The following is a 56,986-nucleotide window of genomic DNA, read 5'->3' as shown; positions in this document are numbered from 1 at the left end:
GACTCCGCCTCCGCCGACCCCGCCGTACGGGCCGTCGTCCTCACCGGCGCCGGGCGCGGCTTCTGCGCGGGCGCGGACCTGCGCGGCGGCGCGGCGGCCGGCGAGCGGCTGCCCGGCGACGTCGCCCGCACCCTGCGGCTGGGCGCGCAGCGCCTGATCGCCGCCGTGCTGGACTGCGAGAAGCCGGTGATCGCCGCCGTCAACGGCACGGCGGCCGGGCTCGGCGCCCATCTCGCGTTCGCCTGCGACCTGGTGCTGGCCGCGGAGTCGGCCCGGTTCATCGAGGTGTTCGTGCGCCGCGGTCTGGTCCCGGACGGCGGGGGCGCCTACCTGCTGCCCCGGCTGATCGGCCCGCAACGGGCCAAGGAGCTGATGTTCTTCGGCGACGCGCTCACCGCCGCCGACGCCGCGCGCCTCGGACTGGTCAACCGGGTCGTCCCCGACGGCGAGCTGGACGCCACGGCCCGCGCGTGGGCCGCCCGCCTCGCCGCCGGACCGACCCGCGCCCTCGCCCTGGCCAAGCAGCTCGTCAACGCCTCCCTGGACACCGACCGCGCCGCCGCCTTCGCCGCCGAGGCCGCCGCGCAGGAGATCAACATGACCACGCGTGACGCCCAGGAGGGCGTACGGAGCTTCGTGGAGCGCAGGAGCCCCGAGTACCGGGGACGCTGACCCGGTACCGGGGCTCCGGCCCTTCCCATCTGACGCGCAGTCAGCTTCAATGGCCGGTGTGATGGGACACGCAGGGGCGGCCGCGGCCGCCGTCCGCTACCTCCGGTCGGCCGGGGCCCCGGCCCCCGTCGAGGCGCTGCCGCGCCCCGAGCTGCGCTGCGTCCGCGAGGACGAACGCGCGCCCGTCGACCCGGCCGCCTTCCGCCAGGTCCTCGGGCAGTTCGCGACGGGGATGACCGTGATCACCGCCCCCGCCGCCGACGGCGAGGACGGCCCGGCCGGCTTCGCCTGCCAGTCCTTCTCGTCCCTCTCCCTCGACCCGCCGCTGGTCGCCTTCATGGTCGGCCGCACGTCGACGACCTGGCCGCGGATCGCCCGCGCGGGCGTCTTCTGCGTCAACGTCCTCGCCGCCCACCAGGCCGGCCTGTGCCGCGCCTTCGCGGTGAGCGGCGCGGACAAGTTCGCGGGCGTGCCGTACGACGAGGCCCCCTTCTCCGGCTCCCCGCGCCTGCCGGACACCCTGGCCTGGATCGACTGCGCCATCCACGCGGTCCACACCGGCGGCGACCACCTGATCGTGGTGGGCCGGGCGGAGGCCCTGGGCGCGGACGCCGGGGACCGGGAACAGGCGCCGTTGCTGTTCCACCGAGGGCGGTTTCTGTAATCGGTCACGGATCTTCGCGAGCTACGCCGCCCGAGCGTTAGGAGCACAGGCCTCAGGAGTGTGCTCCTGACCTCCGCGCACGGAACACCTAGGACGGCACCGGCTGGCTCGCGGCCCCGGATTCCGCCGCCGGGGTGAGCGGCCGGCGGCGGATCACCAGGGCCATCAGGGCCGCCGCCGCGCACAGGGCGCCCGAGGCGTACCAGACCATGTCGTAGGAGCCGAAGACGTCGCGGGCGACGCCGCCGAGGAAGGCCACCAGGGCGGCGCCGACCTGGTGGGAGGCGAGGACCCAGCCGAAGACGATGGCGCTGTCGTCGCCGTAGTGCGCGCGGCACAGGGCGATGGTGGGCGGGACGGTGGCGACCCAGTCGAGGCCGTAGAAGACGATGAAGAACAGCATCGGCGGATGCACCGACGGGGCCAGCAGCATCGGCAGGAACAGCAGCGAGACGCCGCGCAGGGCGTAGTACACCGCGAGCAGGCGGCGCGCCTCGAAGCGGTCGGTGAACCAGCCGGAGGCGATGGTGCCGACGACGTCGAAGACGCCGATCACCGCCAGCAGCGAGGCCGCCGCCGTGACGGGCATGCCGTGGTCGTGGGCGGCGGGCACGAAGTGGGTCTGGATCAGGCCGTTGGTGGACGCGCCGCAGATCGCGAAGGTGCCGGCCAGCAGCCAGAAGGTGCCGGTGCGGACGGCCCTCGACAGTACGGAGAGCACGCGGCGGGCGGCGCCGGGGACCGGCGGCGGCTTGGGCACGAACGCGGTCGCGCCGTACGGCGCCAGGCCCACGTCGGCCGGGTGGTCGCGCAGCAGCAGCCAGACGAACGGCACGACCGCGAGCGCGGCGAGGGCCACCGTGACGGCCGCCGGGCGCCAGTCGTGCGTCTCGACGATCCAGGACAGCAGGGGCAGGAAGATCAGCTGACCGGACGCCGACGCGGCGGTGAGGATGCCGGTGACCAGGCCGCGGCGCTCGGTGAACCAGCGGTTGGTGACCGTGGCGGCGAACGCCAGCGCCATCGAGCCGGTGCCGAGACCCACCAGCAGGCCCCAGCACAGCAGCAGCTGCCAGGCCGCCGTCATCCACACGGTCAGGCCCGAACCGACCGCGATCACGGTGAGGGCGGCCGCGACCACCCGCCGGATGCCGAAGCGGTCCATCAGCGCCGCCGCGAACGGGGCGGTGAGGCCGTACAGCGCGAGGTTGACGGAGACCGCGGCGCCGATCGTGCCGCGCGACCAGCCGAACTCCTGGTGCAGCGGGTCGATGAGCAGTCCGGGCAGCGAGCGGAAGGCCGCCGCCCCGATGATCGTCACGAAGGTGACGGCGGCGACGAACCACGCACGGTGGACACGCGGACTCCGGGGCGGACGGGCTTCCCCTACGGCGGCTTCCTCTACGGCGGCTGCGGCTTCGGTGGCTGCGGCTGCGGTGGCTGCGGCTGCGGTGGCTGCGGCTTCGGCTGACTGACTCACGCAACAGAGCATCCGGTACGGAAGCGGCGCGATCGAGTGGCCCGAAGGACAGCGTTCGCTAGGATCGGGCCATGAGCCGTGAGCCGGAGTACCGCCCGCACCGCGTCGTCGTCCTCGCCCTGGACGGCCTGCTCCCCTTCGAGCTGGGCATCCCGCACCGCATCTTCGGCCGCCCCAGGGACGCCCACGGCCGGCCGCTGTACGAGGTCGTGACCTGCTCGGTCCGGCCGCCCGGCCCGGTGCGCACGGACGCCGACTTCTCGGTCATGGCCGAGCACGGGCCGGAGGCGCTGGCGACCGCGGACACGGTGGTCGTCCCCGCCTCCTACGAACTCGGCCCGGTCTTCGAGCAGGGCGTGCTCACCGAGGAGCTGGCCGCCGCGCTCGCGCACATCCGGCCGGGCACCCGGCTGACCTCCATCTGCACCGGCGTGTTCGTGCTGGCCGCCGCCGGCTTCCTCGACGGCAGGCGCGCCACCACGCACTGGGCGGAGACCGAGCACCTGCAACGCCTCTTCCCGAAGATCGACGTCGACCCGGACGTGCTGTTCGTCGACGACGGCGACGTGCTGACCTCGGCCGGCGTCGCGGCCGGCATCGACCTGTGCCTGCACATCGTGCGCCGCGACCACGGCACCGCCGTCGCCACCGAGGTCGCCCGCCGCACGGTCGTACCGCCGCACCGCGACGGCGGGCAGGCGCAGTACATCCAGCGGCCGGTGCCCGACCCGCAGCAGGCCACGACGACCGCGGCCCGCGCCTGGGCGCTGGGACGGCTGCACGAGCCGATCCAGCTGCGGGACATGGCGGCGCGGGAGTCCATGTCGGTGCGCACCTTCACCCGCCGCTTCCGCGAGGAGGTCGGCGTCAGTCCCGGCCAGTGGCTCACCCAGCAGCGCGTGGAGCGGGCGCGGCAGCTGCTGGAGACCACCGACCGGTCGGTGGACCGGATCGCGCGGGACGCCGGCTTCGGCACGGCCCAGTCGATGCGGCAGCACCTGCAGACGGCGCTCGGGGTGACGCCGACGGCGTACCGGCGCACCTTCCGCGCCGGCGCCGGAGCGTGAAGCCCCGGAGGGGCCGCGTCAGAACGTGAGCACGGCGCGCGCGAGGCGGCCCGCCTCCGCGTCCGCCCTCGCCTTGTCGAAGTCCTCGACCGGGTACGTCGCCGTCACCAGCTCGCCAGCAGCAGCCGGCCCGCCCGGTACAGCTCGGCGTACAGGGCGATGTCCCGCTGCGGGCGCGAGGAGCCGTAGCGGCAGCCGAGGATCGATTTGTCCAGGTAGAGGGAGGAGACCTGGAAGGACGCCTCCGCGGCCGCCGGGGGCACGCCGAGCAGGACGGCCTGCCCGTGCCGGTCCAGCAGGTCGACGGCCTGCCGGATCAGCTCCACCCGGCCGACGCACTCGAAGGCGTGGTCCGCGCCGGTCGGCAGGATCTCCCGCACGTCGCGCGCCGACGTCAGGAAGTGCGTCGCCCCGAACCGCCGGGCCACCGCCTCCTTCGCCGGGTTGGCGTCGACCGCGACGATCGTCAGCGCGCCCGCGAGCCGGGCGCCCTGGATGACGTTGAGGCCGACCCCGCCGGTGCCGATGACCACGACGCTCTCCCCGCGGTCCACCCGCGCCCGGTTGAGCACGGCGCCGACCCCGGTGAGGACCCCGCACCCGATCAGCGCGGCGGACGGCATCGGCACGTCCGCCGGGATGCGCACCGCCTGCACGGCCTTCACCACGGTGCGCTCCGCGAACGCCGAGTCCGCGGCGAACTGGTACACCGGCCGGCCGCCCCGCGTGAACGGCCGCCCCGGCCGCCCGATCGCCTGCCGGCACATCGTCGGCCGGCCCCGGTCGCACTCGGCGCAGGCGCCGCAGCTGGCCAGCGTGGACAGGGCCACGTGGTCGCCGGGCGCGACATGGGCGACCCCGGCGCCCACCGCCTCCACCATGCCGGCGCCCTCGTGCCCGAGCACCACCGGGACGGGGAAGGGGATGGTTCCGTCCACCACGGACAGGTCGCTGTGGCACAGCCCGGCCGCCCGCACCGCCACCCGCACCTCGCCGGGCCCGGGATCCCGCACCTCCAGGTCGTCCACGACCTCGGCCCGCTTCCCGTCGAACATCACCGCGCGCATCACTCGCCCCCCTTGGGCTCCCTCGGCAGGCCGAGCACCCGCTCGGCGATGATCGTGCGCTGCACCTGGTCCGAGCCGCCGTAGACGGTGTCGGCCCGGGAGAACAGGAACAGATGCTGCACCGCGTCGAGTTCGTAGGGCGCCGACGGCGACCAGTCGGCCGGCCCGGCGCCCGCCGCGGCCCCGCGCACCCGCATCGCGAGCTCGCCGAGCCGCCGGTGCCAGCCCGCCCACAGCAGCTTGGCCACGCTCGGCGCGCCCGGCACGTCCGAACGCCCCAGCGTGCGCAGCGCGTTGCAGCGCATCGCGTGCAACTCCGCCCACTGCGCCACGAGTCGGTCGCGCAGCACGGGGTCGTGCGCCGCACCGGACCGCACGGCCGCCCGGACGACGTCGGCCAGTTCCTCGGCGAAGCCGATCTGCTGGGCCAGCGTGGACACCCCCCGCTCGAACCCGAGCAGGCTCATCGCGACCCGCCAGCCGTCGCCCTCGCCCCCGACGCGGTGCTCCACGCGTGCGCGTGCGCCGTCGAAGAAGACCTCGTTGAAGTCGCTCGTGCCGGTGAGCTGGCGGATGGGCCGCACCTCGATCCGCCCCGGCTGGTCCATGGGCAGCAGCAGGAAGCTCAGGCCGTGGTGGCGGCGGGAGCCGGGCTCGGTGCGGGCCAGCACGAAGCACCAGTCCGCCTCGTGCGCCAGCGACGTCCAGATCTTCTGCCCGGTGACGCGGTAGTCGCCGTCGGGGCCGCGTACGGCCGCGGTGCGCACCCCCGCGAGGTCGGAGCCGGCGCCGGGTTCGCTGTAGCCCTGGCACCACAGTTCCTCGCCGGCCGCGATCGGCGGGAGGAAGCGGGCCTTCTGCTCGGGTGTGCCGTGGGCGAGCAGGGTGGGGGCGAGGAGGTTCTCGCCGATGTGCCCGGAACGCGGCGGCGCGGACGAGCGGGCGTACTCCTCGGCCCAGGCGACCTGCTGGGTGAGGCCGGCGGTGCGGTTGCCGTACCCGGACTCGGGCCAGCCGAGCCCGATCCAGCCCGCCTTGCCGAGGGTGCGTTCCCAGGTGCGGCGGCCGGCCGTGTCCGAGGCGTGCGAGGCGTGCGGGGCGTGTGCGGCGAGCCAGGCCCGGGCCTCGGCCCGGAACGCCTCGTCCTCGGCGGTGAATCCGAAGTCCACGACGCTCTCCCCTCTCAGGTGTCGTGCCTCTTCAGGTGCCGTGCCTCTTCAGGTGCCGGGCCTCTTCAGGTGCCGGGCCTTTCGGAAGGCAGGCCCTTCGGAAAACGGGCCCTTCAGGTGTCGGGCCCTTCAGGTGTTGGGCCGGTCCCCGCGCGCCGCCGCCCGCTCCATCTCCTCCAGCTGCCGCAGCATCGGCATCGGGTCCACCCCCACCGTCCCCGGCAGGAACCGCGCGATCGTCTCCGGCGTCCACCCGCCCTCGGCGTACGCGGCCCGCAGTTCCCTCGGCTGCGCCCACACCGCGATCTTGGGGCCGGCGACCGTGTAGACCTGGCCGGTGACCTGCTGTTCCTTCGCCCTGTCCGACAGCAGGTAGACGACCAGCGCGGCCACGTCCTCCGGCTCCCCGATCTCCGTCAGCTCCATGGGCACGCCGGCCGACATCCGGGTACGGGCGACGGGCGCCACCGCGTTCGCGGTCACCCCGTACTTGTGCAGTCCCAGGGCGGCGCTGCGCACCAGCGAGATGATCCCGCCCTTGGCGGCGCTGTAGTTGGCCTGCGCCACCGAGCCCTGGTGGTTGCCGCTGGTGAACCCGATCAGCGTCCCCGCCCGCTGCCGGCGCATCACCGCCGAGGCGGCCCGGAACACGGTGAACGTGCCCTTGAGGTGGGTGGCCACCACGGGGTCCCACTCCTGCTCGGACATGTTGAACAGCATCCGCTCGCGCAGGATCCCGGCGACGCAGACGACACCGTCCAGGCGCCCGTACGACTCCAGCGCCGTGTCCACGATCCGCTGTCCGCCGGTCATGGTGGACACGTCGTCGGCCACCGCGACCGCGTCGCCGCCCGCGGCCTCGATCTCCTTGACGACCGCCTCGGCGACCGCGCTGCCCGGGGACGCCCCGTCGACCGAGACGCCGTAGTCGTTGACGACGACCTTCGCGCCCTCGGCCGCCGCGGCCAGCGCCACCGCCCGCCCGATGCCCCGTCCGGCGCCCGTCACGGCGACGGCCTTGCCTGCCAAGAAGTTCCCCACGCCGGCCCCTTCCCGCAGTTTCTGACGGACCGTTAGATTTTATGTCCCGCCAGACATCAGGAGACAAGCCCCGGGGAGGGCCGATGTCACTGCCGGCCGAGTTCCACGAGATCGCGAAGCGCGTGAACAACTGGGGGCGCTGGGGGCCCGACGACGAGATCGGCACCCTCAACCTGATCACCGACGAGGTCGTCCGGGAGGCCGCCGCCGGCGTCCGCACCGGCCGCCGGATCCCGCTCGCGCTGCCGCTGCGGCAGGACGGCGTGCAGACCGGGGTGATCCCGGGGCGGGTCAACCCGCTGCACACGATGGTGCAGATCAACCAGGAGCTGTTCGGGCCGGGCACCGTGGCGTGCAGCGACGACGCCGTGACCATGGGACTGCAGGCCGCCACCCACTGGGACGCGCTGACCCACGTCTCCCACTCGGGACGGCTCTACAACGGCCGCCCCGCCGGCACCGTCACCGCGCACGGGGGCGCCGAGTTCGCCGGCATCGACAAGGCGCGGCACGTGGTCTCGCGCGGAGTGCTGCTGGACGTGGCCCGCGCGCGGGGCGTCGACCGGCTGGCGGGCGGGCACGCGGTCACCCCGGAGGACCTGGAGGCCGCGGAGGAACTCGCCGGCACGCGGGTGCGCGCCGGTGACGTGGTGCTGGTGCGGACCGGGCAGATGCAGCTCTACCTCGCCGGGGACCGGGAGGCGTACGGCTATCCGTCGCCGGGACTGTCGGTGCGCACGCCGCAGTGGTTCCACGCGCGCGATGTCGCCGCCGTGGCGACCGACACCCTCACCTTCGAGATCTTCCCGCCCGAGATCGAGGACCTGTGGCTGGCCGTGCACGCGCTCGACCTCGTGGAGATGGGGATGCTCCAGGGCCAGAACTGGAATCTCGAAGAGTTGTCCACAGCCTGTGGAGAAACCGGCCGGTACGCGTTCCTGCTGTCGGCGATGCCCGAGCCGTTCGTCGGCGCGACGGGCACCCCGGTGGCACCGGTCGCCGTCCTGTGAGCCGCGGACACGGAAGAGCCGTGAACGCGCGGGAGCCCTGAACGCGCGGGAAAGCCGTGGACTCCGGAGAACCGTGGACCCTGGAGAACCGTGGACGCGGGAAGGCGCAGACACGTGAAGGCACCGCGGGTGCCGGAGACCGTCGGATGGCGGTGCGCCCCGCCCGCCCCGAGCACGGCGCCGCGCACCGCCATCCGACTGCGGCGCACCCGTTCCGGCCCTCCTGACCCCGAGGGAACGGACGCCGCGTCACGACCCACGCTCGCCGAGGGTTCCCGTCACCGGAACCCTCGCCGTCCCCTCGCGGCGAATCGCTGACCTCAAGGGTGATCAAACGGACAGGGCACGTCAACAGCCAGTGCGGAATTCCTCACCTATGCCTGATTTGTTACTGACGCGCACGGAAGCACGTCCCGGCGCACCACCACGGCGCCGACCGGGCCTGACAGCGGTTTCTGCGCCCGTGCGCCAGGGCTGACGGACCACCGGCGGACGGAAGCGGGTCACACCGCCTCGAAGGCCAGCCCGTCGTACGCCGACACCCCGCTTCCGCACCCGGCCGCACCCTGCCCGGCACGCTCGCAGCGGTCGAGTTCGCACCAGATGCGCTTGCCGGAGCCCTCGGGGTTCCAGCCCCAGCGGTCGGCGAGGCCGTCGACCAGGGCGAGCCCCCGCCCGCCGGTGGTGTCGCCGTCCAGACACCGGGGCACCGGGGCCCGGTCGCTGGCGTCGGCCACCTCGACGCGGACGGTGGCGGTCCCGGCCACCGCGCCCGCCAGGGACAGCCGCAGCACGGCCGGACAGCCGGTGTGCACCACGGCGTTGGTGACCAGCTCCGAGACGAGCAGCACCAGCGTCTCGGCGAGCGGTTCGTCTTCCCGTATGCCGGACCCGGCCAGGCGCGACCGCGCCCACCGCCGGGCGCGCCCGACCTCTGCGGGGTCGGGCCGGATCTCCAACTGCACTTGAAGCACCTGCACCGCTCACACCATCCGAACCGGCGGACACCAGACCTCGGGCCGCGCGCACGCCGCGGCGAGGGCCACGATCGTAGCCATTTTCTGCATGGCCAGGACAACGGCCGGCGCAGAGCCCAGAGCAAGGGTCACGGAACGTGAATCCCTTACGAGACAGCTTGGTTGCCGTACAGTCACCTCAACAAGCGCTTCGGGCATATTCCAGCGCGAAGGAGTACCTGTGCGGCATACTGTGCGACGCTCGCGGCGGCGAGTCGAACAGGCTTGATACGGCCTTGCCATGGGGGCAAAACCGGGATGGCCCGTCCTCGGCACCACTCGCATCCCACAGAAGGTACCGGAGCACGGCGGCGACTCCAGGACGTGACGGGTCACCCTTGGGACACAACCCGGTATCAACGCTCCGTGATTCCGGTATGCCACGATCCGCGACATCCATGCCGGTCGCGCGGGCGATGCCCCAGGACGATGCCGTTCAGGCGGTCAGATCGGCCGCGAGCAGCTCCTCACACTCCGTCACGCCGCCGCGACGCTGCGACCGCACCCACGCCCGCTTCAGGTGCAGGTGCACCTCGGACTCCCAGGTGAAGCCCATGCCGCCGTGCACCTGGAGGCAGTCGCGGGCGCCGCGCACGGCGGCCTCGTCGGCCAGCAGCCGGGCCGCGGCGATGTCGGTCCGGTCGGCGGTGACGGCGGCCGCGTAGACCGCGGTGCGGGCCACCTCGGCGCGCACCAGCAGTTCGGCGCACAGGTGCTGGACGGCCTGGAAGGCCCCGATCGGCCGCCCGAACTGCTCGCGGGTCCGGGCGTGTTGCGCGGCCAGCTCGCACACGCGTGTGGCCGTGCCCAGTTGTTCGGCGGCGGTGAGCAGAACACCCACGGGGTCGGCCGCGGCCGGCGCCGCGCCGGGCACGCGGTGCAGCGGCGTCAACGGGTCGACCGACCGCAGCGGTACGGCCTTCGCGGCGTCGCCGCGGACCGTGTCCGCCTCGGTGAGCCACTCCACCAGCCCGCCGTCGACGGCCGCGACGACCGTCTCGCCGGTGGCCGCGCCGGGCACGTCCCGCGCCGCGAGGTGCGTGGCCACCAGCGGCCCGGGCAGCAGCACCCGGCCCGCCTGCTCGAACGCCAGCACCGCCTCGGGCAGCCCGAGCCCGACCCCGCCCTCCTCCTCCGGCACCCGCAGCGCGAAGAACCCGGCCGCCCCCAACTCCCGCCACACCGAACGGTCGAGCCGCCCGCCCGCGTCGACGGCGCGCCACAGCGCCTCGCGCCCGAAGCACCGCCCGAGCACCTCACGCACCCCGTCCCGCAGGGCCCGTTGCTCCTCACTGAGCCGGAACCGCACGCCGCTCCACCGCCTTCACCGCCCGTTCGCCACCGGAATCACCGCCCGTCACCGCCCCGTCACCGCCCCTTCGGCAGGCCCAGGACGCGTTCCGCCACGATGTTGCGCTGGATCTGCGAGGTGCCGGCCGCGATGGTGTACGACAGGGAGGTCAGCCGGTCGAGGACCCACGGCCGGTCCAGGTCCAGCGCGTCCGGGCCCAGGACGCCGGCCGCGGTGTCGTAGAGGTCCTGGCGGGCGTGCGAGTACCGCAGTTTGAAGACCGAACCGCCGACGCCCGGGACGCCTCCGCGCTCCTCGGCCTCGCTGACGTTCCACTGCGCCAGCCGCCACAGCGCGCGGAACTCGGCGTTCAGCGCGCCGAGCCTGCGCCGCAGCACCGGATCGTCCCAGCGCCCGTTGCGGCGTGCCTCGGCGGCGAGTTCGCCCAGGACGCGGCGGCAGGCCACCACCTCACCGGCGAACGCCGTGCCACGCTCGAAGGACAGCGTCACCATCGTCACGCGCCAGCCGTCGTTCTCGTCGCCCACCCGGTTGGCCACCGGCACCCGCACCTCGTCGAGGAACACCTCGGCGAACTCCGCCGACCCGGCCAGGGTGCGCAGCGGCCGTACGGTGATGCCCGGGGCGTCCATCGGCATCGCCAGCCAGGTGATGCCCCGGTGCCTGGGCGCCGTGGTGTCCGTGCGCACCAACAGCTCGCACCAGTCGGCCACTTCGGCGTGCGAGGTCCAGACCTTCGACCCGCTCACCACGTACGCGTCGCCGTCCCGCCACGCGCGCGTGCGCAGCGCGGCGAGGTCGGAACCTGCGTCCGGTTCGCTGAAGCCCTGGCACCACACCTCCTCGCCGCGCAGGATCGGCGGCAGCCAGCGCTCCCGCTGTGCGGGCGTGCCCTCGGCGGCGATCGTCGGCCCGGCGTGCAGCAGCCCGACGAAGTTGGCCCCCACATAGGGCGCGCCCGCCCTCTCGGTCTCCTCCAGGAAGATCAGCCGCACGGTCGGCGAGGCGTCCCAGTGCACGTCGGCGTACCCGGCGTCGTACAGCATCCGCTGCCAGCCGGCGTCGTAGGCGCGGCGGGCCGGCCAGTCCCGCGGCGACGGCCTGGGCGGCAGGGCGGGCAGCGCTCCGGCCAGCCACTCGCGCAGCCGGGCCCGGAAGTCCTCCTCCTCCGGCGTGTACGTCAGGTCCATCAGCGGTCGAGGTCCAGGTCGAGCATGCGGATCGCGTTGCCCCGCATCAGCTTGTGGACCGTCTCCGGGTCGAGGCCCTTCACATGGTCGAGGGCGACTTCCTTGGTGTGCGGGAAGGTGGAGTCGACGTGCGGGTAGTCGGTCTCGAAGGTGGCGTTGTCGCGGCCCACCACGTCCAGCGAGGCGACCCCGTGCTTGTCGCGGAAGAAGCAGCAGAAGATCTGCCGGTAGTAGTACGCCGACGGCGGCTCCGGGATCAGGTCCCGCACCCCGCCCCAGGCGCGGTGCTCCCGCCAGACGTCGTCGGCGCGCTCCAGGGCGTACGGGATCCAGCCCATCTGGCCCTCGGAGTAGGCGAGTTTGAGGGTGGGGAAGCGCACCAGGACGCCGCTGAAGAGGAAGTCCATCATCGAGGCCATGGCGTTGTTGAAGCTGAGGGACGCCTGGACGGCGGGCGGGGCGTCCGGGGAGGCGGCCGGCATCTGCGACGACGACCCGATGTGCATGTTGACGACCGTCCCGGTCTCCTGGCAGGCCGCGAAGAACGGGTCCCAGTACCCGGAGTGGATGGAGGGCAGTCCGAGGTGGGTGGGGATCTCGGAGAAGGTGACGGCCCGCACCCCGCGTGCGGCGTTGCGCCGGATCTCCGCGACCGCCAGTTCCACGTCCCACAGCGGGATCAGGCACAGCGGGATGAGCCGGCCGCCGCTGTCGCCGCACCACTCCTCCACCATCCAGTCGTTGTAGGCGCGCACGCAGGCCAGCGCGACCTCCTTGTCGTGCGCCTCGGCGAAGGTCTGGCCGCAGAACCGCGGGAAGGTCGGGAAGCAGAGGTTGGCCTCGACGTGGTTGAGGTCCATGTCGGCGAGCCGTTCCTTGGGGTCCCAGCAGCCGCGCCGCATCTCCGCGCGCGTGATGCCCTCCAGCGTCATCTCGTCGCGGTCGAATCCGACGGCGGCGATGTTGCGCTTGTACGGGAACTGCAGGTCCTCGTAGATCCACCAGTCGGTCGGCGGGCCGTCGGGGTCCATCGTGATCCGGTACTTGCCGCCGACGTAGGCGAGTTCGCCGATCCCGGCGGTGACGGGCCGCGGGCCGCGGTCGCGGTACCTGCGCGGCAGCCAGGTCTCGAAGAGGTGGGCCGGCTCGATCACGTGGTCGTCGACGCTGATGATGCGGGGCAGTTCGCCCGGGTCGGTCATGATCCCCTCCGGCTGGCACGACGACGTCTTCGCTGTCGTATCTGATGCTCCGTCAGATTGCTCGTGCCAGCAGGCTAGCCCCGCCCCCCTGGACCGACAAGGCGCCCGGCCCTACGCTCTGCGCACGATCTGACGAACCGTCAGCCAAAGGGGGAAGCCGCTGTGAACGACACCGCCCACGCGCTCGGCGCGTCCCGCACCCTGTGGGAACTGGTCACCCGCCGCGCCGGCCGCACCCCCCGCCGCCCGGTCCTCCTCCAGGGCGACCGCTCCCTGAGCTTCGGCGAACTGCACGACCGCGCCGAGCGCGTCGCGGCGGGCCTGTACGGCATGGGCGTGCGCCCCGGCACGGTGGTCGCCTGGCAGCTGCCCACCCGCGTCGAGACGGTCCTGCTCTCCCTGGCGCTGGCCCGGCTGGGCGCCGTGCAGACCCCGGTCATCCCCTTCTACCGGGACCGGGAGGTCGGCTTCGCGCTGCGCGAGTCGAAGGCGGAGTTCTTCGCCGTGCCCGGCGAGTGGCGCGGCTTCGACCACACGGCGATGGCCCGGCGGCTGGGCGCGCGGGGCGTCTTCGAGGCGTACGACCGGCTGCCGGACGGCGATCCGTCCGTGCTGCCCGCCCCGCCCGCCGACGGCACCTCGGTGCGCTGGATCTACTGGACCTCGGGGACGACCTCCGTGCCCAGGGGCGTGCTGCACACGGACCGCTCGCTGATCGCGGGCGGCTCCTGCCTCGCGCACGCGCTGCGCCTGTCCGCCGCCGACGTGGGGTCGGTCGCCTTCCCCTACGCCCACATCGGCGGGCCGGACTACCTGGTGATGCTGCTGCTGTACGGCTTCCCGGCGGTGCTGCTGGAGCACTTCGCGCTGCCGGACGCGCTGGCGGAGTACCGCAGGCACGGGGTGACGGTGGCGGGCGGGTCGACGGCGTTCTACTCGATGTTCCTCGCCGAGCAGCGCGCGCGGCCCGGCGGGAAGGTGGTCCCGACGCTGCGGCTGCTCGCGGGCGGCGGGGCGCCGAAGCCGCCCGAGGTGTACCGCGCCGTGGTGCGCGAGATGGGCGTCCAGCTCACCCACGGGTACGGCATGACCGAGGTGCCGATGATCACCATGGGCTCGCCGGACGACACCCCGGAGAACCTGGCGACGACGGAGGGACGGCCGCCGGAGGGCATGGAGATACGGATCGTGGACGGGGAGGTCCGGCTGCGCGGCGAGGCCGTGTGCCGGGGCTACCTGGACCCGGCCCAGACGGCCGAGGCCTTCGACGAGGAGGGGTTCCTGCGCACCGGCGACCTGGGACGGCTGACCGAGAGCGGGCACCTGGTGCTCACCGGGCGACTGAAGGACGTGATCATCCGCAAGGGCGAGAACATCTCGGCGAAGGAGATCGAGGACCTGCTGGCCGCGCACCCGGCCGTCGGCGACGTGGCGGTGATCGGGCTGCCGGACGAGGAGCGCGGCGAACGGGTGTGCGCGGTGGTCGAGCAGCCGCCGGGGGCCGGGGAGCTGACCCTGGAGGCGGTGACGTCGTACCTGCGGGCGCAGGGGCTGTCGGTGCACAAGCTGCCGGAGCGGCTGGAGGTCGTGGACGCCCTGCCGCACGGCGACACCCTGCGCAAGGTGCTCAAGTACGTCCTGCGCGAGCGCTACTCGGGGACGGTGAAGTAGCGGGCGACCGCGGGCACGATCTCCGCCTCGCCCACCTTGCCGTCGCCGTCCGCGTCGAGGGCGGCGGCGACCGTTCCCGCGACGTCCTGCGGCACGCCGAGGACCCGCAGCACCCGCACGGTGTCCTCGATGGCCGCCATGCCGTCGCCGTCCGTGCCGGCGACGGCGAGGGCCGCGTGCAGGAAGGGGCGGGCGATCTCGGCGAAGCGCTCCGGCCGGTCGTGCAGGACCTTGACCGCGATGCCCACGAACTCGTCCCTGGTGATGCGCTGGTCGCCGTCCCGGTCGGCCATGCCGGCCATGCCCTGCCAGAACGCCTCGGCGCCCGCGTACAGGGCCTGGCCCTTGTCCGACCGGGCCGCCGTGCCGAACTCCGCGAGCAGGGCCTTGGCCGCCGCGTTGAAGTCCTCCCGGTCGATGTAGCCGTTGCCGTCCTGGTCGAAGACGGCGAACCGGCCTGCGATCCTGCGCTCGTACTCGCTGCTGACCATGTCTTCCTCGAGCCGCCTCACGTCGTGTCGGGGTGCTTCCGGACGGAGCGTACGACGCGGCGGCCCCGCGGAGCGCGGAAAGGCGTCGCTTGTGCCAAGACCGGGGGAATTCCGGGACAACGGTGTGGCACGACCGTGTGGCACGACGACGGTGCTCCCCGGCGGCGGATCCCCGGCGGCGGATCCCGGGCGCGGATCCCGGGCGCGGATCCCGGGCCGAAAAAGAGCGACGGCTGCTCCGGTGCGGCTCTCAGGCGGACAGCGGTCCGGCGTCCTCGGCGACGGCCTCCTCCAGGTCGGTGTACACGTCGAACAGACGGCGCACGCCCAGGGCGCCGAGGACGCGGCTGACGTGCGACGCCTCGGCCGCTCCCCGGGCCGGCAGCACCAGGCGCAGGCTGCCCCGGCAGGAGCGGATCAGGCGGCGGGCGGCGATGAGCACGCCGACGCCGCTGGAGTCGCAGAAGAAGACCTCCGAGAGGTCCAGGACGAGGCTGTGGCGGCCGTCGGCCACCACGTCGTGCACCCGCTGCCGCAGCGCCGGCGACGTCAGCAGGTCCAGTTCGCCCGACACGTGGAGCACGGCCCAGTCGCCCTGCTCGCCATGGGTCACACAGAACGCCACCACCACGCCCTTCGCTCACCGGGGCCTCCACAAACGGAATCCGCCCCTACGTTTCTCCGCCGCCCTGCCCAGCGGCCGTTCCCTCAAACGCCGACGGAGAAACGGAAACTGATCGAAGCAGGCTTGTTTTAGTCGTCTTCGAACCTGTTCGATCAGAAGTGAACTCGGGTAGGTGAAGGTCCCATACCACCCGGGGCTCCGTGAGGGGCGCACATCGCCACAAAGGGGCGTGCGTCGTCCGACGTGCCGACTACATTCGGGGCGACGGTGGCCGCAAGCTGGGGAGACCGACGGGCGGGGGTGAGGGGGCCGCATGGCGAAGAAGGACGTACCGCCCCGCTGGGACCGCAGGATGCAGCAGCGCCTCGCCCACGGCGAGGCGGCGGCCCTCGGCGAGCTCTACGACCGCTTCGCCTCCCTCGTGCACGGCCTGGCCCACCGCGTCCTCGGCGACGAGCACGCCGCCGACGCCGTCACCCGCGACGTCTTCGTCCACGTCTGGGAACACCCCGGGGACTACGACCCCCGGCAGGGCCCCCTGCGCAGCTGGCTCGCCACGCTCACCCACCGCCTCGCCGTGCGGCGGCTGCGCGCCACCGGAACCGCCGCCCCGGCCGGGGACGACGGCTCGGCCGGGGACGACGGCTCGGCCGAGGAGCTGGAACGCCGGGTGCGCCACGCCTCGGTCGCCGCCCGCGCCGACTACATCGTGCAGTCGATGCCGGCACCGCTGCGCTCCGCCCTGGAGCTCGCCTACTTCCAGCGCCGCGACTACCGCCAGACCGCCGCCGACCTCGGCGTCACCGAGGACGAGGCCCGCCGCCGGCTCCGCCTGGGCCTGCAACTGCTGGCCACCGCCCACGACGCCGGCGCACCGGGAGCACCGCCGGGACACGGGGGTGCGGCGTGAACGACGCGGGCGGCGCGCGCCGCTTCGACGCGTACGGCGAGGACGGGGGGCACGGGAAACACCCGGCGCACGACGACGATGACGGCCGGCGCCACCCGCGCGCACCGGGCCGGGACGATGCCCGGGGCGCCGCCGGCGAGGGACCGGGCGGCTCGCCGGGCTCCGGCGGGCCGGGCGGACCCGGCGGACCCGCACGCCGTGACGGCCCCGGCCCCGGGCGGCCGCCCCGCATACCGATACCCCGCACCTCCGTCGAGGACGGCGGCGGACCGCTGCCCCCGATCGAGGCCCGGCCGGAGCCGGTGCCGCGACCGGCCCCGCTCGTCCTGGAGCACCGCGTGCTGATGTCCCTTCTCGGGGCCTGGGCGCTGGCCGCCTGTTCGGCGGAGGAGACGGCGGCCGTCGAGGAGCACCTCGGCGACTGCGGCCCCTGCGCGGACGAGGCGCTGCGGCTGCGCGAGGCGGTCGGCCTGCTGCACCCGCCGGAGAGCCTCGACCTGGACCCGGCGCTGCGCACCCGCGTCCTGGAGCGCTGCCTGGACCGGCGCCCGCCGCGCGTCCCGGTGCCGGACTGGGCCGCCCCGTACGACGCCGAGACCGCCCGCCTGGACGCCCTGCTGCAGGACATCGCGGACGCCGAGTGGCACGCGCCCGTGCGGCTGCGCTGGTTCGAGGGCGACGGCGCGGCGAGCCGTCGCACCACCGTCGCCGGGGTGATCGCGCACCTGCTGGCGGTCGACGGGCTGGCCGCGGTCGCGGTCGGCCTCGACGACCCGCTCGGGGACGCCGGGCCCGGCGCGGCCACGCCCGCGGCCCGCACCGAGGCGTACTGGCGCGCCGCCGCAGCGCACGCCCCGCCGACGCGTGCCGTGCGGGCGCCCTGGCGGGCGCAGAGCCACGACCTGGTGCGCGCGGTGTCGTTCGCCGGCGGACCGGGCGCCGCGGACCCGACGGTCGGGTACGGCGGCTTCGAACTGCCGCTGCCGGACGCGATGGTGGACCGCGCCTTCGAGTGCTGGGTGCACGCGGAGGACATCGCGGAGGCGGTGGCCTACCCGTACGAGCCGCCCTCCCCGCGCCATCTCCACCTCATGATCGACCTCGCGGCCCGCATGCTGCCGGCCGCGCTGGCGGTGCGGCGCCAGGAGGGGCAGGCCGCGCCCGGCCGGGGCCGGCACCTGGTCCCGGCCGGAGCGCCGGGCCGCAGCCTGCGCCTGGAGATCGAGGGCTCGGGCGGCGGGGAGTGGCTGATCCCGCTGGACTCCCCCGGCGCGCGCGGCTCGGCGGACCACGAGGTGGCCCATGTCGCCCTGGACGGTGTGGAGTTCTGCCGGCTGGCCGCGGGCCGTGTGCCGCCGCGGGAGGCCGCGGCCGGGCAGCTGGGCGACCGGGAGGCGATCCGGGACGTCCTGTCCGCCGCGGCGGCCCTGAGCCGCATGTAGGGGCGTCCCCGGGCCACTTGCGGCGGCGTGGCGGTGCAACGAACGAGCCCCCCGTCCCACATCCGTGGGGCGGGGGGCTCGCTTTCAGAGCGCCGGGCAGGCCTTGCACCTGCATCTCCCCGCAGGAAGCGGGGCGTCTTTCCTTGGACCACCAACGCACGGCCGGTTGTTCGCAGTTGCGGCGACCGGCTTGAGATCAAGCATACCGTGTCCCAGGACCGGGATCGCACATCGACGCCGGGAACGCCACGCCTCACGGACCGTCGGACGGACCCGCCCCTCGGACGGAGCCGCCCCTCAGGCGAACACGACCGTACGCCGCCCGTTGAGCAGGATCCGGCGCTCGGCGTGCCACTTGACCGCGCGGGCCAGCGCCTGGCACTCCACGTCCCGACCGATCGCGACGAGCTGGTCCGGCGTCACGTCGTGCCCGACCCGCTCGACCTCCTGCTCGATGATCGGCCCCTCGTCGAGGTCGGCGGTGACGTAGTGCGCGGTGGCCCCGATCAGCTTCACCCCGCGCGCGTGCGCCTGGTGATAGGGCTTGGCGCCCTTGAAGCTCGGCAGGAAGGAGTGGTGGATGTTGATGATCCGGCCGCTGAGCCGCTTGCACAGGTCGTCCGAGAGCACCTGCATGTAGCGGGCGAGGACGACCAGCTCCACGTTCTCCTCGCGGACGATCTCCAGCAGCCGCGCCTCGGCGTCCGCCTTGGTGTCCCTCGTCACCGGGATGTGGTGGAAGGGGATGTTGTACGAGGCTACGAGCTCGGCGAAGTCGGTGTGGTTGGACACCACGGCGGCGATCTCCACCGGCAGCGCCCCGGTCCGCGCGCGGAACAGCAGGTCGTTCAGGCAGTGCCCGAACCTGCTGACCATCAGCACGATGCGCATCCGGTCGTCGGCCCGGTTTATCTGCCAGTCCATGTGGAACGAGTCGCCGATCGCCGCGAAGCTCGCCCGCAGCTTCTCCACGGTCACCGGCGCCTCGGCCGAGAAGTGCACCCGCATGAAGAACAGCCCGGTGTCCTGGTCGCCGAACTGCTGGCTGTCCACGATGTTGCAGCCGGTCATGAACAGGTAGCTGGACACGGCGTGCACGATGCCCTGCTTGTCCGGGCAGGAGAGCGTGAGGACGTACTGGTCGGCCGGGGCCGCGGCGGGGGTGGACTGCTCGCTCATGCAGGACAGGGTCCCATATTCGCGGGCTCGGACGGATCCTCGTCCGTCACGCGGACCGGGTCATGATCCGCAGCACCTCGAGGGTGCGCGGCGGCGCGTCCGGGTCCTCGCCGTCGGCCACGGCCATCCGCACGTGCGCGTCCCGCGCCGCCCGCACCGCCTCCGGCCACGCCTGGTTCTCGAGGTAGGCGGAGACCGGGGCGTCGGGTCCGACCTGGTGCATGATCCGCAGCACGCGCAGTACGGCGGTGTCGACGAGGGCCGCCTCCTGGGAGTCCCGGAAGATCGTGCCGACGTACTTCTCGGCGGACCAGTTGTCCAGCCAGGTGTCCTCGACCAGGCGGTACACGGCGTCGGTGACGTCCCCGTACCCGTCCACGCCGGCCAGCCAGACGTCCCGCTGGAACACCGGGTCGGAGAGCATGTGCAGCGCGGAGCGCACATTGCTGCGCCAGCGCCACCACGGCATGTCGTTGAGTGGCATGCCGCCCATGGTGGAGGAGCGACGGGCGCGACGGGAAGAGTTATCCGGACCTTGCACGGTCACCGATCGTACGTTCTCCGCCGCGGGGGCCTCGCCGGCCCCCGCAATTCACCCGCATATCACCGATCAATAACCGTAGGTCATCCTGCACTTGGGCGTGTGAGGGAACCGTGTGTGTACATGACCGGCAGGCGAACCGACCGCAGCACCTCCCGACCTACGCTCAACCGGCCCGTCAGAGCCGCCGTCCTCTCGGTGGGGGCTCTGGCCGTGTGCGCCTCCATCGCCGTCGGGTGCGGGGTGGTCCCCGGAACCGCCGGGGGATCCGGGGACGACACGATCACCGTCATGACCTGGGCCCCGCAGGACACCGACGCCACCAACAAGCCCGGCATGCCCGCCTTCGCGCAGGCCTACGCCCGATGGGTCAACGCCCGGGGCGGCATCGCCGGCCGCAAGCTGCGGGTGCTGACCTGCAACGACCACAACGACAGCGTGGCGGCCGCGAAGTGCTCCCGGATCGCGGTCAAGCGGAAGGTGGTCGCGGTCGTCGGCTCCTACAGCCAGCACAGCGACTCCTTCCTGCCGTCGCTGGAGGCCGCCGGCATCCCGTACATCGGCGGATACGGCCTCAGCGGCGGCGAGTTCACCAGCCCGCTGTCCTACCCCGTCAACGGCGGGCAGCCCACCCTGCTGGCCGGCCTCGGCAAGGAACTCGCCGCGGGCTGCGGCTCGGTGGTGCTGGTGCGGCCCGACAACATCGCGGGCGACGCGCTGCCCCCGATGCTCGACTCCGGCCTGAAGGCGGGCGGGCACGCGGCCTCCATCGACCAGCAGGCGGCCGACGACGCCACCGAGTACGAGGAGCAGGCGCGGCGGGCGGTGGCCGCCTCGGCCGGCGACACGGCGAAGAAGGGCTGCGTGATCCCCGCGCTCGGGGACCGCACCAGCACCTTCATGGACTCCTTCCGGCGCGCCCGCGAGAACGCCCCGGACGTGAAGACGGCCGCCGTGCTGGGCAGCGTGGACCAGACGGAGATCAACGAGTCCGGCGGCCGGTCGGGGCCCTACGAGGGGTCGTACATCACCGGCTGGTACCCGGCCGCGAACGATCCGCGCTGGGACGGGATGAAGAAGGTGATCAGCCGGCAGGCGTTCGGCGACAACCGCATCGACGCGGCGGACGCCGGCGTGCAGACGACCTGGATCGCCTACACCGTGTTCCGCAAGACCGTGGAGTCGCTGGGCGGCGGCAACGTGACCTCCGACACCGTACGGCGGGCCCTCGACCACGGGCTGAAGGTCACCACGGGCGGACTCACCCCGCCGCTGGAGTGGGAGCAGGAGGGCCCGCTCGCCGCCATCGGCCTGTCCCGGCTGGTCAATGACGAGGTGACGCTGCAGGTCGTGCGGCAGGGCCAGCTCGTGGCCGCCAAGAAGGGCTTCCTGAACGTCACCGGCACCCTGAAGGACGCGGACGTGAGCTGAGCCGCGGCCCGGCTCACGTCCCCGGCTCGCCTCCCGGCGCCGTCACAGCTGGGTCGGCTGGCGCTGCGTCAGTCCGTACGTCTTGGCGATGGCGTTCCACAGCTGGGCGGCCTTGGCCTTCTGGGCGCTGGCGGTGCCGCTCGCCCGGTTGCCGGCCAGGGTCTGCCCGGTGGTGCGGGCCTGCCCCTTGCGGCAGCCCTTCTTGCCGCCGACCTGGTCGGCCCAGGCCGCGTAGTGGTCGTCGGCCGAGGCGGACGCCTGCCACGCCTTGGTGAGCGCGGTGGTCAGCTCGGCGTGGTTGGGCAGCTTGTCGACGGACAGGCCGGACAGGCGGGTGACCAGCTCGTTGCGCTGTTTGGCCGCGGCCCTGAGGTCCGAGGCCGCCTGTCCCAGGTTGTTGCAGGCCCGTACGTCGCCCACGGCCTTGATCACCGACGCCCGGCTGTCGCCGCTGTCGGCCAGCAGCCCGTCCAGGGCGGTCGCCTGCTGCTTCGCCGGGTCGGCGGACGGGGAGGCGGAGCCCTCGGTCGCGGGGGCCGTGGCCGAGACGGTCTGCTTGCCGGCCTTGTCGTCGTCGCCCCCGCCGCCGAGCAGCGCCCCGGCGCCGACGCCGAGGACGACGATGCCGACGCCGACCGCGGCGATCAGGGGCACCCGCGAGCCGCCCCGCCCGCCGCGGCCGCCCCTGCCCCCGCCGTCGCCCCGCCCGCCGTTCCCGCCGTGGCCGGGCGGGCTGTAGGAGGGCCGGTCGTACGACGGCGCGGGGGCCTGCCGCTGGTCGACGCGCGGCAGCTGCTGCGTGGACCCGGCGGCGCTCTCGCCGCCGGGTCCGCTGCGGAAGAGGTTGTCGAACTCGGCGGGCGGCTGCCGGTCCGCGTCGCCCTGCGTGCCGTACGGAGCGCCGGGGGCCTGGCCGCTCACGGGCGGCAGGTACTGGGTGGCCTCGGAGGCGGACGGGGACCCGGCGTCGGCGGGCCCGGCGTGGGCCGGGTACTGCGCGTGCGGCGGCGTGCCCGCGCCCACGGGCGGCATGTACTGCGTCGCGCCCTCGTCGGCGGGGACGGGCGGTATGTACTGGGTCGCGCCCTCGTCCGCGGCGGCGACGGGCGGTATGTACTGCGTGGCCCCGTCGGCGCCGGGCGCGGCGACGGGCGGGAGGTACTGGGTGGCGCCCTCGTCGGCGGCGGGCGAGCCGTAGGCCGCGCCGGGAGCGCCGTACGCGTGCGGGTTCTCCGGCGGCAGGGGCGCGCCCGCGGCGGGCTGCGGCGGCGGGTACGGCGGGTACCCGTAGGAGGCCGCCGGGGCGCCCTCCGGGGGCAGCGGCTGGGACGCGCCGCCCGCGCCCTGCTGCCGGTCGTCCCACTGATCGGGCGCGTCCCACTGCTGGGTGAGCGGCTCCGCCCAGCCCTGGCCCGGCTGCGGGGCCTGGCTCTGCTGCTGGTCGGGGCCCCACGGCGTGCCCCAGGCCTGGCCGCCGGCCGGGGCGCCCGGGGCGGGCGGTTCCGTGCGGGGGCCGGCGGGGTGGCCGTCGTGCGGGCCGGCCGGTGCGGAGGCGAACCCGCCCGGTCCGCCCGCCCCGCCCGGCAGCACGGGCTCGCCGCCGTCGGAGGGCAGCACGATGCCTTCGCGCGCCTGGCGCAGCGAGGGCTCCTCGCCCTGTCCACTCTGCGTCACCGGGACTCCTACCAATGGGGGACCTTGTGCGTCGTCGGCTCACGCTACCGGGTCCCCCGAGCCGGGTGCCACGCAGCTCAGGCCGTCACCTCCTTCCCCGTGGCCGGGGTGGCAGGGCGCCTCCGCGGCCCCCCGCGCCCGCCCTCCCGCGCCGGTTCCCGCACGTCAACCGGCCGTTCCCGGTGGGTTCACCGACCGGACGGGGCGGGCGCTCACGCCGCCGTCCGTACGCCCAGCCGCGCCCCGAACTCCCGCACCACCGACTCCTGCCGGTACGGCTCCAGCCGCTGCTGGAGATCGTCCAGGTACTCCGCGCCCCGGTCGGAGCGCAGCGTCTCCAGCAACTCCACCGCCTTCAGGCCGGTGTTGCAGGCCTGCTCGATCTCCCGCTGCTGGACCTGCGCGGTGGCCAGGAGGACGTAACCGATGGCCCGGCGGCGGGCCTTCGTCCCCGGGAGGCCGGCCAGCGCCTCCTCGGCGCACCGGGCCGCCGCCTCGCTCTGCCCGAGGTCGCGGTGGCAGTGCGCCAACTCGTCGGCGAGGTAGGCCTCGTCGAAGTGCGCGATCCACTCCGGGTCGTCCCCGGAGGCGGAGTCGGCGGACTCCAGCGCGCCGACCGCGCGCCCGGACGCCGCCTGCGCGGCGCGCACGTCGCCCAGCAGCGCGTGCCCGCGCGCCTCCGCCGCGTGGAACATGGCCTCCGCGCGCGGCGTGACGCGCCCGCGCGCCCCTTCCTGCGCCGCCCGCGCCAACTGCGCGATCTCGCGCGGGTTCCCGAGCTGCGCGGCCAGGTGGCTCATGGAGGCGGCGAGCACGTACCCGCCGTATCCGCGGTCGCCGGCCGCCTGGGCCAGCCGCAGCGCCTGGATGTAGTACCGCTGCGCGAGGCCCGGTTGACCGGTGTCGACGGCCATGTACCCGGCGAGCTCGGTCAGCCGGGCGACGGCGGCGAACAACTCCCGCCCCACCGAATCCCGGTAGGAGCCCGCCAGCAGCCCGGAGACGACGCTGTTGAGGTAGTGCACGACGACCGGGCGCACGTGCCCGCTGCCGTACTGGTGGTCGAGGTCGACGAGCGCCTGGGTCATGGCCCGTACGGCGGCCACGTCGGACCGTCCGACCCGCGGGCCCGCCGAGCGCGCCACCTGCGCGTCCGGCGTGGAGATCAGCCAGTCGCGGCTCGGTTCGACCAGCGCGGACGCGGCGACGGCCGAGCCGGACAGGAAGTCCCGGCGCCCCACGTCGCTGCGCCACAGCTCGCAGACCTGCTCGACGGCGCCGAGCACCGTCGGCGAGAACTGCAGCCCCACGCCGGAGGCGAGGTTCTTGCCGTTGGCCATGCCGATCTCGTCGATCGTGACCGTACGGCCGAGTTTGCGGCCCAGGGCCTCCGCGATGACGGCCGGGGCGCGGCCGCGCGGCTGCTGTCCGCGCAGCCAGCGGGCCACGGACGTCTTGTCGTAACGCAGGTCGAGACCGTGCTCGGCGCCGCACATGTTGACCCGGCGGGCGAGCCCGGCGTTCGAGCATCCCGCCTCCTGGATGAGCGCCTGCAACCGTTCGTTCGGCTGCCGCGCGACGAGCGGCCTTGCGGCCATGGCGTACCCCCTGTGGCTGCGGTGCCTGCCCACGCACCGAGTTGGCGTGTCTTCCGTGACCGGACCCGCTCGTCACCCGCCGTCCCGGAGGTGACGAAAAGATCCGGCCGGGAAGATCAATGCCCCGCGGACATGCACGGAATGCGAGTCATGCGAGGTTTCCTGAGAATTGCCGGGGAAGGCCGGAGCCGACCCCACTCGTGGCTACCCGGCTCACACCGCGCTTCCTCCCACGCGCCCCCGCACGTGCCTCCATGCGCCCCGCCGCCCGGGCCGACGCCCCTCCCCCGCGCGCGCGACTCCCGTAACTCCAGGTTGATGCGGTAGTTGTGTGCATCGTGGAAGATACGATCGTGGGCACCGAAGCAGTTCAGATTCCTCTGCAGCGTGGCGCATCGCTGCTGGAGACCGCCGTCCGTTACGCCGAGGAACGCCACTGGGACGTCTTCCCCGGCACCTGGCTGGAGGCCGCCGACGGGGTGCAGCACTGCTCCTGCGGCGACACCGCGTGCGCCCTGCCCGGCGCGCACCCGGCGCGCGAGGACTGGGCGACGCAGGCGACGGGCAGCGCCACCGTGGCGCGGCGGCTGTGGTCGCAGCAGCCGACGGCGTCGATCCTGATGCCGACGGGGCGCTCGTTCGACACGGTCTCCGTGCCGGAGACGGCCGGGTTCCTCGCGCTGGCCCGCATGAAGCGGATGGAACTGACCCTGGGCCCGGTGACGTTGACGCCGGACCGGCGGATGCACTTCTTCGTGCTGCCCGGCGGGGCGGCGAAGACGCCGGACCTGGTGCGCAAGCTGGGGTGGGTGCCGTCCTCCCTCGACCTGGTCACGCTCGGCGAGGGGTCCTACGTCGCCGCGCCGCCCACCCGGTACGGCTCCCGCGGGGCCGTGCAGTGGGCCTGCCGGCCCTCGGCCGCGAACCGCTGGCTGCCGGACGCGGAGGAGTTGATCTCGCCGCTCGCGTACGCGTGCGGACGGGACCGCTGACCCTGCTGCCGGGTGGGGCGACCGCCGGGGGTTACGCCCGGGGTCGCCCCATGACGGCCGGCTCGGGCTCCGCGCGCCTCCGGGCGCCGGGTCAGGGCTCGCTGAGGACGCCGTCCAGGAACGGCTCGATCGCCGCGCGCCAGGCCTCCGGCTGGTCGTAGTGGACGAGGTGTCCGGCGTCGGCCACCTCCGCGTACTGGCCGCGGGGCAGCACGCGGACCATCTCCTGGGCCTCGGCGCGGCCGAGTTCGCCGTCGAGGCCGCGGACGACCAGTGCGGGGCAGCGGACCTGGGCGAGTTCCTCCCAGTGCGCGTCGTACACCCAGGTCGCACGGGACTTCAGCATCTGCTCGGGGTCGAAGACCGGCCGCCAGCCGTCCGGGCCCTCGTGCATCACCTCGGCGTAGAACTCGCCGCGGGCCGGGTTGGGGCGCTCGACCCAGGGGTCGTCCTCGCCGAACCACTTGCGGACGTCGGCGAGTGTGGCGAACGGCGTCGGCCAGGCCTTGAACCAGTCCGCCCACTCGCGCTGCGAGGCGGCCCCGAGCGCGGAGGCCCGCATGTCGCAGATGATCAACCCGCGGACCAGGTCGGGGCGCTTGGCGGCGAGCTGCCACGCCGTCAGGGCGCCCATGGCGTGGCCGACGAGGACCGCCGGGGAGAGGCCCAGCTGTTCGAGGGCGGCCTCGGCGTCGTCGACGTAGGCCTCGCGGGTGAAGGCCGCCTGCGGCGGCTTGTCGCTCTGGCCGTGGCCGCGCTGGTCCAGCGCGACCGCGCGGTGGCGGCCGGACAGCCAGCGGGCGGTGGACGCCCAGTGCGAGGCACGGCCCATCAGTCCGTGCAGTAACAGCACACCGGGCGTGCGCTCGACGCCGCCCGGCGGGTCGGCGCGGCCGGACGGGTCGGCGCGGCCGGACGGTCCCGCCTGCCGCGGGACGAGGGCCGCCGGGTCGCTCTTGGGTGGATCGCCGAACTCCCAGGCCGCGAGACGGACACCGCCCGTCCCGGTCACGTCGATGCGCCGCACCACTGGTCCTGGCACCCCCCTAGCTCCGCTCGGACCGCTCGCCCACGCTCGAGCCGGACGGTCCTGTGCACCGTGTCCTGCCGTTGCCCGTGCAGCTGCCTTCGTGCACGCGGCTGCCGCGTGCACTCGTGCACCCCTTAGATGAAGCGCACGTTCCGCATGATCCGTCACCGCAGACTATCGAATGCCTATTCGAAAATGCTGTTTCGGCGGGCAACACCCCTCGTTCGAGTGACCCGCTTCGGGGAATGATCGTCGCTGTCGAGGGGAGATCTTCAGCGGGGGGCGGACCGCTCGGGGAAAACGGTCCGAGGGGAATGACCCTGAGAGCTCGGGGCTCCGGGTCAGCACAGGGGAGGACAGGCCCCGGCGCCGCAAGGCGCCGGGGCCCTCCACACGTCTGCGGCACATTCGCCCGCCCCCTCCGTCATATGCCTTACGGAAAAGCGTCGCACGGGAGGCGTCACGGCGCTGCGATTCGACGCACTGGATCTTCCGACCGCCGGCGTCGCCGGAGCGGCGGCGTCACCGGAGGGGCGGGCGCCGCCCGGCCGCTCAGCGCTTGGCGACGAACACGTGGGAGGCGATGTCCGCCTCCAGCTCGGCCGCCTCGCCGCCGCTGCCCACCAGCACACCGCCCGCCGACTGCGTCACGCTCACCACGGATCCGGGCTGCACGCCCGCCCGGCGCAGCGTGTACATCAGCTGTGCGTCCGTCTGGATCGGCTCGCCGATCCGGCGCACGACGACCGTCTTGCCGTCCTCGCCCGTTTCGAGGTCGGCCAGCGACACCATGCCCTCGTTGAGGAACGGGTCGGCGCCGTCCTTCTCGCCCAGCTCCTCCAGGCCCGGGATCGGATTGCCGTACGGCGACTCGGTGGGGTGACGCAGCAGCTCCAGGACCCGGCGCTCCACGGCCTCGCTCATCACGTGCTCCCAGCGGCACGCCTCGGCGTGCACCTGCTCCCACTCCAGGCCGATCACGTCCACGAGCAGGCACTCCGCCAGCCGGTGCTTGCGCATCACGCGCGTGGCGAGCCGGCGGCCCTCGTCGGTGAGCTCCAGGTGACGGTCGGAGGCGACGGACACGAGGCCGTCCCGCTCCATCCGCGCCACCGTCTGGCTGACGGTCGGCCCGCTCTGGTCGAGCCGCTCGGCGATCCGGGCACGCATGGGGACCACGCCCTCTTCCTCGAGCTCGAGGATGGTGCGGAGATACATCTCCGTGGTGTCGATCAGTCCGGACATACGTGCCCCTCGATGAGATCTGCTGCCGCGAGCGCGACGGCTCCGCGGCGTGTGCGCTGGCCCTGGACCCAATTCTGACGCATGGCACCGACAACCGTGCGGCGCTGCGGAAACCACGGGTCGCGGCGGTGATGCGGACGGACCCGGCGCACGCCGTCCCGCGCACCCGCGCGAGGGCCGCCGGACGCCGTATTGACACGGCACTGGTCCAGACCGCACGGTGATCCGCGACACGGACATCCGACGCCGCCCTCCGGAAGGATCCGCATGAGCGACGCCACCCCGGCCGGCCGGTTCCTCGACGCCGCGATCGGCCTGCTGCAACGGGTCCGGGAGGAGGAGGCCGACGCCGTCGCCGCGGCCGGCGCGCTGCTCGCCGACACCGTCGCCGACGGCGGCCGGCTGTTCGCCTTCGGCGCGGGCCACTCCTCCCTCGCCGCCCAGGACGTCGTCTACCGCGCCGGCGGGCTGGCCCTGATGAACCTGCTGGCCGTGCCCGGCGTCGTCGGCGTCGACGTCATGCCGGCCACCCTCGGCTCCGCGCTGGAGCGGGTGGACGGCCTGGCGAGCGCGGTGCTCGCCAGCTCGCCGATCCGCTCCGGGGACGCTCTCGTGGTCGTCTCCCTGTCCGGACGCAACGCGCTGCCCGTCGAGATGGCCATGAGCGCCCGCGCGATGGGCGTGAAGGTCATCGGCGTGACCTCGGTGGCGTACGCCTCCGAGACGCGGTCGCGGCACGCGTCCGGCGGGTACCTCAAGGACCACTGCGACATCGTCCTCGACTCCAAGATCGCGGTCGGCGACGCCGAGCTGACGCTGGACACCGTGCCCGCCCCCTTCGCGCCGGCCTCCACGGTCGTCACCGCGGCCCTGCTGCAGGCCGTCATGGCCACGACGGCCGCCGCGCTGGCCGACCGGGGCATCGAGCCGCCGCTGCTGCGCTCCGGGAACGTCGACGGGGGGCACGAGTGGAACGGGCGGGTGATGGAGGAGTACGGGGACCGGATCTTCTACCGGCGCTGAGCGCTGCGCCGGGAGCACCGCGACCTGCCGTCTGCCGTCTGCGCCTGCCGTCTGCCGTCTGCGCCTGCCGCCTGCCGCCTGCCGCCTGCCGCAGACCATCTGCTGTCTGCCTGCTGCCGACCGTCTACCGCCTGTCGCCTGCCGCCTGCCGCCTGTCGCCTACCCTCTGCCGCCTGCGGCTGCGGCTGCGGCTGCGGCTGCGGCTGCGGCCGACCGTCCACCATCAACCGTCGGCCATCCGGCGCCCGGCGCCCGCCGCCCGCCGCATCGTCGTAGCCGGTCGCGCGGCTTCCCGCGTCCCTTCGGGGCGCCGCCGGACCGCGGCGGGCGTCGCCCGACCCGCTCGGCCGGGGCCCGGGAACCGACGGCCCCGGACGCCGGTACGGCACCCGGCACGCGGCACCCGGCACCCGTCCCTATCCCCGTCCCACCGCGTCCGCGAGGTCCAGGGCCGCCGCGATCCGCGCCGCGACGTCCTCGGCGTAGGCCACGTCGGCCCGTTCGAACGGGCTGCGCCCGGCGCCGCGCAGAAACGTCACGACACCCAGCGTCCGCCCGCGGCTGCGCAGCACCGCGCACAAGGCGTGCACCGTGTCCGCGGGCCACTGCCGGGACCGCGCCCACTCCCGCGCATCCTTGGCCGGCACCGAACCGCCGCCCGCCCGCACCGACCCGGTCCGCTCCACGCTCTGCAGCGCCGGATGCCCCTCGGCGTACCGCACGGGCAGTCCGGCCTGCCCGCCGAGCAGGCTCGGCCCCGGCGCCCCGGACGGCGTCGCCGCCACCCGCACCAGCCGCACCGGCCCGTTCTCCGCCCCGTCGGCGAGCGCGCCGCCCGCCACCCGGTCGATCAGCGCGTGGTCGGCGAACCCGGCGAGCGCGAAGTCGAGGTGCACGGTGGCCGCCTCCGCGGGGTCCTCGCACTCGGCGGCGGCGCGCGCCGCCCGGTGCAGCTGGTTCGTACGGAACCTGAACAGCGCCGCCGCCTGCTCGCCCTGCTTGGTCTCGGTCACGTCCACGAACAGCCAGCCGACGCCCAGCGGCACCGGTTCCTCGGCGAGCGGCGAGGCCAGCCGGACGAAGCCGCAGCGCCAGCAGCGCCGCTGCTCGCCCTCCGGCGTGCGCACGCTCACCCAGATCTCCGCGGGCGCGGGCGGCGCCCCCTCCGCCAGGACGTGCGTGAGCGCGCTCTCCAGTTCCTCGACGCCCTGGGCGAGCAGTTCCCCCAGCGGCCGCCCCAGCGCGGCCGTGCGCCCGACGCCGAGCGACCGGGCCGCGCGCGCGTTCACCACGGCGGGCCGCAGGTCGGCGTCCACCAGCACGACACCCCAGGAAGCGTCGTCGAACAGCGCCTCGCTCAGCGCGATGGAGCGCTCCAGGTCGATCTGCGTGTGCACCTCGCTGAAGGCGCAGTACACGCCCGCCGGCCTGCCGTCCGGGCCGCGCACCGCGGCCGACTGCGTCCGTACGAGCACCCGTCCGCCGTCCTTGGTCAGCAGCGCGAACTCGTGCACCTGCCGGCCGGGCGACCGCATGGCGGACATCAGCCGCCCCTCGACCTCACCGGCGTCCGCCTCGCGCACGGCCCATCCGGCGAAGCCGTGCCGGCCCACGGCCTCCGCCGCCGTCCAGCCGAGGATCCGCTCCGCCTCGCGGTTCCAGTGGGTCACCACTCCGTCGGCGTCGAAGGCGCACAGGGCCGCGTCCATGCCGTCCAGCAGCGCGGCCAGCAGATCGGAGCCGTCGGGGCCCGCGGCGGCCCCGGATCCCTCGGGCTCGTCCGGCCCCAGCTCGTCGGTGGTCCCACTACGCCGGGAAGCACTCACCTGGACCCCCTCCCAGCTGCGCCCGCAGGCACGGCGCGTCGGTTCACTCACTCGCCATCATCTAACTGGAACGTGATCCAGCACACACCGGGTTCCAGAAGATTGAGGGAATCGTTGCAACCCACCCTCTTCCCCACCTTCTCTACCCCGGCCGGCCGCCTCTCACGAGCCGGAGGATCCGCCGCCGAAAACCTGTTGAACCGCGCGGGACCACTGCCTAATGTGGCGGGCACGTGAGAAGGGAGGTGATCGGGTACATGAGTGAAACCCGGACGCACGAGGTGGCTGCGGGCTAGCGGCCTGCCACCACACACAGTGCGGTGCCGGACCAGCGTGTGCGCGACACACGCAGCCGGCCCAATCCAACGCAGTCACCCGACCCGCGAGCTCGCCGGTACGTCCGGCCGGCTCCCCCGCCACCCGGCGGAGGGACCCGAGTTCGCGGGTCGTCTGCGTTTCCGCGGCGCGGGCTGTCCGCGATTCCGGCGCGAGGACCGCTCGGCGTTCCGGCCGCGAGGACCGCTCGGCGTTCCGGCCGCGAGAACCGCTCGGCGTTCCGGCCGCGAGGACCGCTCGGCGTTCCGGCCGCGAGAACCGTCGGCGCTTCCGCCGCGAGGGCCGGGGACCGTCCGCGTTCCGGCCGCGGAACGGCGTGCGGCTTCGGGGCCGCCGGTGCGGTCGCCTCAGGAGAAGCAAGCGGCCATGGACCGGCCGGCCGCCGACCCGTCACGGGCTCAGCCGCTCCACCCGCCATCCGCCGTCCGCCTCCGCGACGTACCTGAGCCGGTCGTGCAGGCGGTTCTCGCGCCCCTGCCAGAACTCGACCTGCCGCGGGGCCACCCGGAAGCCGCCCCAGTGCGGGGGCACCGGGACCTGCTCGCCCTCCGGGTAGCGGGCCTCGAGTTCGGCGTACGCGGCGTCGACCTCGGCGCGGGAGGCGATGACGCTGGACTGGGCGCTGGCCCAGGCGCCCAGCTGGGAGCCGTGCGGGCGGCTGCGGAAGTAGGCGGCCGTCTCGTCGCGGCCGGTGCGGCGCGCGACGCCCGTGACGACGACCTGGCGCGCCATCGGGTGCCAGGGGAACAGCAGCGAGACGTGCGGGTTCTCGGCGAGGTCGCGTCCCTTGCGGGATTCGTAGTTGGTGTAGAAGACGAAGCCGTGCTCGTCGAACTGCTTCAGCAGCACGGTGCGGGAGCTGGGCCGGCCCTGGGCGTCCGCCGTGGAGACGATCATGGCGTTCGGCTCGAACAGGTGGGCCTCCCGCGCGGCCTGCGCGAACCAGCGCGCGAACTGCTGCACCGGGGTGGCCGCCAGGTCGGACTCGGCGAGGCCCTCGGCCCGGTAGTGCTTTCGCATCGCAGCGGGGTCGGGAGCGGCGGCGTCGTGGGCGTTCACGCCGACATCTTGCCGTATCGGTGCGAAGGGCATCCGGGGCATCCCCGCGGACGGCGTCCGCTGGGCGGACACGGCGCGGTGTCCTTCGTCACTGTGTGGCACTGAGTGCCGCGAAGCCTCCCCAACGGTGGCACTCAGGGATATCGTGCTGATGCCGTTCCGGTGGGGTGACCACCCGCCGTTCGGGGCATCACCAGGATGGCCACCGGGGACCGCGAGTCCGGAAGCGACCGAGGATCCACCGGCCGGGCCGCCCTGTTCCGCATCGGCACATGGTCGTCGTCCCGTCCCCACCGCAAACCCCATCGCACCTCTGCACCGCAGGTCCCCACCGCACCTCTCCGCCGCACCTCTCCGCCCCACATCTCCACCACACCGTCTGTCGCCCACATCACGAGGAGCCGCCTGATGTCCGACTTCGTACCCGGACTCGAGGGAGTCATCGCGTTCGAGACGGAGATCGCCGAGCCGGACAAGGAGGGCGGCGCCCTCAGGTACCGGGGCGTCGACATCGAGGACCTGGTCGGTCACGTCTCGTTCGGCAACGTCTGGGGGCTGCTCGTCGACGGCGCCTTCAACCCCGGCCTGCCGCCCGCCGAACCGTTCCCGATCCCGGTGCACTCCGGCGACATCCGCGTGGACGTGCAGTCGGCGCTGGCGATGCTCGCGCCGGTGTGGGGCCTGAAACCGCTCCTCGACATCGACGCCGCGCAGGCCCGCGACGACCTCGCCCGCGCCGCGGTGATGGCCCTGTCGTACGTCGCCCAGTCGGCCCGCGGGCAGGGTCTGCCCATGGTGCCGCAGCGGGAGATCGACAAGGCGCAGTCGGTCGTCGAGCGCTTCATGATCCGCTGGCGGGGCGAGCCGGACCCCAAGCACGTCGCGGCCGTCGACGCGTACTGGACGTCCGCCGCCGAGCACGGCATGAACGCCTCCACCTTCACCGCCCGCGTCATCGCCTCCACCGGCGCGGACGTGGCCGCGGCGCTCTCCGGCGCGGTGGGGGCCATGTCCGGCCCGCTGCACGGCGGCGCCCCCTCGCGCGTGCTGCACATGATCGAGGAGATCGAGCGGACCGGCGACGCGGAGGCGTACGTCAGGCAGGCCCTGGACCGGGGTGAGCGCCTGATGGGCTTCGGTCACCGCGTCTACCGGGCCGAGGACCCCCGCGCGCGCGTGCTGCGCCGCACCGCCCGCGAGCTGGGCGCCCCGCGCTTCGAGATCGCCGAGGCGCTGGAGAAGGCGGCCCTGGAGGAGCTGCACAACCGCCGCCCGGACCGGGTGCTGGCCACGAACGTGGAGTTCTGGGCGGCCATCGTCCTGGACTTCGCCGAGGTGCCGGCCCACATGTTCACGTCGATGTTCACCTGCGCCCGCACGGCGGGCTGGTCGGCGCACATCCTGGAGCAGAAGCGCACCGGCCGCCTGGTCCGCCCGTCCGCCCGCTACGTCGGCCCGGGCCCGCGCGACCCGCGCCAGGTCGAGGGCTACGAGGACATCGCCGGCCGGTGACCGCCCGGCGCCGGGCTGAGCGGCCGCGGCCGTCAGGCGGCGGCCAGCGGGCAGCGGCCAGCGGGCAGCGGGCAGCGGCCAGCGGCCAGCGGGCAGCGGCCGTCAGGCGGCGGCCAGCGGCCGCGGCCGGCGGGTCAGCCCAGCGCGCCGTCCAGCAGGTCCGCCCACTGCGCCACGACCCGCTCCCGGCGGCCCGTGTCGTCGGTGAGCAGGTTGGCGAGGCCGAGGCCGCGGGCCATGTCCAGCAGGCCCTGGACGGTCTCGCGGACGCCGGGGCGGGCCTCGTCGGCGCCCAGCAGGTCCACGGCGATGCGGTGGGTCTCACGGCCGACGCGGGCCTCCAGCTCGGTCACCCGCCCACGCAGCTGTTCCTCGTTGGAGGCGGCCACCCACAGGTGCAGCGCGGCCCGGAACATCGGGCCGGTGTAGAGGTCGACGAGGGCGGCCACCACGGCCCGGCGGTCGCCCGCCGCGCCCTGCGGGAACAGGGCGCGCAGCGCGGTGGAGCGTTCCTCGGCGACGTACTCGACGGCCGCCGTGAAGAGGTCCTCGCGGGTCGGGAAGTGGTGCTGGGCGGCGCCCCGGGAGACGCCGGCGCGTTCGGCGACGACGGAGACCGTGGAGCCCCCCCAGCCGTGCTCGGCGAGGCAGGCCACGGCGGCCTCCAGGAGCCGCTGCCGGGTGGCCCGGCTGCGGTCCTGCTTGGGGACGCGCTCCACGCGGTCCTCCGGGCTCGTGCTCACAGCACCCATGGGGGATCCCGTCGTTCCAGGAAGGCCGTCATCCCCTCGCGGGCCTGCGGGGAGGCGAACAGCTTGGCCGAGAGCGCGGTGAGGTCGGCCGCGTCCCGGTCGAATGACTCCAGCACCTTAGCCGTGAGCAGCCGTTTCGTCTCGGCCAGGGCCTCGGGGGCGGATCTGCGCAGGCCGTCCAGGACGGGTTCCAGTACGGCGTCGACGTCGTCGCCGGCCGCGGTGACGAGGCCGATGCGGGCCGCCTCGGCGGCGTCGAAACGCTCGCCGGTGAGGTAGTAGCGGGCCAGCGCGCGGGGGTCCGTGCGGGGCAGCAGGGGCAGAGAGATGACCGCGGGGGCCACGCCGATGCGGACCTCCGTGAAGGCGAAGCCGGCGGTGGTGGCGGCGGCCGCGATGTCGCAGCAGGCCAGCAGGCCCAGGCCGCCCGCCCGCACATGGCCGGTGACGCGCGCGACGACCGGCTTGGGCAGCTCGACGATCTGCCGCAGCAGGGCGACCAGCGCGTCGGGGTGCGGCGGGTCGCGCAGGTCGGCGCCCGCGCTGAAGGTGTTGCCGGTGTGGGTGAGGACGACGGCCCGTACGCCGGTGTCCTTCCCGGCGTCCGTCAGCGCGTCGGCCAGTTCGCCCACCAGGGCGGCCGACAGGGCGTTGCGGTTGGCCGGGGAGTCGAGGCCGAGGGTCTCCACGCCCCGGTCGCGGGTGCGGGTGATCAGCGTCATGAGCGCTCCCTGAGCTGTCGGCGGAGGATCTTGCCGGAGGCGGCCCGCGGCACGGCGTCGAGGAAGACGACCTCGCGGACGCGCTTGTACGGGGCGACGCGCTCGGCGACGTACATCATGACCTCCCCCTCGGTCAGGCCGGCCGCGTCGGGCTGGCGGACGACGTAGGCGCGCGGGACCTCGTTGCCCTCGTCGTTGTAGACGCCGATGACGGCCGCGTCCGCGATGCCGGGGTGGGTCAGCAGCAGCGCCTCCAGCTCGGCGGGGGCGACCTGGAAGCCCTTGTACTTGATCAGTTCCTTGACCCGGTCGACGACGAACAGCCAGCCGTCCTCGTCCACGCGGCCGACGTCCCCGGTGTGCAGCCAGCCGTCCTCGTCGATCATCGCGGCGGTGGCGTCGGGGCGGCCCAGGTAGCCCTTCATCACCTGCGGGCCGCGGATGAGGATCTCGCCGGGCTCGCCGACGCCGAGGTCCTTGCCGGGGTCGGCGAGGGAGACGATGCGCATCTCGGTGCCGGCGATGAGCTTGCCGACGGTGCCGGGGGGCGCCTCGTGCATGGCGTCGAGCGGGACGACGTGGGTGCCGGGCGAGAGTTCCGTCATGCCGTAGGCCTGGCCGACGGGCGGCAGGCCGAGCCGCTCGGAGCAGGCGGCCGAGAGCCGCGCGTCGAGGGGGGCGGCGGCGCTGACGATGTACTTCAGCGACGACAGGTCGTACTGCGCGACCAGCGGGTGCTTGGCGAGGGCCAGGACGATGGGCGGGGCGACGTACAGGCCGGTGATGCGGTGGTTCTGGACGGCCGCGAGGAACTGCTCCAGGTCGAAGCGGGGCAGCACGACGACCGTGGCGCCCTTGCGCAGCGGCGCGTTCATCAGGGCGGTCAGGCCGTAGATGTGGAAGAACGGCAGCACGGCGAGGATCCGGTCGCCGGGACCGGCGTCGGCGAACGGTTCGAGCTGGGCGAGGTTGGTGGCGATCTGGCGGTGCGTGAGCATCACGCCCTTGGGGACGCCGGTCGTGCCGGAGGAGTACGGCAGCGCCGCGATGTCCTCCACCGGGTCGATGTCGACCTGCGGCTCGGGGGCGTCGGAGGCCAGCATGTCGATGAGGGAGCGGTGACCGGGCGCGCTGTCGCAGACGAAGACCTCCTCGACGCCGCCCGCGAGCCCGGCGGCCCGCCGGGCCGTCTCCAGCAGCGGGGAGACGGTGACGATCCAGCGGGCGGCGGAGTCCTTCAGCTGCTTGGCGAACTCCTCGGCGGTGGCGAGCGGGTGCACGGTGGTGACCGAGGCACCCGCGCGGGTGGCGGCGTAGAAGGCGATCGGGAAGGCGACCGTGTTGGGGCTGTGCAGGGCGAGCACGTCGCCCTTGCGCACGCCCGCCTCGGCCAGCGCGGCGGCGACCCGCCGGTGGAAGCGGTCCACCTGCTCGTAGCTGAGGGTGGTGCCGTCGGTGCCGTCGATCAGGGCGGGAGCGTCGCCGAACTCGGCGGCCCGGCCGAGGACCGCCTCGTGGATGGGCAGCTCCACGGGCGTGACGTCTGCGTACTCACTGCGGAACACGGTTCCTCCTCGCGCGCGGGATCAGCGGGGTCAGTACGACTTGGGCAGGCCGAGGGTCTGGTGGGAGACGTAGTTGAGGATCATCTCCCTGCTGACCGGGGCGATCCGGGACACCCGCGACGCCGTGACCAGTGAGGCGAGGCCGTACTCGCGGGTGAGGCCGTTGCCGCCGAGGGTGTGCACGGACTGGTCGACGGCCCGCACGCAGGCCTCCGCGGCCGCGTACTTGGCCATGTTGGCGGCCTCGCCCGCGCCGACGTCGTCGCCGATGTCGTAGAGGTGGGCCGCCTTCTGCATCATCAGGCGGGCGAGTTCGAGCTCGATGTGCACCTGGGCCAGGGGGTGCGCGATGGCCTGGTGGGCGCCGATGGGCGTCTTCCAGACGCTGCGCTCGCGGGCGTACTGGACCGCCCGGGACAGCGCGTAGCGTCCCATGCCGATGCCGAAGGCGGCCGTCATGATGCGCTCGGGGTTCAGGCCGGCGAACAGCTGCAGCAGGCCCGCGTCCTCGTCGCCGACCAGCGCGTCGGCGGGCAGCCGCACGTCGTCCAGGACCAGCTCGAACTGCTTCTCCGCGGCGCTGAGTTCCATGTCGATGGCGCGCCGCTGGAAGCCCTCCGCGTCGCGCGGGACGATGAACAGGCACGGCTTGAGGCGGCCGGTGCGGGCGTCCTCGGTGCGGCCGACGATCAGGGTCGCGTCCGCGATGTCGACGCCGGAGATGAAGACCTTGCGGCCGGTCAGCAGCCAGTCGGCGCCGTCCTTGCGGGCGGTGGTGGTGATGCGGTGGCTGTTGGAGCCGGCGTCGGGCTCGGTGATGCCGAACGCCATCCGGCGGGTGCCGTCGGCGAGGCCCGGCAGCCACTGCCGCTTCTGCTCCTCGGTGCCGAAGCGGGCGATGACCGTGCCGCAGATGGCGGGCGAGACGACCATCATCAGCAGCGGGCAGCCCGCGGCGCCGAGTTCCTCCAGGACGATGGACAGCTCGGCGATGCCGCCGCCCCCGCCGCCGTACTCCTCGGGCAGGTTGACGCCCAGGTAGCCGAGCTTGGCGGCCTCCGCCCACAGTTCGTCGGGGTGCCGGCCCTCCCGGGCGAGGCCGGTGATGTAGTCGCGGCCGTAGCGACGGCCGAGGGCGGCCACCGCCGACCTGAGGGCCTGGTGTTCTTCCGTCTCGAGGGTGGCGCTCACTGGTCCTCCTGTGCGGACTTTTCGACTCCGGACGCTTCGGCTGCGGACGCCTCGACTGCGGACGCTTCGACTGCGGACGCTTCGACTGCGGACGCTTCGGCTCCGGACGCTTCGACTACGGCGAGCAGGGCGCCGACCTCGACCTGGCGGCCGGGTGCGGCGTGCAGGGCGCTCAGCGTCCCGGTGACGGGCGCTGTGATCTTGTGTTCCATCTTCATCGCCTCCAGCCACAGCAGCGGCTGTCCGGCCTGGACCGCGGCTCCCTCGGCCAGCCCCTCGGCCACCCGGACGACCGTGCCCGGCATGGGGGCGAGCAGCGAGCCGGGGGCCCGCTGGTCGGCCGGGTCGGGGAAGCGGGGCAGGGCGGTGAGCGTGGTGGCGCCCACGTAGGCCCGGTCGCCGTGGCGGGCCACCTCGAACCGGCGCCGCACGCCGTCCACCTCCAGGACCACCAGCCGCGCGTCGGCGTGCGCGACCCGCACCCCGTCGGCGGCCAGGCCCTCGCGGGTGTGCCGGTAGCGCACCTCGTGCTCCTCGCCCGCCATCGCGTACCGCTTGACCTGCGGCTGCGAGGGCAGGTTGCGCCAGCCGCCGAAGCGGGAGCGGCCGTGGGCGTCGGCGAGGGCGGCGGCCAGGGGCGCGTACGGGTCGGGGACGGGCTCGGTGAGGGTGGCGAGGTGGCGGTCGTAGAAGCCGGTGTCCATGCGGGCGGAGGCGAACTCCTCGTGCCGCAGCGAGCGCACCAGCAGGTCCCGGTTGGTGACCGGGCCGTGCACGGCCGCCCGCTCCAGCGCGCCGGCCAGCTTGCGGACGGCCTCGGCGCGGGTGGGGGCGTGGGCGACGACCTTGGCGAGCATCGGGTCGTAGTGGACGCCGATCGTGTCGCCGTCGGTGAAGCCGGTGTCCAGGCGGACGCCGTCGGGGACGGCGAGTCGGTGCAGAATGCCGGTCTGCGGGGCCCAGCCGCCGGCCGGGTCCTCGGCGTAGAGGCGGGCCTCGATCGCGTGGCCGCGCGCGCGTGGCGGGTCGCCTTCGAGGGCGTGGCCCTCGGCGACGCGCAGTTGCAGGGCGACCAGGTCGACTCCGAACACGGCCTCGGTGACGGGGTGCTCGACCTGGAGGCGGGTGTTCATCTCCAGGAAGTGCGCCGTGTCGCCGTCGACGAGGAACTCGACCGTGCCGGCGCCCACGTAGTCGACGGCGCGCGCGGCGCGCACGGCCAGCGCGCGCAGCTCCTCCTCGAGCCGCTCGGAGAGCCCGGGCGCCGGCGCCTCCTCGATCACCTTCTGGTGGCGGCGCTGCAGCGAGCAGTCGCGGGTGCCGAGCGCCCACACGGTGCCGTGCGTGTCGGCCAGCACCTGCACCTCGACGTGGCGACCGCCCTCCACGTACGGCTCGACGAAGACCTCGCCGTCGCCGAAGGCGCTCGCCGCCTCGGCGCGCGCGCTCTCCAGGGCGTCGCCCAGCTCCTCCAGACGGCGCACGACGCGCATCCCGCGCCCCCCGCCGCCCGCGGCGGCCTTCACCAGCACCGGCAGGTCGGCCTCGGTGACCTCGCCCAGCGGGGCGATCCCCATCAGCTCCTTGGCGCGCGTCTTGGACGCCATCGCCTCGATCGCCTCCGGGGGCGGCCCGATCCACTTCAGGCCCGCGTCGGTGACGGCGCGCGCGAAGTCGGCGTTCTCGGACAGGAAGCCGTAGCCGGGGTGCACGGCGTCGGCGCCGGCGGCGACGGCCGCCTTCACGATCAGGTCGCCGCGCAGGTACGTCTCGGCGGGCGCGGCCCCCGGCAGCCGTACCGCCGCGTCGGCCACGCGCGCGTGCAGGGCGCTCTCGTCGGCGTCCGAGTGCACGGCAACCGTCCGGATGCCCAGTTCGCGGCAGGTACGGAAGATCCGGCAGGCGATCTCGCCCCGGTTGGCGACCAGCAGAGTCTGGATCATGGACCTCACATCCGGAAGACGCCGAAGCCGCCGCGCGCGCCCTCGAAGGGCGCGGTGTGCACGGCGGACAGGCACAGGCCGAGGACGGTGCGGGTGTCGCGCGGGTCGATGACGCCGTCGTCGTACAGCCGCCCGGACAGGAACATCGGCAGCGACTCGGACTCGATCTGCTGCTCCACCATGGCGCGCAGAGCGGCGTCCGCCTCGTCGTCGTAGGGGTGTCCCTTCGCGGCGGCCGACTGGCGGGCCACGATCGACAGCACGCCGGCGAGCTGCTGCGGGCCCATGACGGCCGACTTGGCGCTGGGCCAGGCGAACAGGAAGCGCGGGTCGTAGGCGCGGCCGCACATGCCGTAGTGCCCGGCGCCGTAGGAGGCGCCCATCAGCACGGACAGGTGGGGCACCCGGCTGTTGCTGACGGCGTTGATCATCATCGAGCCGTGCTTGATGATGCCGCCCTGCTCGTACTCCCTGCCGACCATGTAGCCGGTGGTGTTGTGCAGGAACAGCAGCGGGATGTCGCGCTGGTTGGCGAGCTGGATGAACTGGGCGGCCTTCTGCGACTCCGCGCTGAACAGCACGCCCTGCGCGTTGGCGAGGATGCCGACGGGATAGCCGTGCAGGGTGGCCCAGCCGGTCGTCAGGCTCGTCCCGTACAGCGGCTTGAACTCGTCGAAGTCGGAGGCGTCGACGATCCGGGCGATGACCTCGCGCGGGTCGAAGGGGGTCTTCAGGTCGCCCGGGACGATGCCGAGCAGTTCGTCCTCGTCGTACTTGGGCGGCGCCGCGGGCCCGGGATCGGGGTGGGCCTTGCGGTGGTTGAGCCGGGCGACGACCCGCCGCGCCTGCCGCAGGGCGTCGTGCTCGTCGACGGCGAAGTAGTCGGCGAGACCCGACACCCGCGCGTGCATCTCGGCGCCGCCCAGCGACTCGTCGTCGCTCTCCTCGCCGGTGGCCATCTTCACCAGCGGCGGCCCGCCGAGGAACACCTTGGCTCGCTCCTTGACCATGATCACGTGGTCGGACATGCCGGGCACGTACGCGCCGCCGGCCGTGGAGTTGCCGAAGACGACCGCCACCGTCGGGATGCCGGCCGCCGACAGCCGGGTGAGGTCGCGGAAGATCGCGCCGCCGGGGATGAAGATCTCCTTCTGGGACGGCAGGTCGGCGCCGCCGGACTCCACCAGGCTGATGCAGGGCAGCCGGTTGGCGAGGGCGATGTCGTTGGCGCGCAGGGCCTTCTTCAGCGACCAGGGGTTGCTGGCGCCGCCGCGCACGGTCGGGTCGTTGGCGGTGATCAGGCACTCCACGCCCTCGACGACCCCGATGCCGGTGACGAGCGAGGCGCCGACGGCGTAGTCGCTGCCCCAGGCGGCCAGCGGCGACAGCTCCAGGAAGGGCGTGTCGGGGTCGAGCAGCAGCTCGATGCGTTCGCGGGCCAGCAGCTTGCCGCGCTTCCGGTGCCGCTGCACGTACTTCTCGCCGCCGCCCGCGAGCGCCTTGGCGTGCTCGGCGTCCAGGTCGGCGAGCTTGGCGAGCATGGCCTCGCGGTTGGCCCGGTAGTCGGGGGCGTGGGGGTCGAGGGTGGTCGGGATGACCGTCACAGCAGGGCCTCCGGGATGTCCAGGTGGCGGGAGCGCAGCCATTCGCCGAGGGCCTTGGCCTGCGGGTCGAAGCGGGCCTGCGCGGCGACGCCCTCGCCGAGGACGCCTTCGACGACGAAGTTCAGGGCGCGCAGGTTCGGCAGGGCGTGCCGGGTGACCGTCAGCGCGCGGCTCTCCGGGATCAGGTCCCGGAACCGGTCGGCGGTCAGCTCGTGCGCGAGCCACCGCCAGGCCGCCTCCGAGCGCGCCCACACGCCCACGTTGGCGTTGCCGCCCTTGTCGCCGCTGCGGGCCCCGGCGACCAGGCCGAGCGGGGCGCGCCGGACGGGTCCCGGCTCCGGCGGCTCGGGCAGCGGCGGCTCGGGCACCTCGCCGAGGGCGAGGGCGTCGGCGGGCGGCGGCACCGGGATCCGGCGCCCGTCGTCGAGGACCGCCTCGTGGCCTACGGCGTCCTGCGGGACGTACGCCGCCTCGAAGACGCCGTAGGGCGCGCCCTTGCCCGGCGGGGCGAGCACGTGGAAGCCGGGGTAGCTGGCCAGCGCCAGCTCGATCGCGGCGCCGCTCAGCGCCCGTCCGACCACCTCCGGGTCCGCGTCCCGCACCACGAGCCTGAGCAGCGCGCTCGCGGTCTCCTCGGTCGGCGCGTCCGGCCGGTCGGTGCGCACCAGGTCCCAGCGGACGTCGGCGGGCGGGGCCTTGGCGAGCGCGTCCGCCATCTGCTCCCGCACCAGCGCGGCCTTCGCCTCGACGTCGAGGCCGGTGAGGACGAAGGTCATCTCGTTGCGGAAGCCGCCGAGCCGGTTGCGGCCGACCTTCAGCGTCGGCGGCGGCGCCTCGCCGCGCACCCCGTCGATCCGCACCCGGTCGGGCCCGTCCTGGGTGAGCCGTACGGTGTCCAGGCGGGCGGTGACGTCGGGTCCCGCGTACCGGGCGCCCGCCGTCTCGTACAGCAGCTGGGCGGTGACGGTGCCGACGTCGACGAAGCCGCCGGTGCCGGGGTGCTTGGTGACGACGCAGCTGCCGTCCTCGTGCAGCTCGGCGAGCGGGAAGCCGGGCCGGCGGACGTCGCCGTCGCCGAAGAAGGCGTAGTTCCCGCCGGTGGCCTGCGTCCCGCACTCCAGGACGTGCCCGGCGACGACGGCGCCGGCGAGCCGGTCGTACTCCCCCGGCTGCCAGCCGAAGTGGGCGGCGGCGGGCCCGGTGACCAGCGCCGCGTCCGTCACCCGTCCGGTGACCACGATGTCGGCGCCCTCCCGCAGGCAGGCGGCGATGCCGAAGCCGCCGAGGTAGGCGTGGGCGGCCAGGGCGCCGGGGTGGGCGGCGGTGAGGTCGTCGCCCTCGACGTGCGCGACCCGGACCGGGACGCCGAGCCGGGCGGCCAGCTCCCGCACCCGGCCGGCGAGTCCGGCGGGGTTCAGCCCGCCGGCGTTGGTGACGATGCGCACGCCCCGCTCGTGGGCGAGCCCGAGGCACTCCTCCAGCTGGCGCAGGAAGGTGCGGGCGTACCCGGCGCCGGGGTCCTTCAGCCGGTCCCGGCCCAGGATGAGCATGGTCAGCTCGGCGAGGTAGTCGCCGGTCAGGACGTCCAGCTCGCCGCCGGTGAGCATCTCGCGCACGGCGTCGAAGCGGTCGCCGTAGAAGCCGGAGGCGTTGCCGATGCGCAGCACGCTCACGCGCCGGCCTCCTTCGGCGGGCGGCCCGCTCCGGGCGGCCCCGCGAACGCCTGGGCGATGTCGAGCCAGCGGTCGGCGTCCGGGCCCTCCGCCCGCACGGCGAGGTCGGCGCGGTGGGCGCGCTGGGTGACCAGCAGGCAGAAGTCGAGGGCGGGACCGGTGACGCGCTGCGCGGCGTCCTCCGGGCCGAAGGCCCACACGTCTCCGGAAGGGGCGTCGAGCTCGACCCGGAACTCCTCCCAGGGGGCGGGCAGCCCGTGGGCGCCGAAGGCGAAGTCGCGGGCCCGCACGCCGATGCGGACGACGTGCCTGAGCCGGTCGGTGGGGGTGCGGACGACGCCCAGCGCGTCGGCCACGTCCTGGCCGTGGGCCCAGGTCTCCATCAGGCGGCCGGTGGCCATGGAGGCGGCCGACATGGGGGGTCCGTACCAGGGGAAACGGGCGCCGGGCGGGCTCGCGCGCAGCGCCCGGTCGAGCGCGGCGCGCCCTTCGCGCCATCTGCTCAGCAGTTCCTCCGGCGGCAGCTTGGCCCCCTCGTCGGCGCCGTTGTCCACGAAGGAGCCGGGTGCGGCGAGCGCCTGCTCGACCAGGCCGTGGAACGCGTCCACGTCGGTCACGGCGAGCAGGGCCGAGTGGTCGGTCCAGGCGAGGTGGGCGATCTGGTGGGCGATGCTCCAGCGGGGCGCGGGCGTGGCGAGCGCCCACTGCTCGGGGGTCAACTCGGCCACGAGACGGTCGAGTTCGTCACTCTCGTCCCGCAGGTCGTCGATGACGGGCGTCGGATCGGACATGGGGGGAGCATGGCAGCGGCGCCAGAAACAATCAAGCATGCTTGCATGATTAATTTCGGAGGGCCGGGACCGCGTCCGGCGGCGCGTCGCCGCCACGCCGGCAGCCGTGCCGGGGGAGCCGTGCCGGGGCAGCCGCGCCGGGGAGCCGCGCGAGCACCGCCGAGCGTCACGGTCGCCGGGTGGCTACGATTCGACCTGGATGCGTCAGGTGATCAAATCCCTGGCGCCAGCGGACCGATGGGAAATCCCCGTGACGGCATCACTGAGTGCAGGAAGATCCTTTGCACCGCAGCGGGATCCGTCTACGCCTGGGAAACCGCGGAAGGGGCCACCGGAAATATCCTGGTCGGCCCGGAGGGATCAGTCGCCCGCCCCTGCACACCGGAGGGAACGTCCCTCGGCGGCATGCTCCTCGACAAGAACGTCGGAAATGTGGAAAACCCCGACCCGGATCCGGAACTCCGCCGCGCTTTCCTGATCGCGGCATCGCTGATCTTCCAGGAGACGGCGCGGCAGGGGCGACTGCCTGACAAGAGCACGCACACCTACTGGTAGGCGTCACGCCACCCCGGAATTCACGAGCGCGGCGCGCGTTCGCCGCCGTACGGTCGTCCGGTGACGAACGAGGACGGGAACGAGAACGAGGACGGTTACTTCGGGGAGTCCGTCGCGGCGGACTACGACGAGTCGACGGCGGAGATGTTCGACCCGCGGGTCGTGGAACCGGCGGTCGACGTCCTGGCGGAGCTGGCCGGCCACGGCGGCCGGGCGCTGGAGCTGGGGATCGGCACCGGACGGATCGCGCTGCCGCTGGCCCGGCGGGGCGTCGAGGTGCACGGCATCGACCTGTCGCGGGCGATGGTGGAGCGGCTGCGGGCCAAGCCGGGCGGGGACGCCATCGGCGTGACGGTCGGGGACTTCGCGACGACGCGGGTGGACGGCACGTTCTCCGTCGCCTACCTGGTCTTCAACACGATCATGAACCTCACCTCGCAGGACGCCCAGGTGGAGTGCTTCCGCAACGCCGCGGCCCATCTGGCGCCCGGCGGCTGCTTCGTGGTCGAGGTCACCGTCCCCGACCTGCGCAGGCTGCCGCCGGGACAGAACGCGGTGCCGTTCCGGGTGGACGGGTCGCGGCTGGGCTTCGACCTCTACGACGTGGCGACACAGTCGATGAGTTCGCACCACGTGCGGGTCATGGACGGACAGGGCTCCTACCTGGCGGTCCCGTTCCGCTACGTGTGGCCCGCGGAGCTGGACCTGATGGCCCGGCTGGCCGGGATGCGGCTGCGCGACCGGTGGGACGGCTGGACCCGGAAACCGTTCACCGGCGAGAGCCGGCAGCACGTGTCGGTGTGGGAGAGGCCCGCCTGACGGGCGGCGCGGGCGCGCTACGACGGGCGTTTCGGGCCCGTCTGGGTGCGTACCGCGCCCATGCTGGCCGCGATGACCAGGGCGACGGCCGCCGCCTGCGCCACGGAGAGGGTCTGGCCGAGGATCAGGAAGCCGGCCGCCGCGGCCAGGGCCGGCTCCAGGCTCATCAGGACCGCGAAGGTGGAGGCGGGCAGGCGGCGCAGCGCGAGCAGTTCCAGGGTGTAGGGCAGGACGGAGGACAGCAGCGCCACGGCCGAGCCCAGCCCGATCGTCACCGGGTCGGTGAGCTTCGCGCCCGACTCGGCGATCCCCAGCGGCAGCATCAGCAGCGCCGCCACCCCCATGGCCAGCGCCAGCCCGTCGGCCTGCGGGAAGCGCCGGCCGGTGCGGGCGCTGAAGACGATGTACGCCGCCCACATGGCGCCCGCGCCCAGCGCGAAGCCCGCTCCCGCCGGGTCGAGGCCGCCGAAGTCCCCGCCGCCGAGGAGGAAGACGCCGGCGAGGGCGAGCCCGGCCCAGACCATGTTCACCGCGCGGCGCGAGGCGAGGACGGACAGCGCGAGCGGGCCGAGGACCTCCAGGGTGACCGCGGCGCCGAGCGGGATGCGGGCGACCGCCTGGTAGAACATGGCGTTCATCGCGCCCATGACGACGCCGAAGACGACCACCGTCCCCCAGTCCGTGCGCGAGTGGCCGCGCAGCCGGGGCCGGCAGACCAGCAGCAGGATCACCGCCGCCGCCACCAGCCGCAGGGTGACGACGCCGAGCGCACCGGCCCGCGGCATCAGGCTCGCCGCGAGCGCGGCGCCGAACTGCACCGAGACACCGCCGGCCAGCACCAGGCCGACGGGGCCGAGTGAGCCGCGGCGGTGCGGGACACCGCCCACGGGTACGGGACCGAGCCCGGTCGGCGAGGGGGCGGCGGCGGGGGAAGGGGCGGTCACGGGCGGTCCAGGGGCTAGGTTTCGTTCATTCATCACGATGCACTACGGAGTCCACGGTAATGGACTCCGTCAGGTGTGTGAACCTGGGACGCGACTGTCTCGGTGGCTGGACGCCGGGCGATGTGTCTCAGGGCTCCCCCATCAGGTCCGGCGGTCCCGGGGCCCGGAGGCCTCCGACGCCTCACCCTTCCTCCAGCGCGTCCGCCAGCACCTCCGCGAGGTGCCGCCCGCGTGCCCCCGCCAACTGCCCCAGCTGCGTACGGCAGGAGAACCCGTCGGCCAGGATCACCGCGTCCTCCCCCGCCTCCCGCACCGACGGCAGCAGCCGTTCCTCGGCGCACGCCACCGACACCTCGAAGTGCCCCCGCTCGAAACCGAAGTTGCCCGCGAGCCCGCAGCAGCCGCCCGTCAACTCGCCGGTCAGTCCGGCCGCTTGCCGCAGGCGCCGGTCGGCGTCGTCGCCGAGGACCGCGTGCTGGTGGCAGTGGGTCTGGCCGACGGCGGGGCGGTCCAGGCGCGGCGGCGTCCAGCGCGGCGCCAGGCGTTGCAGGGCCTCCGCGAAGGTCAGCACCAGGGAGGCCAGGCGGGCGGCGCGCGGATCGTCGTGCAGCAGCTCGGGCAGGTCGCCGCGCAGGGCGGCCGCGCAGCTCGGCTCCAGCACGACGACCGGGACGCCCGCCTGAAGGACCGGTTCCATCAGGTCGAGGGTGCGGCGCAGCACCGCGCGGGCACGGTCGAGCCGGCCGGTGGAGACGTACGTCAGCCCGCAGCAGACGCGGCCCCGGCCGCGCAGCACCTGCCGGAGGTCGAGGACGGTGGACCTGCCGTCGCCCACCGGGGGCCGGCGCAGCGCCAGCGTCGGCGGGAGCGCCACCCGCAGCCCGGCCGCCTCCAGCACGCGCACCGCCGCCCGCCCCACCTCGGGCGAGAAGTGCTCGGTGAAGGTGTCCGGCCACAGCACCACCAGGTCCCCGGCGCCGGAAGCCGCTCCGGCCCGCCCGCGCCACCACCGGGTGAACGTGCGCGTCGCCAGCCGCGGGATCCGCCGTTCGGGCGCGATCCCGCCGAGCCGTTTCGCCGCCCACGCCAACGGCGGTACGGCGGCGAGGGCGTTGACGAGCCCGGCGGTGCGGGTCCGGGCCGTCCAGTGCAGCCACTCCGGCAGCCGGCCCATGCTGTGGTGTGCGGCCGGGCGGCGCCGGCCGGCGTAGTGGTGGTGCAGGAACTCCGCCTTGTAGGTGGCCATGTCGACGCCGGCCGGGCAGTCGGAGCGGCAGCCCTTGCAGCCCAGGCACAGGTCCAGGGCGTCGCGGACCTCCGTCGACCGCCAGCCGTCGGTGACCAGTTCGCCGGCCAGCATCTCGTGCAGCAGCCGGGCCCGCCCGCGCGTGGAGTGCTCCTCCTCGCCGGTGACCCGGAACGACGGGCACATGACGGCCGGTCCGGACGCCGTCTCGGTACGGCACTTGGCGACGCCGACGCAGCGCCGTACGGCCGCCGTGAAGTCGCCGCCGTCCGCCGGGTAGCCGAAGGCCACGTCGACCGGCTCGCGCGGCAGGACGGCGAAGCGCAGGCCGGCGTCCAGCGGGGCCGGGCGGACCAGCATGCCGGGGTTGAGCAGGCCGTCGGGGTCCCAGACGCCCTTGACCCGCTCGAAGAGGGCGACCATCTCCTCGCCGTACATCCGCGGCAGCAGCTCGGCCCGCGCCTGCCCGTCCCCGTGCTCCCCGGACAGCGAGCCGCCGTGCGCCACCACCAGGTCGGCGAGTTCCTCCGAGAAGCGCCGGAAACGGCCGACGCCGGCCCGCGTCAGGAGGTCGAAGTCGATGCGGACGTGGATGCAGCCGTCACCGAAGTGCCCGTACGGCGTGCCGCGCAGGCCGTGGGCGGCCAGCAGCCCCCGGAAGTCCCGCAGGTACGCCCCGAGCCGGGCGGGCGGCACCGCGCAGTCCTCCCAGCCCGGCCAGGCCTCGGTGCCGTCCGGCATCCGGGTGGCCGTGCCCGCGGCGTCCTCCCGGATGCGCCACAGCGCCCGCTGCCCGGCCTCGTCCGTCACCACCAGGGAGTCCACCACGTCGGCGGCCCGCACGACCGCCTCCGCACGCGCGCGTGCCTCGGCCTCCGACTCGCCGCCCGTCTCCACGAACAGCCAGGCGCCGCCCCGCGGCAGCGCGGCCGCCGTCGGCACCAGGTCGGCCGCCATACCCTCCAGCGTGAGCGGCCCTCCCCCGCTGTCGGCTCCGCTCCCGGCTCCGCTCCCGGTTCCGTGCGAGCGGGAGGACGCCCAGGCCCGCAGCGCGGCCGCGGCCTCGGCGGCGGCGCCCTCGTCGGCGTACCCGAGGACGGCGAGCGCACGCGCGCGCGGCGCCCGGACGAGCCGCACGACCGCCTCGGTCAGCACCGCCAGCGTGCCCTCCGAGCCGCACAGGGACCGGGCCACGTCGGCGCCCCGCTCGGGCAGCAGCGCGTCCAGCGCGTACCCGGAGATACGGCGGGGCAGCTCCGGGAACCCGGTCCGCAGCCGCGCCCGCTCCGCCTCCACCAGGCCCCGCAGGCCCTCCGGCGCCCCGGCCCAGCCCGGCCCGGGCCGCAGCCGCTGCCCGCGCGCGGTGACGACGGCCAGCTCCCGCACGTTGTCGGCCGTCGTCCCCCAGGCCACCGAGTGCGAACCGCAGGAGTTGTTGCCGATCATGCCGCCGAGCGTGCAGCGGCTGTGCGTGGAGGGGTCGGGTCCGAACCGCAGCCCGTGCGGGGCGGCGGCCTCCTGGAGCCGGTCGAGGACGAGGCCGGGCTGTACGACGGCGGTACGGGACTCCGCGTCGAGGGAGACCAGCCGGTTCATGTGCCGGGTGAAGTCCAGCACGACCCCGGCGCCGGTCGCCTGCCCGGCGATCGACGTGCCCCCGCCCCGCGCGACGACGGGCACCCCGTGCGTCCGGCACACCTCCAGCACGGCGGCCACGTCGTCGGCGTCGTACGGCGCGACGACCCCGAGCGGGACCCGGCGGTAGTTGGAGGCGTCCATGGTGACGAGCGCGCGGGCCGTGACGTCGAAGCCCACCTCGCCCCGCACGGCGGAACGCAGCTCGCTCTCGAGATCGCTCATCCCCCCAGCAAACCAGCCACCGCCCACCGAAGCGGCCCCGCCCGACGAACCGGCCCCGCCCGACGAACCGACCCCGCCCGACACCCCCGGACACCCGGCGAACCGGCGAACCGGCGAACCGGCGAACGCCGGGCAGAGCAGCCACGCCCGCCGAACAGGCGGGTGTCCGGCAGACCGGCCGACATCCGGCGACCGGCCACGCCCAGCGGACAGGCCACGCCCAGCGGTCCAGCCACCCCCGGAGAACCCGCTGCGGTCGGGTGGACAGGCCGCCGCCCTGCGGACCAGGCGCGCCCGCCGGACCACCCGCGCCCGGCGAACCGACAAGCGCCCGGCGAACCGGCCCCGCCCGGCGAACCGGCAAGCGCCCAGCGGACCGGCGGGTGTCCGGCGGGCCGCCCGGCATGCGGACGGCCATCGGCACCCGGGGACGTCTGCCGAGACACGCGTCTCACCGGACGGACGACGTTTCGCCCAGGTTTCCCGCAGCGGATACCCTCCAGTCGTGGCTGAGATCCAGATTCCTTCTGACATCAAGCCCGCGGACGGACGTTTCGGCGCGGGTCCCTCCAAGGTGCGGACGGAGGCGCTGGACGCCCTCGCCGCGACCGGCACCTCCCTCCTCGGCACCTCCCACCGTCAGGCTCCGGTGAAGAACCTGGTCGGCAAGGTGCGCGAGGGCATCTCCGAGCTGTTCCAGCTGCCCGACGGCTACGAGGTCATCCTCGGCAACGGCGGCTCGACGGCCTTCTGGGACATCGCGACCCACGGCCTGATCGAGAACAAGTCGCAGCACCTCAGCTTCGGCGAGTTCTCCTCGAAGTTCGCCAAGGCCGCCAAGCTCGCCCCGTGGCTGGCCGAGCCCACCGTCATCGCCGCCGACCCGGGCACGCACCCCGAGGCCGAGGCCGAGGCGGGCGTGGACGTCTACGCCTTCACGCACAACGAGACCTCCACCGGCGTCGCCATGCCGATCAAGCGGGTGGACGGCGCCGACGAGGGCGCCCTGGTCCTGGTCGACGCCACCTCCGGCGCCGGCGGCCTGCCGGTCGACATCGCCGAGACGGACGTCTACTACTTCGCCCCGCAGAAGTCCTTCGCCTCCGACGGCGGCCTGTGGATCGGCGTCTTCTCCCCGGCCGCGATCGAGCGGGCCGAGCGCGTGCACGCCTCCGGCCGGCACGTCCCGGAGTTCTTCAGCCTGCCGACGGCGATCGACAACTCCCGCAAGAACCAGACGTACAACACCCCGGCGCTCGCCACCCTCTTCCTGCTGAACCAGCAGCTGGAGTGGCTCAACGGCCAGGGCGGCCTGGACTGGGCGGTCCGCCGCACCGCCACCTCCGCGCGCACGCTGTACGGCTGGGCCGAGGACATCAAGTACGCGAACCCGTTCGTCGCCGACCCGGCCAAGCGCTCGCAGGTCATCGGCACGATCGACTTCTCGGACGAGATCGACGCCGCCGCCGTCGCCAAGGTCCTGCGCGCCAACGGCATCGTCGACACCGAGCCCTACCGCAAGCTCGGCCGCAACCAGCTGCGGGTGGCGATGTTCCCGGCGATCGACCCGGCGGACGTCGAGGCGCTGACGAAGTGCGTCGACTACGTGATCGAGAAGCTCTGACCGCGTCCGCCACATCCGGCGCGTCCGTCGCGTCAGCCGCTTCCGTACGTCGCTGAAGGGCGCCCGGTGTTTGTTCACCGGGCGCCCTTCTGTCATGCGGCCGTGCAGCTCACGTCCGGCACGGCGCCGCCGCCGGGCGCGCCGCCGAACCCGAAGGTCGCCGAAGCGCCCGCGGCCAGGCTGCCGTTGTGCGCGGCGTTCACCGCGGTCACGGTCGAACCGGACTGCGTGTACGAGGCGTTCCACATGCTCGTGACCTGCTGGGAGCCGCTCCACGTCCAGGTCACCTTCCAGGACGACAGCGCGGTGGTCCCGGTGTTGGTCACCTTCACCTCGGCGTTGAAGCCGCTGCCCCAGTCGCTGCTGACGGTGTAGGCGGCGCTGCAGGCGGCCGTGGAACCGCCGCCCCCCGTTCCGCCACCGCCGCCGCTCCCGCCGCCGCTGCCCGGGAACCCGGACGCCTTGATGCTGGCCAGGTAGCCGTCCTTGACGGTGTCCACGGTGTTCCAGTCGTCCTTGAGGATCCCGCCGGTGTCACCGGAGTTGGGGTTCCAGGACCAGAACGTCCACTGGAAGGAGTCGGCGCCGTACGTCGACGTCGGCCGCAGGTAACTCACCAGCGCGGCGAGCCACTTCTGGTCGACCGTCGACTGGAGCGTGGTGCCGAACTCGCCGATCCACACGGGCGCGATGTTCTGCTTGAAGATGTAGCCCCAGTACTTGTCCCACACCCCGGGCATGTTGGCGGGGAACGACGGATCGCTGAACCAGCTCTGCTGGGCGACGCTGGTGGCGTAGTCGTGGGCGGAGTACACCACCCGGTTCGCCACGTCGAGCTGCACCGGGTACTGCGCGACGCCCATCAGGTTGCCGCCCCACCAGCCGGAGACGCCGTCGTAGGTCTGCACGCCCTCCACGAAGATCAGCAGTTCGGGGTTGACGGAGAGCACCGCGTTGCCGCCCCGCTGGGCGGCCAGGCGCCAGTCCTTCGTCGTGTCCCCGCAGCCCCAGCAGGCGGGGTCGTGCGGCTCGTTGTGCAGGTCGATGCCGATGACGGTGGAGTTGCCGACGTAACGGGAGGCCAGGGACTTGAGGTTGGCGATCCAGGTCGACTCCGGCACCGACGCCGTGTACCAGAGCGCCGACTGGCCGCCGGAGTCCGGGCGGTGGCGGTCGAGGATGACCTTCATCCCGTCCTGGCCGGCGTAGGCGACGAGTTTGTCCATGACCTGGAGGGAGTTGAGACCCTGCAGGTCGGCGTTCTTGCCGCCGGAGAAGTCGATGCTGTCGGGGGTGGTCCCGGACTTGAAGATGTCGTCGCTGTAGGGCAGCCGGATGGTGTTGTAGCCCAGCGACTTCATCTGGTCGATCATGCTCTTGTAGTCGCGGGACCACAGGCCGTGCACGACGTGGTTGCCGGTCTCGAAGCCGAACCAGTTGATGCCGGCGATCCGGACGGGCTGCCCGGCCGCGTCGAGGATCTGCCGGCCACTGGTGTGCCAGTAGCCCGCGCCGGCCGCGTCGGCGGTGTCGGCGGCGTGCGCGGTGTGCGCGCCGGCCAGCGGTAACAACAGCGCCGCGGCGGCGCACAGCGCTCTTCGCAAGCTGCGGAACATGTGCCTGGGTCCTCTCGACAGGCGCGGGCCCGGAACCGATGGGAGCGCTCCCACCACACCACGCACCCCCCAGGAAACTGACACACCATGCCCACGTCAAGACATCGCGCAGCGCTCGGGCGCGAACTTCCGCGAAGCGCCGCGGACTTCAGCGGAGTTCCGCGGAGTTCCGCGGAGTTCCGCGGACTTCCGCGGACTTCAGCGGCGGCGCACCAGCCGCCGCAGCCCGAAGAGGGCCGCCGCGGCGACGGCCACGGCGAGGGCGCCGGTCTTGAAGGTGGAGCCGAGGCCGTCGCCGCTGTCCCCCGCCGCACCCGAACCGGCGCTTCCCGAGGGGGACTTGCCGCTGCCGGCGCCGGGCGCGTCCTCCGCCTGCACGGAGCTGCCGGCGCCCTCGCTGCCGTACAGGAGCTTCGATCCGTCGGCGGAGTAGCTGACGGACTCGCCCTGGCCCTGGAGGGGTACGTCGAGGCGGCCCTCGCGCTTGATCCGCCCGCCGTCGAAGTCGTACCAGATCCCGCCGAAGTAGCCGCGCACGGCGAGCCGCTTGCCGTCCGGGGAGAGGGCGGCGTCGGTGGCCCACAGGTCGACGGTGGCGACCGGGCGGAAGACGTTCGCGCCGGACGGCGACAGGGTGGCCGGTCCCTGGTAGAGGTGCCCGCCGTCCTCGTTCTTGTCGATGATGTACGCGCGGCCGGTCTTCGGGTCGACCACCAGCGACTCGGCGTCGCGGGCGCCGTCCGCGTACTTCACGACGTACTGCGTGGCCCGCACGGTCTGGTCGGTCAGCTTCTTCGGCTCGGGCAGCCGGTAGATCCACACGTACGGCCACTTGCCGCCGAGGTTGTCGCCGATGTCGCCGACGTAGATCTGGTTGCCGGGCCCGATGGAGATCGCCTCGACGTCGCGCGGCGAGCCGACGCCGGTCATGGTGACGCGGGCGACGGTCCGGCCGGTGGCGCTGTCCACCGCGTACAGGTAGGGGCCGTCGTCGCTGTCGTTGTGGGTCCAGTAGATGCCGGGGTGCAGGCGGGAGGCGGCGAGGCCGCTGGACTCCGTGATGCGCGGGTCCTTGATGGTGAACGACTGGTCGCCGCCCGCGGCGGCGGCGGGCAGCGCGCAGGCACCCGTGAGCAGGATCCCGGCGAGGAGAGCGAACGATCGGCGCATGGCCCAAGACTGCCATCCCGGGGGCCCGTTCACGCAGGCGTGTCCGGCCTCACACCCCACCCGCCCCGCTGATCGTCCATCATGAGCGGATGCTCAGGCTCATGCCCGTCGGCGACTCCCAGACGATCGGGAGCGCGGGCGAACACACGTGGCGTTACCGGATGTGGCGGCACCTGTGCGAGGCGTACGGGGGCCCGTTCGCGCTCGTCGGACCGCGCGAGACGCTGTACGACAAGGCGGCGGACGCGCCCGTGTCGTACGCCTACGCCGAACCGGACTTCCCGCGCGCCCACCTGGCCGGCTGGGGCGAGGGCTGGCTGCACATGGCGCCCCTGGTCGGCGAGGCGGTCCGCGCGCACCGGGCCGACGTCCTGCTGGTCGCCCTGGGCCTGATCGACCTGGGCTTCTACACGAACGCGGAGCAGACGGCGGACAACGTGCGCCGCTTCGTCGCCGAGGCCCGCACCGCGAACCCGCGCGTCCGCATGGCCGTACTGCCCGTCATACCCAACGTCCGCGCGCTGTCCGACGCCCCTTTCGGCGCGCAGGTCACCCTCTTCAACGAACTGCTCGCCAAGGCCGTGGCCGACCTGGACGAGCCCCGCTCCCCCCTCCTGCTGGCCTCGCCCCCGCCCTCGTACGACATCGACCGCGACACCTACGACGGCACCCACCCCAACGCGAGCGGCGAACACAAGATCGCGGCGGCCTTCGCGAACGCCATGCACCAGGCCTGGGGCCTGGGCCGCCCCTACGGCGACTGACCCGGAGGGCCCGACGGCGTTCCGCCGCGTGTCCCGGTCACCGTGCGTATCGTTGTACTGCGCGGCTGTACTCGTGTGTCGGGGCAGCCGGGGAGGAGCGCCACGATGACCGTCCTGGAAGACAGGATCGAGATGGCCGAGGAACGCGGCGAGCTGACGCTGGACGTCATGTTCGAGTCGCTCGAGAAGATGCCCATCCCCGAGGGAACGAAGGTCGAGATCGTCGGGGGAAACATCTTCATGTCACCGCAGCGGCAGACCCACTGGGAGATCGTCTTCAGCATTCTGGAACAGCTGCGCGCCAGGTATCCGATCAAGCGGCTCGCCTCCGACGTCCGGATCGACTTCCCGGGGCGCCTGAACGGTTTCGCCTGTGACGTGGCCGCTCTGGCCGAGCGTTCCGTGAAGGACGACAACGGCCGCTGGCGCTACCAGGATGTCGAGTTCGTGGCCGAGGTCATCTCCAAGGACACGGCTGCGAACGGCTACGGCCCCAAGAAGCTCACCTACGCGGTCGCCGAGGTCCCCGTCTATCTCATCGTCGACCCGTACCAGGGCAAGTGCCGCCTCCACACCCAGCCGAAGGAAGGCGAGTACGTCAGCGAGCTCTCCATCACCTTCGGCGCGGACGTAGACATGACCACCACCCACCTCGGCCTCGTCCTCAGGACCGACGGCTTCCCCCGCGACTGACCGGTGCTCGCCCAGAGCACACTCCGGGCGGCCTGCTCGGGAGCATGAGCACACGCGGCCAGGCGGTGACCGCCGCCCCTGTGGAGGGGCGGCGGTCCTGGGCGCGGCGGCCCCGGTTGATCACCAGGCGAATGCCTCCGGAGAGGGCCCCGGGCCGGGGAAGATCTCGTCCAGAGCCGCCAGCAGCTCCTCCGGCAGCTCCAGTTCGACCGCACGCAGCGCGGAGTCGAGCTGCTCGGCGGTGCGCGGGCCGACGATCGGGCCGGTCACGCCCGGCCGGGTGAGCAGCCAGGCGAGGGAGACCTCACCGGGTTCGAGACCATGCTTGTCGAGCAGATCCTCGTAAGCCTGGATCTGGGTGCGTACGGCGGGGTCGGCGAGGGTGTCGGGAGCCCGCCCGGAGCCTCGGCGCCCGCCCTCGACCTGCTTCCGGATGACGCCGCCGAGCAGCCCGCCGTGCAGCGGCGACCATGGGATGACGCCGAGCCCGTAGTCCTGCGCGGCCGGGATGACCTCCATCTCGGCGCGGCGCTCGAAGAGGTTGTAGAGGCACTGCTCGCTGACGAGCCCGTAGGAGCCGCGCCTCGCGGCGGTCTCGTTGGCCTGGGCGATCTTGTATCCGGGGAAGTTGCTGGACCCTGCGTACAGGATCTTCCCCTGCTGCACCAGCACGTCCATGGCCTGCCAGATCTCCTCGAAGGGAGTGCTGCGGTCGATGTGGTGGAACTGGTACAGATCGATGTAGTCGGTCCGCAGCCGCTTGAGGCTGGCGTCGACCGCCCGCCGGATGTTGACGGCGGAGAGCTTGTCGTGGTTGGGCCAGGCCTCGCCGTCCGGGCCCATGTTCCCGTACACCTTGGTGGCGAGCACGACCTTGTCGCGCCGTTCCCCGCCCTTGGCGAACCAGTTCCCGATGATCGATTCCGTGCGGCCCTTGTTCTCCCCCCAGCCGTACACATTCGCCGTGTCCACGAAATTCAGCCCCGCGTCGAGCGCCGCGTCCATGATCGCGTGGCTGGTGACCTCGTCCGTCTGGGGACCGAAGTTCATGGTGCCGAGGACCAGTCGGCTGACCTTGAGTCCGGTGCGTCCAAGCTGCGTGTACTTCATGGGACCCCAGCCAACGCCTTCGAGCCCGCTCAAGGCAAGCATGACCGCGCCTCCTCCTGGCGCGGGGGACGGCGGCCGCGCGACGCCTCCGTGCGTCCGCACGGGGGTGGCCGGTTTTGTGGAGGCGCCCTGGCGCCGTCTACCGCCGGACGACAGACTGCGCCTGACTCGCCGTGAGCACGTCATCACTCTATGAGATCGAGGCCGACGCGCAGGACGCCCGCGCGGAGATCATGGGGTCGATGACGGGCTTCGGAGCCGAGGTCAACGGCTGGCGTACCTCCCTCGACACCATGGGCGTCTACGGAAACAGCTACGCCAAGCGTGCCGTGGTCGCCGCGGGCGGGCTCGGCGCCAATCCGCCCGAGGACGCCGTCTACCCCGTCCTGACCGCGGATGCCGACAACGAGCCCGTCGACGGCGCCAACGACTACGTCCTGCGGTTCGAGGCAGACGCGATGCCGCCCGCCGACGCCTTCTGGTCGGTCACCATGTACGACGCCGAGGGCTACCAGGTCGCGAACGAGATCGACCGCTTCGCCCTGGGCGACCGCGATCGGATGGTCCACGACGAGCAGGACGGCTCGCTCACCATCTACATATCGCAGCACAACCCCGGCCCGGACCGGGAGGCCAACTGGCTGCCCGCCCCGGCCGGCCCGCTGGGAATCACCATGCGCCTCTACGCGCCGAAGCCCGAAGTGCTCGACGCGACATGGAACCCGCCGGCGGTCACCAAGGCGTAATGGAGGGGCGCGGGGGGGGGGGGGGGGGGCCCCCCGGCGCCCCCCCGCCCCCCCCCCCCCCCCCCCCCCCCCCCCCCCCCCCACCCCCCCGCCCCCCCCCCCCGCCGGGGGGGCTGGTGCGCG

Annotated in this window: 47 protein-coding genes and 1 pseudogene (1 of these 48 cut by a window edge); 17 read left to right on the top strand and 31 right to left on the bottom strand. The window is 73.8% G+C overall.

What is annotated here, in order from left to right; all coding sequences use genetic code 11:
- A protein-coding gene (locus ACH4ZX_RS25445) for an enoyl-CoA hydratase/isomerase family protein (RefSeq protein ID WP_398276951.1) crosses the window boundary here: on the top strand, window positions 1–672 show its 3' portion. It extends 123 nt beyond the left edge of the window; 672 of the gene's 795 nt are visible here — the last part of the coding sequence; its start codon lies beyond the left edge, outside the window; it ends in the stop codon at window positions 670–672.
- A gap of 61 nt (window positions 673–733) precedes the next feature.
- On the top strand, window positions 734–1,336 hold the full coding sequence (locus ACH4ZX_RS25440; protein ID WP_398277151.1) for a flavin reductase family protein: 603 nt from the start codon (window positions 734–736) through the stop codon (window positions 1,334–1,336).
- Window positions 1,337–1,424: 88 nt separating this feature from the next.
- On the opposite strand, the gene ACH4ZX_RS25435 is transcribed toward ACH4ZX_RS25440, so the two are convergent.
- Window positions 1,425–2,828: an MFS transporter gene (locus tag ACH4ZX_RS25435; RefSeq protein WP_398276948.1), complete on the bottom strand. Its 1,404-nt coding sequence runs from the start codon at window positions 2,826–2,828 to the stop codon at window positions 1,425–1,427.
- A 59-nt stretch (window positions 2,829–2,887) separates the two neighbouring features.
- On the opposite strand from ACH4ZX_RS25435, the gene ACH4ZX_RS25430 reads away from it, so the two are divergent.
- Window positions 2,888–3,883 carry a GlxA family transcriptional regulator gene (locus ACH4ZX_RS25430; protein WP_398276945.1) on the top strand — a complete coding sequence of 332 codons (996 nt, stop codon included), beginning with the start codon at window positions 2,888–2,890 and terminating at the stop codon, window positions 3,881–3,883.
- An 18-nt stretch (window positions 3,884–3,901) separates the two neighbouring features.
- On the opposite strand, the pseudogene ACH4ZX_RS25425 reads toward ACH4ZX_RS25430, so the two are convergent.
- The 3 genes and pseudogenes from ACH4ZX_RS25425 to ACH4ZX_RS25415 form a co-directional block, all read right to left on the bottom strand.
- Window positions 3,902–4,950, bottom strand: a pseudogene (locus tag ACH4ZX_RS25425) (alcohol dehydrogenase catalytic domain-containing protein).
- Complete coding sequence (locus ACH4ZX_RS25420; RefSeq protein WP_398276942.1) at window positions 4,950–6,119, bottom strand: acyl-CoA dehydrogenase family protein; 1,170 nt, start codon at window positions 6,117–6,119, stop codon at window positions 4,950–4,952. The pseudogene ACH4ZX_RS25425 and the gene ACH4ZX_RS25420 overlap by 1 nt, the downstream one beginning before the upstream one ends.
- 129 nt (window positions 6,120–6,248) lie before the next feature.
- The gene (locus tag ACH4ZX_RS25415; RefSeq protein WP_398276939.1) at window positions 6,249–7,160 is read right to left on the bottom strand and encodes an SDR family NAD(P)-dependent oxidoreductase; all 912 of its coding nucleotides are present in this window, start codon (window positions 7,158–7,160) and stop codon (window positions 6,249–6,251) included.
- Window positions 7,161–7,243: 83 nt separating this feature from the next.
- Between ACH4ZX_RS25415 and ACH4ZX_RS25410 the strand changes: the two genes are divergently transcribed.
- Window positions 7,244–8,170 carry a cyclase family protein gene (locus tag ACH4ZX_RS25410; protein WP_398276937.1) on the top strand — a complete coding sequence of 309 codons (927 nt, stop codon included), beginning with the start codon at window positions 7,244–7,246 and terminating at the stop codon, window positions 8,168–8,170.
- A gap of 503 nt (window positions 8,171–8,673) precedes the next feature.
- Here the strand turns inward: ACH4ZX_RS25410 and ACH4ZX_RS25405 are convergent.
- From ACH4ZX_RS25405 to ACH4ZX_RS25390, 4 genes are all read right to left on the bottom strand, one after another.
- A complete protein-coding gene (locus ACH4ZX_RS25405; protein WP_398277148.1) occupies window positions 8,674–9,135 on the bottom strand; it encodes an ATP-binding protein in 462 nt (153 codons plus the stop codon).
- Between the two features lie 487 nt (window positions 9,136–9,622).
- Window positions 9,623–10,495, bottom strand: a complete 873-nt coding sequence (locus ACH4ZX_RS25400; protein ID WP_398276934.1) for an acyl-CoA dehydrogenase family protein — start codon at window positions 10,493–10,495, stop codon at window positions 9,623–9,625.
- Between the two features lie 59 nt (window positions 10,496–10,554).
- A complete protein-coding gene (locus ACH4ZX_RS25395; RefSeq protein WP_398276931.1) occupies window positions 10,555–11,688 on the bottom strand; it encodes an acyl-CoA dehydrogenase family protein in 1,134 nt (377 codons plus the stop codon).
- Window positions 11,688–12,890: an amidohydrolase family protein gene (locus ACH4ZX_RS25390; protein ID WP_398276928.1), complete on the bottom strand. Its 1,203-nt coding sequence runs from the start codon at window positions 12,888–12,890 to the stop codon at window positions 11,688–11,690. Before ACH4ZX_RS25390 ends, ACH4ZX_RS25395 begins: the two co-directional genes overlap by 1 nt.
- A gap of 162 nt (window positions 12,891–13,052) precedes the next feature.
- Here ACH4ZX_RS25390 and ACH4ZX_RS25385 point away from each other — a divergent pair, with 162 nt between their 5' ends.
- Window positions 13,053–14,561, top strand: a complete 1,509-nt coding sequence (locus ACH4ZX_RS25385) for a class I adenylate-forming enzyme family protein (protein WP_398276925.1) — start codon at window positions 13,053–13,055, stop codon at window positions 14,559–14,561.
- Here the strand turns inward: ACH4ZX_RS25385 and ACH4ZX_RS25380 are convergent.
- On the bottom strand, window positions 14,540–15,052 hold the full coding sequence (locus tag ACH4ZX_RS25380; protein WP_398276922.1) for an EF-hand domain-containing protein: 513 nt from the start codon (window positions 15,050–15,052) through the stop codon (window positions 14,540–14,542). The genes ACH4ZX_RS25385 and ACH4ZX_RS25380 overlap by 22 nt on opposite strands.
- A 250-nt stretch (window positions 15,053–15,302) precedes the next feature.
- The gene (locus ACH4ZX_RS25375) at window positions 15,303–15,683 is read right to left on the bottom strand and encodes an STAS domain-containing protein (RefSeq protein WP_360744069.1); all 381 of its coding nucleotides are present in this window, start codon (window positions 15,681–15,683) and stop codon (window positions 15,303–15,305) included.
- A gap of 307 nt (window positions 15,684–15,990) precedes the next feature.
- Between ACH4ZX_RS25375 and ACH4ZX_RS25370 the strand changes: the two genes are divergently transcribed.
- The gene (locus ACH4ZX_RS25370; protein ID WP_398276919.1) at window positions 15,991–16,587 is read left to right on the top strand and encodes an RNA polymerase sigma factor; all 597 of its coding nucleotides are present in this window, start codon (window positions 15,991–15,993) and stop codon (window positions 16,585–16,587) included.
- The gene (locus ACH4ZX_RS25365; protein WP_398276916.1) at window positions 16,584–18,029 is read left to right on the top strand and encodes a maleylpyruvate isomerase N-terminal domain-containing protein; all 1,446 of its coding nucleotides are present in this window, start codon (window positions 16,584–16,586) and stop codon (window positions 18,027–18,029) included. Before ACH4ZX_RS25370 ends, ACH4ZX_RS25365 begins: the two co-directional genes overlap by 4 nt.
- A 297-nt stretch (window positions 18,030–18,326) precedes the next feature.
- Here ACH4ZX_RS25365 and purU read toward each other — a convergent pair whose 3' ends face one another.
- The gene (purU, locus tag ACH4ZX_RS25360) at window positions 18,327–19,208 is read right to left on the bottom strand and encodes a formyltetrahydrofolate deformylase (protein WP_398276913.1); all 882 of its coding nucleotides are present in this window, start codon (window positions 19,206–19,208) and stop codon (window positions 18,327–18,329) included.
- 46 nt (window positions 19,209–19,254) lie between these two features.
- Window positions 19,255–19,755: a hypothetical protein gene (locus ACH4ZX_RS25355; RefSeq protein WP_360744081.1), complete on the bottom strand. Its 501-nt coding sequence runs from the start codon at window positions 19,753–19,755 to the stop codon at window positions 19,255–19,257.
- Between the two features lie 117 nt (window positions 19,756–19,872).
- On the opposite strand from ACH4ZX_RS25355, the gene ACH4ZX_RS25350 reads away from it, so the two are divergent.
- Window positions 19,873–21,180, top strand: coding sequence for an ABC transporter substrate-binding protein (locus tag ACH4ZX_RS25350; RefSeq protein WP_398276911.1), 1,308 nt, complete (start codon window positions 19,873–19,875; stop codon window positions 21,178–21,180).
- 42 nt (window positions 21,181–21,222) lie between these two features.
- Here ACH4ZX_RS25350 and ACH4ZX_RS25345 read toward each other — a convergent pair whose 3' ends face one another.
- A complete protein-coding gene (locus ACH4ZX_RS25345; RefSeq protein ID WP_398276908.1) occupies window positions 21,223–22,854 on the bottom strand; it encodes a hypothetical protein in 1,632 nt (543 codons plus the stop codon).
- Between the two features lie 212 nt (window positions 22,855–23,066).
- On the bottom strand, window positions 23,067–24,452 hold the full coding sequence (locus ACH4ZX_RS25340; protein WP_398276905.1) for a transcriptional regulator: 1,386 nt from the start codon (window positions 24,450–24,452) through the stop codon (window positions 23,067–23,069).
- A 338-nt stretch (window positions 24,453–24,790) separates the two neighbouring features.
- On the opposite strand from ACH4ZX_RS25340, the gene ACH4ZX_RS25335 reads away from it, so the two are divergent.
- Window positions 24,791–25,444, top strand: coding sequence for a bifunctional DNA primase/polymerase (locus ACH4ZX_RS25335; RefSeq protein WP_398276902.1), 654 nt, complete (start codon window positions 24,791–24,793; stop codon window positions 25,442–25,444).
- Between the two features lie 91 nt (window positions 25,445–25,535).
- On the opposite strand, the gene ACH4ZX_RS25330 is transcribed toward ACH4ZX_RS25335, so the two are convergent.
- Together ACH4ZX_RS25330 and ACH4ZX_RS25325 are read right to left on the bottom strand one after the other, a co-directional pair.
- The gene (locus ACH4ZX_RS25330) at window positions 25,536–26,474 is read right to left on the bottom strand and encodes an alpha/beta fold hydrolase (protein WP_398277146.1); all 939 of its coding nucleotides are present in this window, start codon (window positions 26,472–26,474) and stop codon (window positions 25,536–25,538) included.
- Between the two features lie 552 nt (window positions 26,475–27,026).
- Complete coding sequence (locus ACH4ZX_RS25325; protein WP_398276899.1) at window positions 27,027–27,719, bottom strand: metal-dependent transcriptional regulator; 693 nt, start codon at window positions 27,717–27,719, stop codon at window positions 27,027–27,029.
- Between the two features lie 267 nt (window positions 27,720–27,986).
- On the opposite strand from ACH4ZX_RS25325, the gene ACH4ZX_RS25320 reads away from it, so the two are divergent.
- Window positions 27,987–28,742 carry an SIS domain-containing protein gene (locus ACH4ZX_RS25320; RefSeq protein WP_398276896.1) on the top strand — a complete coding sequence of 252 codons (756 nt, stop codon included), beginning with the start codon at window positions 27,987–27,989 and terminating at the stop codon, window positions 28,740–28,742.
- 416 nt (window positions 28,743–29,158) lie between these two features.
- Here the strand turns inward: ACH4ZX_RS25320 and ACH4ZX_RS25315 are convergent, their stop codons facing one another.
- Window positions 29,159–30,568 carry a PAS domain-containing protein gene (locus tag ACH4ZX_RS25315; RefSeq protein ID WP_398276893.1) on the bottom strand — a complete coding sequence of 470 codons (1,410 nt, stop codon included), beginning with the start codon at window positions 30,566–30,568 and terminating at the stop codon, window positions 29,159–29,161.
- A 726-nt stretch (window positions 30,569–31,294) separates the two neighbouring features.
- Entirely contained in the window at window positions 31,295–31,996 is a 702-nt protein-coding gene (gene pdxH, locus ACH4ZX_RS25310) for a pyridoxamine 5'-phosphate oxidase (protein WP_398276890.1), read from the bottom strand.
- Between the two features lie 375 nt (window positions 31,997–32,371).
- Between pdxH and ACH4ZX_RS25305 the strand changes: the two genes are divergently transcribed.
- Window positions 32,372–33,475, top strand: a complete 1,104-nt coding sequence (locus tag ACH4ZX_RS25305) for a citrate synthase 2 (protein WP_360744105.1) — start codon at window positions 32,372–32,374, stop codon at window positions 33,473–33,475.
- A 134-nt stretch (window positions 33,476–33,609) separates the two neighbouring features.
- Here the strand turns inward: ACH4ZX_RS25305 and ACH4ZX_RS25300 are convergent, their stop codons facing one another.
- From ACH4ZX_RS25300 to ACH4ZX_RS25265, 8 genes are read right to left on the bottom strand one after another with little or no spacing between them, the layout of a single operon-like run.
- Complete coding sequence (locus ACH4ZX_RS25300) at window positions 33,610–34,227, bottom strand: TetR/AcrR family transcriptional regulator (protein WP_398276887.1); 618 nt, start codon at window positions 34,225–34,227, stop codon at window positions 33,610–33,612.
- Window positions 34,215–34,949, bottom strand: coding sequence for an enoyl-CoA hydratase family protein (locus ACH4ZX_RS25295; protein WP_398276884.1), 735 nt, complete (start codon window positions 34,947–34,949; stop codon window positions 34,215–34,217). The genes ACH4ZX_RS25300 and ACH4ZX_RS25295 overlap by 13 nt, the downstream gene beginning before the upstream one ends.
- Entirely contained in the window at window positions 34,946–36,514 is a 1,569-nt protein-coding gene (locus ACH4ZX_RS25290; RefSeq protein ID WP_398276881.1) for a 4-coumarate--CoA ligase family protein, read from the bottom strand. The genes ACH4ZX_RS25295 and ACH4ZX_RS25290 overlap by 4 nt, the downstream gene beginning before the upstream one ends.
- Before the next feature lie 30 nt (window positions 36,515–36,544).
- Window positions 36,545–37,705 (bottom strand): acyl-CoA dehydrogenase family protein, encoded by a 1,161-nt coding sequence (locus ACH4ZX_RS25285; RefSeq protein WP_398276878.1) that lies wholly within the window; start codon window positions 37,703–37,705, stop codon window positions 36,545–36,547.
- A complete protein-coding gene (locus tag ACH4ZX_RS25280; RefSeq protein ID WP_398276875.1) occupies window positions 37,702–39,648 on the bottom strand; it encodes a biotin carboxylase N-terminal domain-containing protein in 1,947 nt (648 codons plus the stop codon). The genes ACH4ZX_RS25285 and ACH4ZX_RS25280 overlap by 4 nt, the downstream gene beginning before the upstream one ends.
- Before the next feature lie 5 nt (window positions 39,649–39,653).
- A complete protein-coding gene (locus tag ACH4ZX_RS25275; RefSeq protein WP_398276872.1) occupies window positions 39,654–41,252 on the bottom strand; it encodes an acyl-CoA carboxylase subunit beta in 1,599 nt (532 codons plus the stop codon).
- Entirely contained in the window at window positions 41,249–42,925 is a 1,677-nt protein-coding gene (locus tag ACH4ZX_RS25270) for an acyclic terpene utilization AtuA family protein (protein ID WP_398276869.1), read from the bottom strand. Before ACH4ZX_RS25270 ends, ACH4ZX_RS25275 begins: the two co-directional genes overlap by 4 nt.
- Window positions 42,922–43,716, bottom strand: a complete 795-nt coding sequence (locus ACH4ZX_RS25265) for a TIGR03084 family metal-binding protein (protein ID WP_398276866.1) — start codon at window positions 43,714–43,716, stop codon at window positions 42,922–42,924. The genes ACH4ZX_RS25270 and ACH4ZX_RS25265 overlap by 4 nt, the downstream gene beginning before the upstream one ends.
- A gap of 405 nt (window positions 43,717–44,121) precedes the next feature.
- Here ACH4ZX_RS25265 and ACH4ZX_RS25260 point away from each other — a divergent pair, with 405 nt between their 5' ends.
- Entirely contained in the window at window positions 44,122–44,271 is a 150-nt protein-coding gene (locus tag ACH4ZX_RS25260; RefSeq protein ID WP_398276863.1) for a hypothetical protein, read from the top strand.
- A gap of 60 nt (window positions 44,272–44,331) precedes the next feature.
- The gene (locus tag ACH4ZX_RS25255; RefSeq protein ID WP_398276860.1) at window positions 44,332–45,090 is read left to right on the top strand and encodes a class I SAM-dependent DNA methyltransferase; all 759 of its coding nucleotides are present in this window, start codon (window positions 44,332–44,334) and stop codon (window positions 45,088–45,090) included.
- A 17-nt stretch (window positions 45,091–45,107) separates the two neighbouring features.
- Here the strand turns inward: ACH4ZX_RS25255 and ACH4ZX_RS25250 are convergent, their stop codons facing one another.
- Together ACH4ZX_RS25250 and ACH4ZX_RS25245 are read right to left on the bottom strand one after the other, a co-directional pair.
- On the bottom strand, window positions 45,108–46,067 hold the full coding sequence (locus ACH4ZX_RS25250; RefSeq protein ID WP_398276857.1) for an EamA family transporter: 960 nt from the start codon (window positions 46,065–46,067) through the stop codon (window positions 45,108–45,110).
- A gap of 148 nt (window positions 46,068–46,215) precedes the next feature.
- Window positions 46,216–49,140 (bottom strand): FAD-binding and (Fe-S)-binding domain-containing protein, encoded by a 2,925-nt coding sequence (locus tag ACH4ZX_RS25245; protein WP_398276854.1) that lies wholly within the window; start codon window positions 49,138–49,140, stop codon window positions 46,216–46,218.
- 505 nt (window positions 49,141–49,645) lie between these two features.
- Between ACH4ZX_RS25245 and serC the strand changes: the two genes are divergently transcribed.
- Window positions 49,646–50,764 carry a phosphoserine transaminase gene (gene serC, locus ACH4ZX_RS25240; protein WP_398276851.1) on the top strand — a complete coding sequence of 373 codons (1,119 nt, stop codon included), beginning with the start codon at window positions 49,646–49,648 and terminating at the stop codon, window positions 50,762–50,764.
- Between the two features lie 92 nt (window positions 50,765–50,856).
- Here the strand turns inward: serC and ACH4ZX_RS25235 are convergent, their stop codons facing one another.
- Both ACH4ZX_RS25235 and ACH4ZX_RS25230 read right to left on the bottom strand, forming a co-directional pair.
- Window positions 50,857–52,380 carry a cellulase family glycosylhydrolase gene (locus ACH4ZX_RS25235; RefSeq protein WP_398276848.1) on the bottom strand — a complete coding sequence of 508 codons (1,524 nt, stop codon included), beginning with the start codon at window positions 52,378–52,380 and terminating at the stop codon, window positions 50,857–50,859.
- Between the two features lie 198 nt (window positions 52,381–52,578).
- On the bottom strand, window positions 52,579–53,550 hold the full coding sequence (locus ACH4ZX_RS25230; RefSeq protein WP_398276845.1) for a WD40 repeat domain-containing protein: 972 nt from the start codon (window positions 53,548–53,550) through the stop codon (window positions 52,579–52,581).
- 89 nt (window positions 53,551–53,639) lie between these two features.
- On the opposite strand from ACH4ZX_RS25230, the gene ACH4ZX_RS25225 reads away from it, so the two are divergent.
- Together ACH4ZX_RS25225 and ACH4ZX_RS25220 are read left to right on the top strand one after the other, a co-directional pair.
- A complete protein-coding gene (locus ACH4ZX_RS25225; protein WP_398276842.1) occupies window positions 53,640–54,314 on the top strand; it encodes an SGNH/GDSL hydrolase family protein in 675 nt (224 codons plus the stop codon).
- Between the two features lie 105 nt (window positions 54,315–54,419).
- A complete protein-coding gene (locus tag ACH4ZX_RS25220) occupies window positions 54,420–55,007 on the top strand; it encodes a Uma2 family endonuclease (protein ID WP_398276839.1) in 588 nt (195 codons plus the stop codon).
- Between the two features lie 120 nt (window positions 55,008–55,127).
- Here the strand turns inward: ACH4ZX_RS25220 and ACH4ZX_RS25215 are convergent, their stop codons facing one another.
- On the bottom strand, window positions 55,128–56,117 hold the full coding sequence (locus tag ACH4ZX_RS25215; RefSeq protein ID WP_398276836.1) for an aldo/keto reductase: 990 nt from the start codon (window positions 56,115–56,117) through the stop codon (window positions 55,128–55,130).
- A gap of 173 nt (window positions 56,118–56,290) precedes the next feature.
- Here ACH4ZX_RS25215 and ACH4ZX_RS25210 point away from each other — a divergent pair, with 173 nt between their 5' ends.
- A complete protein-coding gene (locus tag ACH4ZX_RS25210) occupies window positions 56,291–56,863 on the top strand; it encodes a DUF1214 domain-containing protein (RefSeq protein ID WP_398276833.1) in 573 nt (190 codons plus the stop codon).
- Window positions 56,864–56,986 lie beyond the last annotated feature (123 nt).

The organism is Streptomyces sp. NPDC020490 (genome assembly GCF_044335305.1).
Classification (GTDB): domain Bacteria; phylum Actinomycetota; class Actinomycetes; order Streptomycetales; family Streptomycetaceae; genus Streptomyces.
This window is presented reverse-complemented; position numbering and strand designations above follow the sequence as displayed.

Excerpts from the sequence above, each read along its gene's own strand:
- ACH4ZX_RS25440 (WP_398277151.1), top strand. The coding sequence starts at position 734 with ATGGGACACGCAGGGGCGGCCGCGGCCGCCGTCCGCTACCTCCGGTCG.
- ACH4ZX_RS25435 (WP_398276948.1), bottom strand. The coding sequence starts at position 2,828 with ATGCTCTGTTGCGTGAGTCAGTCAGCCGAAGCCGCAGCCACCGCAGCC.
- ACH4ZX_RS25430 (WP_398276945.1), top strand. The coding sequence starts at position 2,888 with ATGAGCCGTGAGCCGGAGTACCGCCCGCACCGCGTCGTCGTCCTCGCC.
- ACH4ZX_RS25410 (WP_398276937.1), top strand. The coding sequence starts at position 7,244 with ATGTCACTGCCGGCCGAGTTCCACGAGATCGCGAAGCGCGTGAACAAC.
- ACH4ZX_RS25395 (WP_398276931.1), bottom strand. The coding sequence starts at position 11,688 with ATGGACCTGACGTACACGCCGGAGGAGGAGGACTTCCGGGCCCGGCTG.
- ACH4ZX_RS25390 (WP_398276928.1), bottom strand. The coding sequence starts at position 12,890 with ATGACCGACCCGGGCGAACTGCCCCGCATCATCAGCGTCGACGACCAC.
- ACH4ZX_RS25380 (WP_398276922.1), bottom strand. The coding sequence starts at position 15,052 with ATGGTCAGCAGCGAGTACGAGCGCAGGATCGCAGGCCGGTTCGCCGTC.
- ACH4ZX_RS25370 (WP_398276919.1), top strand. The coding sequence starts at position 15,991 with ATGGCGAAGAAGGACGTACCGCCCCGCTGGGACCGCAGGATGCAGCAG.
- purU (WP_398276913.1), bottom strand. The coding sequence starts at position 19,208 with ATGAGCGAGCAGTCCACCCCCGCCGCGGCCCCGGCCGACCAGTACGTC.
- ACH4ZX_RS25350 (WP_398276911.1), top strand. The coding sequence starts at position 19,873 with ATGACCGGCAGGCGAACCGACCGCAGCACCTCCCGACCTACGCTCAAC.
- ACH4ZX_RS25340 (WP_398276905.1), bottom strand. The coding sequence starts at position 24,452 with ATGGCCGCAAGGCCGCTCGTCGCGCGGCAGCCGAACGAACGGTTGCAG.
- ACH4ZX_RS25325 (WP_398276899.1), bottom strand. The coding sequence starts at position 27,719 with ATGTCCGGACTGATCGACACCACGGAGATGTATCTCCGCACCATCCTC.
- ACH4ZX_RS25320 (WP_398276896.1), top strand. The coding sequence starts at position 27,987 with ATGAGCGACGCCACCCCGGCCGGCCGGTTCCTCGACGCCGCGATCGGC.
- pdxH (WP_398276890.1), bottom strand. The coding sequence starts at position 31,996 with ATGCCCTTCGCACCGATACGGCAAGATGTCGGCGTGAACGCCCACGAC.
- ACH4ZX_RS25305 (WP_360744105.1), top strand. The coding sequence starts at position 32,372 with ATGTCCGACTTCGTACCCGGACTCGAGGGAGTCATCGCGTTCGAGACG.
- ACH4ZX_RS25300 (WP_398276887.1), bottom strand. The coding sequence starts at position 34,227 with ATGGGTGCTGTGAGCACGAGCCCGGAGGACCGCGTGGAGCGCGTCCCC.
- ACH4ZX_RS25295 (WP_398276884.1), bottom strand. The coding sequence starts at position 34,949 with ATGACGCTGATCACCCGCACCCGCGACCGGGGCGTGGAGACCCTCGGC.
- ACH4ZX_RS25280 (WP_398276875.1), bottom strand. The coding sequence starts at position 39,648 with ATGATCCAGACTCTGCTGGTCGCCAACCGGGGCGAGATCGCCTGCCGG.
- ACH4ZX_RS25265 (WP_398276866.1), bottom strand. The coding sequence starts at position 43,716 with ATGTCCGATCCGACGCCCGTCATCGACGACCTGCGGGACGAGAGTGAC.
- ACH4ZX_RS25260 (WP_398276863.1), top strand. The coding sequence starts at position 44,122 with ATGCTCCTCGACAAGAACGTCGGAAATGTGGAAAACCCCGACCCGGAT.
- ACH4ZX_RS25250 (WP_398276857.1), bottom strand. The coding sequence starts at position 46,067 with ATGAATGAACGAAACCTAGCCCCTGGACCGCCCGTGACCGCCCCTTCC.
- ACH4ZX_RS25245 (WP_398276854.1), bottom strand. The coding sequence starts at position 49,140 with ATGAGCGATCTCGAGAGCGAGCTGCGTTCCGCCGTGCGGGGCGAGGTG.
- ACH4ZX_RS25235 (WP_398276848.1), bottom strand. The coding sequence starts at position 52,380 with ATGTTCCGCAGCTTGCGAAGAGCGCTGTGCGCCGCCGCGGCGCTGTTG.
- ACH4ZX_RS25230 (WP_398276845.1), bottom strand. The coding sequence starts at position 53,550 with ATGCGCCGATCGTTCGCTCTCCTCGCCGGGATCCTGCTCACGGGTGCC.
- ACH4ZX_RS25225 (WP_398276842.1), top strand. The coding sequence starts at position 53,640 with ATGCTCAGGCTCATGCCCGTCGGCGACTCCCAGACGATCGGGAGCGCG.
- ACH4ZX_RS25220 (WP_398276839.1), top strand. The coding sequence starts at position 54,420 with ATGACCGTCCTGGAAGACAGGATCGAGATGGCCGAGGAACGCGGCGAG.
- ACH4ZX_RS25215 (WP_398276836.1), bottom strand. The coding sequence starts at position 56,117 with ATGAAGTACACGCAGCTTGGACGCACCGGACTCAAGGTCAGCCGACTG.